General features: G+C 35.2%; 57 protein-coding genes, 2 pseudogenes, 1 riboswitch and 2 other annotated features (1 of these 62 running past the window's edge). Of the genes and pseudogenes, 24 read left to right on the forward strand and 35 right to left on the reverse strand.

What is annotated here, in order from left to right; translation table 11 throughout:
* The 3 genes and pseudogenes from ACFWDE_RS02240 to ACFWDE_RS02250 all read right to left on the reverse strand — a co-directional run.
* A pseudogene (locus ACFWDE_RS02240) lies at nucleotides 1-581 on the reverse strand (hypothetical protein); the annotation flags it as partial.
* 194 nt (nucleotides 582-775) lie between these two features.
* Complete coding sequence (locus tag ACFWDE_RS02245) at nucleotides 776-1,558, reverse strand: membrane protein insertase YidC (protein ID WP_002124186.1); 783 nt, start codon at nucleotides 1,556-1,558, stop codon at nucleotides 776-778.
* A 28-nt stretch (nucleotides 1,559-1,586) separates the two neighbouring features.
* Nucleotides 1,587-1,871 carry a hypothetical protein gene (locus tag ACFWDE_RS02250; protein ID WP_215574111.1) on the reverse strand — a complete coding sequence of 95 codons (285 nt, stop codon included), beginning with the start codon at nucleotides 1,869-1,871 and terminating at the stop codon, nucleotides 1,587-1,589.
* 275 nt (nucleotides 1,872-2,146) lie between these two features.
* Between ACFWDE_RS02250 and ACFWDE_RS02255 the strand changes: the two genes are divergently transcribed.
* Nucleotides 2,147-3,040 (forward strand): YitT family protein, encoded by an 894-nt coding sequence (locus ACFWDE_RS02255; protein ID WP_016096587.1) that lies wholly within the window; start codon nucleotides 2,147-2,149, stop codon nucleotides 3,038-3,040.
* A gap of 341 nt (nucleotides 3,041-3,381) precedes the next feature.
* The gene (locus ACFWDE_RS02260) at nucleotides 3,382-3,768 is read left to right on the forward strand and encodes a DUF3938 domain-containing protein (protein ID WP_377889751.1); all 387 of its coding nucleotides are present in this window, start codon (nucleotides 3,382-3,384) and stop codon (nucleotides 3,766-3,768) included.
* Between the two features lie 257 nt (nucleotides 3,769-4,025).
* Here ACFWDE_RS02260 and ACFWDE_RS02265 read toward each other — a convergent pair whose 3' ends face one another.
* The 5 genes from ACFWDE_RS02265 to ACFWDE_RS02285 all read right to left on the reverse strand — a co-directional run bounded on the left by ACFWDE_RS02265 (nucleotide 4,026) and on the right by ACFWDE_RS02285 (nucleotide 7,120).
* Nucleotides 4,026-4,166, reverse strand: coding sequence for a DUF3985 family protein (locus ACFWDE_RS02265; protein WP_000404783.1), 141 nt, complete (start codon nucleotides 4,164-4,166; stop codon nucleotides 4,026-4,028).
* A gap of 96 nt (nucleotides 4,167-4,262) precedes the next feature.
* Nucleotides 4,263-5,315 (reverse strand): M50 family metallopeptidase, encoded by a 1,053-nt coding sequence (locus tag ACFWDE_RS02270; protein WP_377889959.1) that lies wholly within the window; start codon nucleotides 5,313-5,315, stop codon nucleotides 4,263-4,265.
* A gap of 42 nt (nucleotides 5,316-5,357) precedes the next feature.
* Nucleotides 5,358-6,065 carry a DUF3169 family protein gene (locus ACFWDE_RS02275; RefSeq protein ID WP_033715981.1) on the reverse strand — a complete coding sequence of 236 codons (708 nt, stop codon included), beginning with the start codon at nucleotides 6,063-6,065 and terminating at the stop codon, nucleotides 5,358-5,360.
* Entirely contained in the window at nucleotides 6,055-6,276 is a 222-nt protein-coding gene (locus ACFWDE_RS02280; RefSeq protein ID WP_002145012.1) for a helix-turn-helix transcriptional regulator, read from the reverse strand. Before ACFWDE_RS02280 ends, ACFWDE_RS02275 begins: the two co-directional genes overlap by 11 nt.
* A gap of 229 nt (nucleotides 6,277-6,505) precedes the next feature.
* Nucleotides 6,506-7,120 carry a DedA family protein gene (locus tag ACFWDE_RS02285; protein WP_000455364.1) on the reverse strand — a complete coding sequence of 205 codons (615 nt, stop codon included), beginning with the start codon at nucleotides 7,118-7,120 and terminating at the stop codon, nucleotides 6,506-6,508.
* A gap of 414 nt (nucleotides 7,121-7,534) precedes the next feature.
* Between ACFWDE_RS02285 and ACFWDE_RS02290 the strand changes: the two genes are divergently transcribed.
* From ACFWDE_RS02290 to ACFWDE_RS02315, 6 genes are all read left to right on the forward strand, one after another.
* Complete coding sequence (locus tag ACFWDE_RS02290) at nucleotides 7,535-7,978, forward strand: DUF3978 family protein (protein ID WP_377889754.1); 444 nt, start codon at nucleotides 7,535-7,537, stop codon at nucleotides 7,976-7,978.
* 30 nt (nucleotides 7,979-8,008) lie between these two features.
* On the forward strand, nucleotides 8,009-8,470 hold the full coding sequence (locus ACFWDE_RS02295) for a L,D-transpeptidase (protein ID WP_012261946.1): 462 nt from the start codon (nucleotides 8,009-8,011) through the stop codon (nucleotides 8,468-8,470).
* A gap of 364 nt (nucleotides 8,471-8,834) precedes the next feature.
* A complete protein-coding gene (locus ACFWDE_RS02300) occupies nucleotides 8,835-9,500 on the forward strand; it encodes a response regulator transcription factor (protein ID WP_000148832.1) in 666 nt (221 codons plus the stop codon).
* Entirely contained in the window at nucleotides 9,478-10,917 is a 1,440-nt protein-coding gene (locus tag ACFWDE_RS02305) for a sensor histidine kinase (protein ID WP_377889756.1), read from the forward strand. The genes ACFWDE_RS02300 and ACFWDE_RS02305 overlap by 23 nt, the downstream gene beginning before the upstream one ends.
* Before the next feature lie 138 nt (nucleotides 10,918-11,055).
* Nucleotides 11,056-11,958: an EamA family transporter gene (locus ACFWDE_RS02310; RefSeq protein ID WP_377889758.1), complete on the forward strand. Its 903-nt coding sequence runs from the start codon at nucleotides 11,056-11,058 to the stop codon at nucleotides 11,956-11,958.
* 62 nt (nucleotides 11,959-12,020) lie between these two features.
* Nucleotides 12,021-12,149, forward strand: coding sequence for a hypothetical protein (locus ACFWDE_RS02315; RefSeq protein WP_269719584.1), 129 nt, complete (start codon nucleotides 12,021-12,023; stop codon nucleotides 12,147-12,149).
* A 42-nt stretch (nucleotides 12,150-12,191) separates the two neighbouring features.
* Here the strand turns inward: ACFWDE_RS02315 and metG are convergent, their stop codons facing one another.
* On the reverse strand, nucleotides 12,192-13,826 hold the full coding sequence (metG, locus tag ACFWDE_RS02320) for a methionine--tRNA ligase (RefSeq protein ID WP_377889761.1): 1,635 nt from the start codon (nucleotides 13,824-13,826) through the stop codon (nucleotides 12,192-12,194).
* Nucleotides 13,827-13,876: 50 nt separating this feature from the next.
* Nucleotides 13,877-14,147 (reverse strand) — a binding site (T-box leader).
* 110 nt (nucleotides 14,148-14,257) lie between these two features.
* Between metG and ACFWDE_RS02325 the strand changes: the two genes are divergently transcribed.
* The 4 genes from ACFWDE_RS02325 to ACFWDE_RS02340 all read left to right on the forward strand — a co-directional run bounded on the left by ACFWDE_RS02325 (nucleotide 14,258) and on the right by ACFWDE_RS02340 (nucleotide 19,516).
* The gene (locus ACFWDE_RS02325; protein ID WP_377889763.1) at nucleotides 14,258-15,076 is read left to right on the forward strand and encodes a class I SAM-dependent methyltransferase; all 819 of its coding nucleotides are present in this window, start codon (nucleotides 14,258-14,260) and stop codon (nucleotides 15,074-15,076) included.
* 415 nt (nucleotides 15,077-15,491) lie between these two features.
* Nucleotides 15,492-17,186: a methyl-accepting chemotaxis protein gene (locus tag ACFWDE_RS02330; protein ID WP_377889765.1), complete on the forward strand. Its 1,695-nt coding sequence runs from the start codon at nucleotides 15,492-15,494 to the stop codon at nucleotides 17,184-17,186.
* Nucleotides 17,187-17,388: 202 nt separating this feature from the next.
* Nucleotides 17,389-19,080, forward strand: a complete 1,692-nt coding sequence (locus tag ACFWDE_RS02335) for a methyl-accepting chemotaxis protein (RefSeq protein ID WP_377889767.1) — start codon at nucleotides 17,389-17,391, stop codon at nucleotides 19,078-19,080.
* Nucleotides 19,081-19,198: 118 nt separating this feature from the next.
* Nucleotides 19,199-19,516 carry a metal-sulfur cluster assembly factor gene (locus ACFWDE_RS02340; RefSeq protein WP_000082521.1) on the forward strand — a complete coding sequence of 106 codons (318 nt, stop codon included), beginning with the start codon at nucleotides 19,199-19,201 and terminating at the stop codon, nucleotides 19,514-19,516.
* Between the two features lie 43 nt (nucleotides 19,517-19,559).
* Here the strand turns inward: ACFWDE_RS02340 and ACFWDE_RS02345 are convergent, their stop codons facing one another.
* From ACFWDE_RS02345 to ACFWDE_RS02375, 7 genes are all read right to left on the reverse strand, one after another.
* Nucleotides 19,560-21,209, reverse strand: coding sequence for a M4 family metallopeptidase (locus tag ACFWDE_RS02345; RefSeq protein ID WP_377889770.1), 1,650 nt, complete (start codon nucleotides 21,207-21,209; stop codon nucleotides 19,560-19,562).
* Between the two features lie 211 nt (nucleotides 21,210-21,420).
* A complete protein-coding gene (locus tag ACFWDE_RS02350; RefSeq protein WP_377889772.1) occupies nucleotides 21,421-22,116 on the reverse strand; it encodes a pirin family protein in 696 nt (231 codons plus the stop codon).
* Nucleotides 22,117-22,166: 50 nt separating this feature from the next.
* Nucleotides 22,167-22,577, reverse strand: a complete 411-nt coding sequence (locus ACFWDE_RS02355; RefSeq protein WP_377889774.1) for a MarR family winged helix-turn-helix transcriptional regulator — start codon at nucleotides 22,575-22,577, stop codon at nucleotides 22,167-22,169.
* Nucleotides 22,578-22,690: 113 nt separating this feature from the next.
* A complete protein-coding gene (locus tag ACFWDE_RS02360) occupies nucleotides 22,691-23,125 on the reverse strand; it encodes a DUF3920 family protein (protein WP_377889776.1) in 435 nt (144 codons plus the stop codon).
* Nucleotides 23,126-23,263: 138 nt separating this feature from the next.
* On the reverse strand, nucleotides 23,264-23,857 hold the full coding sequence (gene uptA / locus ACFWDE_RS02365; RefSeq protein ID WP_071748102.1) for an undecaprenyl phosphate transporter UptA: 594 nt from the start codon (nucleotides 23,855-23,857) through the stop codon (nucleotides 23,264-23,266).
* Nucleotides 23,858-23,938: 81 nt separating this feature from the next.
* Nucleotides 23,939-25,138, reverse strand: coding sequence for a cation:proton antiporter (locus ACFWDE_RS02370; protein ID WP_377889778.1), 1,200 nt, complete (start codon nucleotides 25,136-25,138; stop codon nucleotides 23,939-23,941).
* Nucleotides 25,139-25,636: a cation:proton antiporter regulatory subunit gene (locus tag ACFWDE_RS02375; protein WP_001026076.1), complete on the reverse strand. Its 498-nt coding sequence runs from the start codon at nucleotides 25,634-25,636 to the stop codon at nucleotides 25,139-25,141.
* A gap of 410 nt (nucleotides 25,637-26,046) precedes the next feature.
* Between ACFWDE_RS02375 and ACFWDE_RS02380 the strand changes: the two genes are divergently transcribed.
* The 3 genes from ACFWDE_RS02380 to ACFWDE_RS02390 all read left to right on the forward strand — a co-directional run bounded on the left by ACFWDE_RS02380 (nucleotide 26,047) and on the right by ACFWDE_RS02390 (nucleotide 28,886).
* A complete protein-coding gene (locus ACFWDE_RS02380; RefSeq protein ID WP_377889781.1) occupies nucleotides 26,047-27,480 on the forward strand; it encodes an alanine/glycine:cation symporter family protein in 1,434 nt (477 codons plus the stop codon).
* 295 nt (nucleotides 27,481-27,775) lie between these two features.
* Nucleotides 27,776-28,216, forward strand: coding sequence for a Dps family protein (locus ACFWDE_RS02385; RefSeq protein ID WP_002034654.1), 441 nt, complete (start codon nucleotides 27,776-27,778; stop codon nucleotides 28,214-28,216).
* A 472-nt stretch (nucleotides 28,217-28,688) separates the two neighbouring features.
* Complete coding sequence (locus ACFWDE_RS02390; RefSeq protein WP_000656312.1) at nucleotides 28,689-28,886, forward strand: hypothetical protein; 198 nt, start codon at nucleotides 28,689-28,691, stop codon at nucleotides 28,884-28,886.
* Between the two features lie 18 nt (nucleotides 28,887-28,904).
* Here ACFWDE_RS02390 and ACFWDE_RS02395 read toward each other — a convergent pair whose 3' ends face one another.
* The gene (locus ACFWDE_RS02395; protein ID WP_002068154.1) at nucleotides 28,905-29,186 is read right to left on the reverse strand and encodes a hypothetical protein; all 282 of its coding nucleotides are present in this window, start codon (nucleotides 29,184-29,186) and stop codon (nucleotides 28,905-28,907) included.
* A 118-nt stretch (nucleotides 29,187-29,304) separates the two neighbouring features.
* Entirely contained in the window at nucleotides 29,305-29,883 is a 579-nt protein-coding gene (locus ACFWDE_RS02400) for an LOG family protein (protein WP_483861740.1), read from the reverse strand.
* A 73-nt stretch (nucleotides 29,884-29,956) separates the two neighbouring features.
* Between ACFWDE_RS02400 and ACFWDE_RS02405 the strand changes: the two genes are divergently transcribed.
* The 3 genes from ACFWDE_RS02405 (at nucleotide 29,957) to ACFWDE_RS02415 (ending at nucleotide 32,160) form a co-directional block, all read left to right on the forward strand.
* Nucleotides 29,957-30,280 carry a MazG nucleotide pyrophosphohydrolase domain-containing protein gene (locus tag ACFWDE_RS02405; RefSeq protein ID WP_377889784.1) on the forward strand — a complete coding sequence of 108 codons (324 nt, stop codon included), beginning with the start codon at nucleotides 29,957-29,959 and terminating at the stop codon, nucleotides 30,278-30,280.
* A 53-nt stretch (nucleotides 30,281-30,333) separates the two neighbouring features.
* Entirely contained in the window at nucleotides 30,334-30,840 is a 507-nt protein-coding gene (locus tag ACFWDE_RS02410; RefSeq protein ID WP_000949400.1) for a ferritin, read from the forward strand.
* A 147-nt stretch (nucleotides 30,841-30,987) separates the two neighbouring features.
* Nucleotides 30,988-32,160, forward strand: a complete 1,173-nt coding sequence (locus ACFWDE_RS02415; protein WP_377889787.1) for a DUF418 domain-containing protein — start codon at nucleotides 30,988-30,990, stop codon at nucleotides 32,158-32,160.
* Nucleotides 32,161-32,203: 43 nt separating this feature from the next.
* Here ACFWDE_RS02415 and ACFWDE_RS02420 read toward each other — a convergent pair whose 3' ends face one another.
* The 3 genes from ACFWDE_RS02420 to ACFWDE_RS02430 all read right to left on the reverse strand — a co-directional run bounded on the left by ACFWDE_RS02420 (nucleotide 32,204) and on the right by ACFWDE_RS02430 (nucleotide 36,798).
* A complete protein-coding gene (locus tag ACFWDE_RS02420; RefSeq protein ID WP_377889789.1) occupies nucleotides 32,204-33,385 on the reverse strand; it encodes a NupC/NupG family nucleoside CNT transporter in 1,182 nt (393 codons plus the stop codon).
* Between the two features lie 500 nt (nucleotides 33,386-33,885).
* A complete protein-coding gene (locus ACFWDE_RS02425) occupies nucleotides 33,886-35,067 on the reverse strand; it encodes a NupC/NupG family nucleoside CNT transporter (protein ID WP_377889791.1) in 1,182 nt (393 codons plus the stop codon).
* Nucleotides 35,068-35,367: 300 nt separating this feature from the next.
* Nucleotides 35,368-36,798 (reverse strand): alanine/glycine:cation symporter family protein, encoded by a 1,431-nt coding sequence (locus ACFWDE_RS02430; RefSeq protein WP_377889793.1) that lies wholly within the window; start codon nucleotides 36,796-36,798, stop codon nucleotides 35,368-35,370.
* Between the two features lie 301 nt (nucleotides 36,799-37,099).
* Between ACFWDE_RS02430 and ACFWDE_RS02435 the strand changes: the two genes are divergently transcribed.
* Entirely contained in the window at nucleotides 37,100-37,738 is a 639-nt protein-coding gene (locus ACFWDE_RS02435) for an NAD(P)-dependent oxidoreductase (protein ID WP_377889795.1), read from the forward strand.
* Between the two features lie 41 nt (nucleotides 37,739-37,779).
* Here ACFWDE_RS02435 and ACFWDE_RS02440 read toward each other — a convergent pair.
* The 5 genes and pseudogenes from ACFWDE_RS02440 to ACFWDE_RS02460 form a co-directional block, all read right to left on the reverse strand.
* Nucleotides 37,780-40,962, reverse strand: a pseudogene (locus tag ACFWDE_RS02440) (putative mucin/carbohydrate-binding domain-containing protein).
* Nucleotides 40,963-41,483: 521 nt separating this feature from the next.
* On the reverse strand, nucleotides 41,484-41,951 hold the full coding sequence (locus tag ACFWDE_RS02445) for a GNAT family N-acetyltransferase (RefSeq protein ID WP_377889797.1): 468 nt from the start codon (nucleotides 41,949-41,951) through the stop codon (nucleotides 41,484-41,486).
* A gap of 177 nt (nucleotides 41,952-42,128) precedes the next feature.
* Nucleotides 42,129-43,064: a thioester domain-containing protein gene (locus ACFWDE_RS02450; protein WP_377889799.1), complete on the reverse strand. Its 936-nt coding sequence runs from the start codon at nucleotides 43,062-43,064 to the stop codon at nucleotides 42,129-42,131.
* A 122-nt stretch (nucleotides 43,065-43,186) separates the two neighbouring features.
* Complete coding sequence (locus tag ACFWDE_RS02455) at nucleotides 43,187-44,026, reverse strand: aldo/keto reductase (RefSeq protein ID WP_377889801.1); 840 nt, start codon at nucleotides 44,024-44,026, stop codon at nucleotides 43,187-43,189.
* A 15-nt stretch (nucleotides 44,027-44,041) separates the two neighbouring features.
* Complete coding sequence (locus tag ACFWDE_RS02460; RefSeq protein ID WP_377889963.1) at nucleotides 44,042-45,205, reverse strand: MFS transporter; 1,164 nt, start codon at nucleotides 45,203-45,205, stop codon at nucleotides 44,042-44,044.
* Nucleotides 45,206-45,599: 394 nt separating this feature from the next.
* Here ACFWDE_RS02460 and ACFWDE_RS02465 point away from each other — a divergent pair, with 394 nt between their 5' ends.
* The 3 genes from ACFWDE_RS02465 (at nucleotide 45,600) to ACFWDE_RS02475 (ending at nucleotide 48,039) form a co-directional block, all read left to right on the forward strand.
* The gene (locus ACFWDE_RS02465; RefSeq protein ID WP_002144974.1) at nucleotides 45,600-45,947 is read left to right on the forward strand and encodes a winged helix-turn-helix transcriptional regulator; all 348 of its coding nucleotides are present in this window, start codon (nucleotides 45,600-45,602) and stop codon (nucleotides 45,945-45,947) included.
* Nucleotides 45,948-46,375: 428 nt separating this feature from the next.
* On the forward strand, nucleotides 46,376-46,816 hold the full coding sequence (locus ACFWDE_RS02470) for a DUF1641 domain-containing protein (RefSeq protein ID WP_002174139.1): 441 nt from the start codon (nucleotides 46,376-46,378) through the stop codon (nucleotides 46,814-46,816).
* 44 nt (nucleotides 46,817-46,860) lie between these two features.
* On the forward strand, nucleotides 46,861-48,039 hold the full coding sequence (locus tag ACFWDE_RS02475; RefSeq protein WP_098989429.1) for an NAD(P)/FAD-dependent oxidoreductase: 1,179 nt from the start codon (nucleotides 46,861-46,863) through the stop codon (nucleotides 48,037-48,039).
* 195 nt (nucleotides 48,040-48,234) lie between these two features.
* Here ACFWDE_RS02475 and tyrS read toward each other — a convergent pair whose 3' ends face one another.
* From tyrS to ACFWDE_RS02500, 5 genes are all read right to left on the reverse strand, one after another.
* A complete protein-coding gene (gene tyrS / locus ACFWDE_RS02480) occupies nucleotides 48,235-49,497 on the reverse strand; it encodes a tyrosine--tRNA ligase (protein ID WP_377889804.1) in 1,263 nt (420 codons plus the stop codon).
* A gap of 56 nt (nucleotides 49,498-49,553) precedes the next feature.
* Nucleotides 49,554-49,770, reverse strand: a binding site (T-box leader).
* Between the two features lie 107 nt (nucleotides 49,771-49,877).
* Nucleotides 49,878-50,795, reverse strand: a complete 918-nt coding sequence (gene murB, locus ACFWDE_RS02485; RefSeq protein WP_377889806.1) for a UDP-N-acetylmuramate dehydrogenase — start codon at nucleotides 50,793-50,795, stop codon at nucleotides 49,878-49,880.
* Nucleotides 50,796-51,182: 387 nt separating this feature from the next.
* Nucleotides 51,183-51,578 carry an SET domain-containing protein gene (locus ACFWDE_RS02490; RefSeq protein ID WP_002144963.1) on the reverse strand — a complete coding sequence of 132 codons (396 nt, stop codon included), beginning with the start codon at nucleotides 51,576-51,578 and terminating at the stop codon, nucleotides 51,183-51,185.
* A 207-nt stretch (nucleotides 51,579-51,785) separates the two neighbouring features.
* Nucleotides 51,786-53,288: a DUF4077 domain-containing protein gene (locus ACFWDE_RS02495; protein ID WP_377889808.1), complete on the reverse strand. Its 1,503-nt coding sequence runs from the start codon at nucleotides 53,286-53,288 to the stop codon at nucleotides 51,786-51,788.
* Between the two features lie 35 nt (nucleotides 53,289-53,323).
* On the reverse strand, nucleotides 53,324-54,382 hold the full coding sequence (locus ACFWDE_RS02500) for an endonuclease/exonuclease/phosphatase family protein (protein ID WP_377889810.1): 1,059 nt from the start codon (nucleotides 54,380-54,382) through the stop codon (nucleotides 53,324-53,326).
* A 219-nt stretch (nucleotides 54,383-54,601) separates the two neighbouring features.
* Nucleotides 54,602-54,661: riboswitch (Fluoride riboswitch) on the forward strand.
* 54 nt (nucleotides 54,662-54,715) lie between these two features.
* On the opposite strand from ACFWDE_RS02500, the gene crcB (ACFWDE_RS02505) reads away from it, so the two are divergent.
* Both crcB (ACFWDE_RS02505) and crcB (ACFWDE_RS02510) read left to right on the forward strand, forming a co-directional pair.
* On the forward strand, nucleotides 54,716-55,120 hold the full coding sequence (crcB, locus tag ACFWDE_RS02505) for a fluoride efflux transporter CrcB (protein ID WP_377889965.1): 405 nt from the start codon (nucleotides 54,716-54,718) through the stop codon (nucleotides 55,118-55,120).
* Nucleotides 55,117-55,473 carry a fluoride efflux transporter CrcB gene (gene crcB, locus ACFWDE_RS02510; RefSeq protein ID WP_377889812.1) on the forward strand — a complete coding sequence of 119 codons (357 nt, stop codon included), beginning with the start codon at nucleotides 55,117-55,119 and terminating at the stop codon, nucleotides 55,471-55,473. The genes crcB (ACFWDE_RS02505) and crcB (ACFWDE_RS02510) overlap by 4 nt, the downstream gene beginning before the upstream one ends.
* A 188-nt stretch (nucleotides 55,474-55,661) precedes the next feature.
* On the opposite strand, the gene ACFWDE_RS02515 is transcribed toward crcB (ACFWDE_RS02510), so the two are convergent.
* From ACFWDE_RS02515 to ACFWDE_RS02530, 4 genes are all read right to left on the reverse strand, one after another.
* The gene (locus tag ACFWDE_RS02515; RefSeq protein WP_377889814.1) at nucleotides 55,662-55,901 is read right to left on the reverse strand and encodes a DUF3947 family protein; all 240 of its coding nucleotides are present in this window, start codon (nucleotides 55,899-55,901) and stop codon (nucleotides 55,662-55,664) included.
* 100 nt (nucleotides 55,902-56,001) lie between these two features.
* Nucleotides 56,002-56,235, reverse strand: coding sequence for a DUF3955 domain-containing protein (locus tag ACFWDE_RS02520; RefSeq protein WP_377889815.1), 234 nt, complete (start codon nucleotides 56,233-56,235; stop codon nucleotides 56,002-56,004).
* A 123-nt stretch (nucleotides 56,236-56,358) separates the two neighbouring features.
* Entirely contained in the window at nucleotides 56,359-57,552 is a 1,194-nt protein-coding gene (locus ACFWDE_RS02525; protein WP_377889967.1) for an MFS transporter, read from the reverse strand.
* On the reverse strand, nucleotides 57,545-57,671 hold the 3' portion of the coding sequence (locus ACFWDE_RS02530) for an ABC-F family ATP-binding cassette domain-containing protein (protein ID WP_377889817.1). Its footprint extends 1,436 nt past the window's final position; the window shows 127 of its 1,563 coding nt (coding positions 1,437-1,563); its start codon lies beyond the right edge, outside the window; its stop codon occupies nucleotides 57,545-57,547. The genes ACFWDE_RS02525 and ACFWDE_RS02530 overlap by 8 nt, the downstream gene beginning before the upstream one ends.

A 57,671-nucleotide genomic window follows, 5' to 3' on the forward strand; every position in this document is an offset into this window, starting at 1 on the left:
GACTTCGCTTTTTCCTTTGTTGCCTCATCTAACCCTGCAAACATATCCTTGTGCTTACCCTTCTCTGGGAATTTCACACCTAGTTTTGTCAATTCTTCTTTTGCTTGCTCATGCGTTAATTTCCCAGATTTCTCTTGCTCTAAAATCGACTTCGCTTTTTCCTTTGTTGCCTCATCTAACCCTGCAAACATATCTTTGTGATTACCCTTTTCTGGGGATTTCACGCCTAGTTTTGTTAATTCTTCTTTCGCTTGCTCACGTGTTAGTTTCCCGGATTTTTCTTGTTCTAGAATCGCCTTCGCTTTTTCTTTTGTTGCCTCATCTAGATTCGCAAACATATCTTTACGTTTCTCTTTCTCTGGAAGCTTTACACCTAGTTCCTCTAATTGTTTCTTTGTATCATCCATAATCGTTTTTACTTTTTGTTTTGTAGCGGCATCTAAATCTTTTTTCGCCGTTTTTGTAGGTTGATCCGCTGCTGGAGTATTCGTTGCCGCAAATGCTGGCACACCAATTCCTCCTATAATTCCAAATGATAAAGCACCTGCAATTGCTAAATACCCAACTGTTTTCTTCTTCATAGGAAATTTCCTCCTTCACATTTCTAAAGCATGTACACTTTCGTATACAATGCCTATAGTAATGTTGATTTCTTAAAATTTCCTTAACGAGTTAAATAAAATGGAACTTTAATTAGTGGGGGTGTGCATCCTACACTACTCGGATTGGGCTTTTACGGGACAAAAAAACACCGCTCATCACGAGCGGCGTTTATCTAAGCTTTTTGTAATTGTAATTCTTCACGTTCCATTACTTTTCTTAATACAATTGTTTGTGTCATTGTAAATAAGTTACCTGTAATCCAATACAATACAAGTCCTGACGGTGCCGCAATTCCCATAAACAAAATCATCGCTGGCATCATTATTTGCTGTATTTTCAGCATTTGCACTTGCTCTCCAGGCGTTATATTTGATTGGAACACCTTCATCTGGATAAATGTCGTTAACGCTGCAATAATCGGTAATATATGATATGGATCTGCATGTCCTAAGTTCACCCATAAAAATGAAGATGTACGAATCTCTTCAGTTCGGCTAATCGCATAATACAAAGCAGAGAAAATCGGCATTTGTATAAAGATTGGCCAGCAACCAGCTAACGGATTCCAACCACCTGATTTCATTAGTTCTGACATTTCTTTTTGATACTGCTTTTGTTTTTCAAGATCTTTACCCACATCACCGTGTTTCTTTTTCAGCTTCTGTAATTCAGGTTGCATTTTTTTCATTTTCATTTGACTACGATATTGCGAAACAGCTAATGGAATCAGTGCTGAACGAACAACAAGCGTAATGACAATGATCGCAATCCCAAAGCTTCCACCAGATATATGATGAGCAACAAATTGAATCATATACGATATTGGATATACGAAATAATGGTTCCAAATTCCCGTACTATGTGAATCTATCGTGCCTGCATTACTGCAACCAGATAAAACAAAAACAAGTAATAACGATAAACTAATGAGCGCAGCTCGGTTTGATTTTAACATGTTCATTCCTCCAATGTTTCGTAATTAATTAGCGAAACATTGGTGTATACGGGCCTACCTCGTCACTCTCTCCACTCGATTCTTGTCTGCGGACAGAGCGAATCATTCCATATTTATAAAAAATCGAGAAAAGCGGTACATTTCCGATACCCTCTTCACACTTATCAACTAGTTTAAAAGCTCTCTGTCTACCGCTTGATGCTTGCTGACGTACGAAACGAGAAACGTTAGCAAGAAAAAAGACTTCTAATACACAAAGTGCTGTCGTTACAAACGATATATACAGAAGTGCATCCTGCAATAAAAATTCCATCGCTTCACATCCTTAATAAAGTCATTTTAGCACATTCAACAAACATTCTCTATTTCCTTTTATTTTCAAAAATGAATTTTGCATATTTTCTCAAAAAATTATGCTAGAAAATCAATGTATTCGCTTTCTTTAGTATATTCACACGTATCTTTGAATAGGTTTAATTTTTTAGAAATTTATAAAATTTTTGCATTATAATAAAACTATTGCCAGTTTTTGAAAAAAGCTTTATTCTCTTCTTGTAATCAAAAATGAATATGGAGATGAAACATACTATGGGTCAACTAGGAGACGCCGATTACGTTCCCGACACCGCCTTTTTATCCTTCCCAGCAGCTAAAACATTTCACTTAGAATTTATCATACAGTTAGTTGTTATTTTTATAGCTTCTATTTTGTATGCAATTTCTATGAATATGTTTTTTATCCCGCATAATATGATTAGCGGTGGGTTCGCTGGTGTAGGGATGATTATCGGTTATTTAATGCACTACAATATCGGTGCACTTATCTTTTTACTAAACATTCCTCTTCTTATTTTAAGTCACTTTTACTTAGGCAAGAAGACAACCTTTTTAACAGCATACTTCGTAGCTGTATCATCTTTAGCGATGAACATTATCCCCGTACACCAAGTTTCAGACGATATTTTACTTTCTTCTGTATTCGGTGGTGTCATCTGCGGCGCGGCCTCAGGAATCATATTCCGATTTGCTTCTTCAACAGGTGGTTTTGATGTTGTTGGATTGATTGTAGCGAAACATCGCGATGTTTCAATTGGAGCAATCATCTTTGGATTCAACTTAATCTTACTTGTTGCAGCAGGATTTATTTTCGGATGGGATATTACGCTTTATACGTTAATTAGTCGGTTTGTGGTCAGCAAAGTAATTGATGCCGTGCATACAAAACATATTAAATTAACGATAATGACAATTACAGAAAAAGGTGAGGAAATAAAAAGCTCACTACTACATCACGGCATACGTGGCGTAACAATGGTAGATGCTGTCGGCGGCTATACAAACCATAAGAAAAAAATGATTTACACTGTCGTAACTCGCTATGAGTTAGGCGAAATGAAACGAATTATTCGCCAAGTAGACAATCGAGCATTTATGAATATTACTGAAACCGTTGAAATCGTTGGACGTTTCAAACGTATATAAAAAAGCGCAAGGAGCTACAGTTCCTTGCGCTTTTTATTTTTTACACTTATTACAAAATCAGATAATTCTATTAGTGTGGCAATAAATGTGTTATAATAAAAGTAGACTTACAAAAAAGAGTATATAGACTTGGAAGTTTCTCTTATTTATATAAGCAAAAAGAAACAAGAAGTCGTGTATATTTCAGACACCATACACGTAACGGCTTAAAAAAGCTGCTCATCTTAGTTATTCTTCACTGATCTTTTTATAAAAAGATTCGTACAACTAAAATTCACTTCAATATACTATACCTACCTTTTTGACTTCCAAATCATCTTATTACATAAGGAGATGAACATATGAATCAACATATACGATACACAATAGCTGTCCTGTTTGCCATTATCGGCGGCGTAATTTGCTTCTGGACAAACACTCAACTTGGAGAGAATATCATTTTTAATGGAATCGAAACACTTGTAAGCGCTTCAATTTTAGGCGGCTACATTTTCTTCCTCTTCAATCCAGAAGAAAATGCTCAAAAAACAATGTTATTAACAATGATCGGAATCGTTGGCGGATGTATTTCCTACTCAATGACAAACTATACATTACCACTTCAATTAAGCTCAGCTTTCTTCCACGGTCTTTGGACTTGGTTTATTGCATTCTGCCTAGCAGATGTATTCAACCTATTACAAGATCCTGAAGAAGAAAACGGTCGCCAAATCGAAAGTAACTCTTAAGCTGGAAGATATTCTTCCAGCTTTTTTGTTTGTTATTCTTTCCTGTTCATACCCCATCACCAAAATAAAAAGAAGTTACCTCCACGGCAACTTCTTTTCCATATACCCCACTTAGTATTCACTAAAATATATCAACGATTTTTAAAATATATCGATCGTTTCTCCACTTATATCAGCGATTTTTTCATTATATCGACGGTTCGACACAGGATATCGATTTATCGACATCCTTCGATATCTCTAAAGCACAACATACCCTATCCCCCAAGCAACTTACTACCGAACTCCACGATTAAAAAGATAACTAAAAGAATCGCGAGTATTTTTAATGCTACGTATGCGACTTTAAAAACAGCATAAATAAGCAAGACTATCAAAATAATCGTTAAAATTTCCATATTTACTTCCTCCAAGCTTTGCTCTTCTTATCTCATTTTACTCGCCTCAGACTTTTTATGGAACGGCATAAGATGACATAGAAAAAAGAGGATACCTCACCCGTCGTAAGATACCCTCTCCTGTAGCCGCTCAAACCATTCTCTCTCTAATTGTAAATATCCGATTTCACTCTTCTCTGCACTCTTCAATTCTTTATCAGCTTTCTTCATATAAGTGCGAGCATCTTCTAGATCTCCCTCTAAATATTTAACAATTCCATGTGTACGGTAATACCCATGTAAATCCACTTTTGTAATTGCCTTTACATGTGCCTTTGCTTCTTGCAAGGAAAGACTTTCCTTCTGATAAAGAACTTTATATAAGAGATACCAACTATGAAAACTACTAACGAAGAATTTATTTTCCTTCGTTACCGGTAGTTGAACAATTTGTTCTATATATGATATTGCTCTTGCCATTCCCTTTTGATCCGATCTAGCAAGGAAGACAAGCATCAGTCCGCTCATGCTCTCTCTTATTCCTTTATTCTCTTTTAATTTTTCCTCACTAAGTTCTATTAACCTCTCATCCCAATCTTTCGGTCTTTTATAACTAAATAACTCACTTGATACTTGAATCGTATATAAATGCTGCTTTGCTTTTTCATCATCTTTAATTAAAATGAGAAATTGCATGCCATCACTCAGAAACGTTCCTTTTATCGGCACGATTGTAGCTGCAAAAATCACAAAATGGAAAACGGAAAAATATAAAAGATATTGATAATAACTCACCATATATATGTAACCAAAAGTAATACCAAATAGTAAACTTGTAATCGGTCCACCTAAAGTCATCCACGCCCATTTTTTTGAAAGGTTCGGTGTCTCTATAGAAGGCGGCACTAGCATCGCCACGCCTCCAAAGTACTCCCATAATTTATTTTCTCGAATTCGTATTTTTCCTTTCTCATTTTGCACAGTAATAGGTCCTACTGTCATAAATTTAAAATTCAAACCACCTATTAAACCAAATACTACATGCCCTAACTCATGAATGGATAGCACTAATAAAAAAACTCCAAATAATGCCCATATATCCAACATTGTTTCTAATTTACCAGTTTGGATTACTCCGTATAAAATGGACAAAACTAACGCCGCCGTCATGGAACCAGCTGGCCTTCTTAAAATATCCACCTTTTTCTCCCCTTAATAAATCATTTTTCTCTGCATTTCGTACATGAATTTTCCGAGATGCAATATCCAAATAAATGAGATTAAACCAATTAATACAAAATCGATATCACTAGCCGCTGTATATATAACAGCACCCCACCATACATATGCCAGTACTGTATTCGTAAACTCATACGCTTTATATCCAGCCTCATGCACAATGTGCTTTAACCCTTCATCTACGTTTTTCGTCCACATTTTCATTGATTCCATATATGTTACACCTTGTTCAGGATATAGCTTATTATAACGATTTTTTGTTATGATCCCGATAATTACTACAATAGTTAAACAGGCAATAGAAGCTACTAAATTCCACACTGCAAATGAAACATTTATATCCTGCAACAGTGCACGTCTACATGTAATAACTGCATATACAAACCATGCCTGCGTAACTATATCACCTACACGTAAATATATACTTATAATGCCTAATTTTCTGCCTTGTACGCTCTCTTCTTCATCACGCGCTTCCGCTAACATACGTGTATTCTTCCAAGTGTAATACATCATTACGATTCCAAAAATAGTACATACACCTATTAATATATTGGGTGATAATTTTCTCGGTTCATCCGAGAGTAAATCTAAAGCTATATAAGATGTTAAAAAGCCACCCATCATACTTAATGCTATTTTCCCCACAAAATCAAATTGTTTTTTTATTTTACTCTTCATCGTCCTCTTCCCCCTCCACTAACGTAAATATTTCCTCCACCGGTACATTGAAAATGTGTGCGATTTTTAACGACAATACAATAGATGGTGCATAATCCCCGCGTTCAATTAAACTAATGGTTTGCCGTGATGAGCCAATCGCTTTCCCTAAATCCCCTTGTGATAAACGATGCTTTGCTCGAAATTCCCTCACTCGATTTTGAAGCTTCATGTCTTCCCTCTTTTTCATTTATTTAATTAAAATTGTAAATAATATCCTTATCTTTGTCAATTATAATTGTCATTTTGACGTTAATAATTGTCAGGTAATCTATATAATAAATATGGAATATTAAGCATATGAGAAGACAATAGCTTATTAACATAGATTGGAACATAAAATAAAAAAGGCAGTGCTTTTGCACTGCCTCCCTAATTTCTGACATAGAATGGATTCCATATTAACTTGCGTTTTGTAACAGTACTCGTTTTAACTGTTTGCGGAAACGAATGCCTAATGTAATTGCTACAATAACAATAACTCCAAAGATGATTTTACCGATATGACCTTCTAGCACCCCAAAAATATCATGTAAGTTTCCTCCTAACCAATAACCACCGATTAAGAAGAATGATACCCAAAATAAAGCACCTGAATAAATTGTAATCGCAAAACGGCGAAACGGTAAGTTAATGATACCTGCAAAGTATCCTGTAAAATGACGTACACCAGGAATGAAGAAACCAATAAAGATAAGGAAATATCCATACTTATCGAACCACATTCTAGTTAAATCAATTTTTCTTTGTGTTAAAAATACGTACTTCCCGTACTTTTGAACAAAAGGCATACCAAGCTTATTCCCTAAAAAGTATTGAATCGTCATTCCTACACTTGTCCCAATAAAGGATAGGATAATTAAAATAGGTAAACTTAAATCACCCTTCTGTGCTAAAAATCCCGCATATGCTAACGTTGGCTCTCCCGGAAACGGAAGTGCAATATATTCTAACAGCAAACCTACAAGTACTACATAATACCCGTATTGCTGAAATAATTCATGAACCCATTCCATGTCATCTCCCCTTTCATCCGCGTACAACTTGTTACTATTATTGTATAAAAAAATTGTCGAAATAACTATCACAATAGCTTACATTTTTATTACATTTTTGTAAGGCTCACACTAAAGTTTTCTGTTCTTTATTTGCTTATACCCATTATCATTTTAAAATGAGCTAACAACTATATACCGTACGGAATATAGCCATTAATATACATTTTTTATCCAGTTTTTAACACTTGGAAATCACCTTATTTTGTTCTCTATAAAAAACCATAACAAACTCATATGAACTTCATATTAGCTTCATATACGTATTGTAAGATTATATCGGAATTTGTTGAAAAATTTAGCTAATATATGACTAAACATTAAATTGAATAAATATAAGTCGCTTTTCGAAATTGAAAAAAGGGTGAATAAGAAATGGAAGCTTATAAAATGCACGATTTTATTAATACGAATGTTGAATCTCATCAAAATGAAACCGTTTTTAATTTACAAATATGTGAAACAAATGAATTTGACGTAAGTTTAACAAAATCTACAACGCTGTCTTTTATCGTTTCAAAAAAGAACATTAAGATCGTCACGAGAAAATGGGTTAATTCAAATCAAGAAAGCATGATTGGCAAAAGCTACATCATTCCAACGAAAGCTTTTCACTATTTCTTACCGATTATTTCTGAAACTGAAGATGAACTAAAGATTCAAGTTCAAAGTTTTGGACTACATGGTGAGCTTTTATTAAATGAAAGATTACTTATTGATAAAAACAACAAATGCAATACAAAGATTACTACCTTCTTTGAAACATTAGATGAAAATGTCAATCAAGCATTACGAGGATTACAAATTCATTGTATGTAAGACTACTACAATAAGTAAAAGGAGAATATAATGAAAAAACTATTATTAAGTGCGCTATTATCATTAGGATTTTTAACTCTTCCATTCACTACTGCAGAAGCAGCTACGACGAAAGATCAGCTTATCGTAAACACACAAATAAATAAAATGGATTATTATCAAGATGGAAAATTCATAAAAAGTTTCACTGTCGCTACTGGAAAAGCAGCAACACCAACACCTAAGGGTACTTTTCAAATCGTAAATAAAATTAAAAACCGTCCTTACTATACAGGGAAAATTAAAGGCGGCGATCCACGTAATCCACTTGGGGACCGCTGGCTCGGATTAAATATGGCAGGAACTTACGGAACAACGTATGCGATTCATGGAACTAACAATAATCAAGCAATCGGGAAAGCAACAACACTTGGTTGTATTCGTATGTTTAACAATGATATTCACTGGTTATTTGAGCGCGTTCAGCAGCAAGCTACTGTCACTGTAAATTAGCCTAAGAACAAGATTTACGTGTAGCCAAGAATTTTATGTCTTGGCTTATTTTATTTATTCATTTACAGTAGCAAAACAACTGTATTTACATATATAATAAAAATAGATTGCATTCAACATCATCGTAACATTGATAAACATGGATATTAAAATTATACAGTTATAATATTTTATAAATTTTACAATACATACTATAATAGAACTACTGTAATTCTGAACTATTCAGTGACACTAAACAATCCCCCTTGCTACTTTCATTACTATTTTATAGCGGGGGCTTATTATATGTATAAACAATCTGAGTCATCCAAAAAATGATGAATTCGAATATTGCAGTAAAAAGCGTTATTTAGGAGGTGTTACTATGACGCATATACTGGTGATTGAAGACAACCCAGATATACAAGAACTTATTCGTGAATTTCTAATGGCACAAAACTTTACTGTTGATGTAGTTGGTGCTGGAACAGAAGGCATTCTTCTTTTCCAAAAAAATTCATACGATCTTGTCCTCCTCGATGTAATGTTACCAGATATAGATGGCTATAGTATTTGTAAAATTATGCGAGGACAATCTGATGTACCAATCATTATGTTAACAGGCTTACATAATGAAGAAAGTGAAATTAAAGGATTTGAGTTAGGTATTGATGACTATATTACAAAACCGTTCCATTACACCGTATTTATAAAACGTGTAGAAGCTGTATTAAGAAGGGCAGCAACGAAGGAAGCAGAAGCTGCAACTATACTACAATTCCATGAATTGATGTTAAATTCTACAGCATATGCCGCTTATGTTCATGGTAATCAAATTGAATTGACTACAAAAGAATTTGAAATTATATATACTTTACTGCAAAATCGGGGAAAAGTACTATCAAGAAGTGATTTGTTAAATAAGGTATGGGGCTATGAACATTATGGTGATGTGAGAGTTATAGATACACATATTAAAAACTTACGAAAAAAATTAGAAATTCCTTATATTAAAACGGTGAAAGGCATTGGCTACAAAATCGAATCGTAGCAAAGACAACATCACCAAAAATATATTCATCAAAACCTTATTATTTTGTATTCTGTTATCACTTTGTCTTTATCAAATTATTTATTTTCTAGCCTCAAATTACGATAAAGATCGTTTGAAAGCTTCTGGAACGCAAACTGCGGAACAAGCGGAATCAGACAAACAAAACGACCAAAGTAAAACAAAGCAAAATAAAGCTGTGTCAGAGAGTAGCATCTCTAATTTTCAATCTTCTCAAATAGACATGAAAACACTCTCTACAGCCATCAATCATCTTTTGCAGCCTAGCCAAACTGCAAAAGCAAAAGAACATGCACAAAATATTCCGGGGAAAAGTAACACAACGTCTTCACTTACAGAAGCGGAAAAGCAAGTTACTAACAATAATGCCTTACATACACAAAATGCAGCAAGTAAAGCAAATGATACACATGATAATCCAAAGTTAACAGATGTGTTGCAGCAGTTAGCTCCACATATTGGGGCGACAATGCTTGTATTATCTCTGCTTGGATCTTTAATCTACGCAAAAATAATCGCCAAACCTTTCCGATATATGAGCGATGCTTTAAAAGATATTATGAATCTTGATTTCTCAGATAAAAAAGCACTGAACAAAAATACAGATCAAACAGATTTTAATTTGCAAGTAGCTGCCTCACAAGTACCTACTATTGTGAAAAATTTACATGAAAGCAATCAAGATTTAAGAAATGAACTCAAGAAGGAACAACAGTTAGAACAATCTCGTAAAGAATTTATGTCTATGATATCCCATGAATTAAAAACACCAATCGCAGCCGTTATGGGACAACTCGATGGCATGATTCACGGAATTGGCGCTTATAAAGATAGAGATAAATATTTAAAACGTTCATATGAGATGATGCAAGATATTAACATATTAACGGAAAAAGTGTCAGAATTATCCAAAATACAAAACCCTCAATTTAAACCAAATTTAAAAGTTATCTCATTAACTAATATTATTGAGGACGTTATAAAGAAAGTAGATTATTTTGTATCTGTAAAACAATTAAATGTTCAATCTAACATTAAACAAGATGTACAAATTTTAGCTGATCCTAAATTTATGCAAACTGCTATTTTTAACATTATTTCAAATGCAATTCATTATACAATTGACCATCAGCATGTATATATAAAACTTTATGAAAAGCCAAACGGTTACGCATTAGAAGTATTAAATACAGGTTCTCAAATTGATGAAGATAAACTTGCCCATCTATTTGAACCATTCTATCGCGCAAATCCTGACAAACACGGCTTAGTACAAGGTAGTGGTCTTGGGTTATATATTGTAAAACAAATATTAGATAAACATCAGTTTCCTTATGGAATACAAAACACACCTCAAGGTGTAAAATGCTCCATTGTATTCCCAAAAGCAATGTAAAACCTACTCTAATTTCATACCCCAAATTCATACTTCGTATGAATGGCGGAATTTTGTAGAGTATCTTACTCTGTTTCGTTCGCCCGTTATCCTTATTTGGATAGCGGGCGTTTTTTATTATTTAAAAGGAGGATTTTTATGGAGAAGTTTAAGTATTCACTACTCGTTTTACTCGGTGCTTGTAGCTACGGCGTACTTTCAACTATTTTCAAACTCGGATTTATTGACGGATTTTCAGCACACCAACTATTAGGCGGACAATATGTCTTCGGATGGATTGGACTACTTTTACTCGTTCTGTTCTTTTCACGTCATAAAGTATCAAAAAAACAATTCTTTTCGTTACTAACAGTCGGCACAACAATGAGTATGACGGGTATTTTCTATGCTATTTCTGTAGAAGAACTGCCAGCTTCTATCGCTGTCGTTTTACTCTTTCAGTTCACTTGGATTGGTGTAGTCATCGAAGCGATTGCCAACCGAACATTCCCAAGCCGTGAGAAAGTTATATCTATTATTATTTTATTTACTGGTACATTGTTTGCTGGTGGAGTATTTGAAGGTCTTGGACAAAACTTTTCTACGAAAGGTATTATCTTCGGACTATTAGCTGCCGTCTCTTTCTCATTCTATGTATTTGTAAGCGGGCGCGTTGCTACAGATGTTCCGCCTTATACGAAAAGCTTTCTTATGACAACGAGTGCTACTCTTATTGTATGCTTATTTTTCCCGCCTACCTTTTTAACAGATGGTACCTTACAAGCAGGCCTATGGAAATATGCTTTCTTTCTTGGACTGTTCGGGGTTATTATACCTGTCATTTGTTTTTCGATTGGGGTACCAAAAGTCGGAACAGGACTTGGTACAATATTAGGTGCAGCTGAATTACCAACAGCAATTATCGCTTCTATTACACTTGTTCATGAAGTTGTATCGCTAATGCAGTGGATTGGGATTGTAGTTATATTACTCGGTATTTTCACACCACAACTACTTACTGCTAGGAAAGAAAAAAAACAGCATACGATGCATAGTGCGTGAACAATACGTTACTTGTAAGAAAATACAAATAACGTTACTATACGGTATATACGCAAGGGGCAGTGAAAACTCCTTTAGTAGAGTACTTTAACGATACATTTAAAATAACATATGCTATTGCGGCTATTATTCTCGTAATCCTTGCTGTGCTTTTCTTTTTGAAAGATAAGAAAGAAGGTTATACAGCATAACAAAAGACCTTTCATTTATTTGAAAGGTCTTTTCCTTATATTTCACTTTACCGCTCCATATAATTTCTCTACCTCATGTTCAATTTGTTTTACATCGATTCGCTCAAATAATGGCTGCACATTATCAATTCGGTTTGGCAACGTATTTTGAGGTTCCCAATTTACTTTAACACTCGATAATGTATTTCTAACTCTTTCACTTGAAAACGGTAAAAATGGTTCAAGCAGTTGTGCAAAGTTTGCTATCAGGTAAACACAATTACAAATTGTTTCCTCACATGAAACTGGGTCCTCTTCTCTTTGTTTCCAAGGTTGCTTTTCGTCAAAGTATTTATTTGCAAAGCGAACTGTATCAAATATTGTTTCTAGTGCCACCTTAAATTTAGTTTGTTCAATCGCCTCTCCTACACTTGCATATAATCCTTCTACCTTATCTCTCAGCTCTATATTAATATTTGCTTTTGGCACAATGCCATCATAATACTTTTCAATGAACTTCAACGTCCGATTCACAAAGTTCCCGTATGCGCCTAATAGTTCACTATTATGACTGTAAATGAATTCACGCCATGAAAAATCAGTATCACGATTTTCTGGTGCATTTACTGTTAAAAAGTAACGAATAGAATCTGGATTATAGCGTTCCAATATATCAGGTACCCATACTGCCCAGTTTTTACTTGTCGATAACTTTCTTTTTTCTACTGTTAAATACTCATTCGAAACGATATGACGCGGGATCGCTTCTTCTCCTATTCCAAGTAATACCGCTGGCCAAATGATTGAATGAAACGGGATATTATCCTTACCATGTACATAATATGTTTTCGCATCTCTATCCCAAAACTCTTGATCAGCTTTCTCTGTTTCTTCAGCCCAGTTTTTACTCGCTGAATAATATCCTGTCACCGCTTCAATCCATACGTAAATTTTCTTATCTTCATATCCTTCCACCGGAATTGGTACCCCAATTGGTAAATCACGTGATACTGCCCTATCTTGTAATCCTTCCTTTAAATATCTCTCTGTTAATTGAATTGCATTGTCGCGCCATGTTCCTTTCTGCTTTGCAATTTCTACAGCCGCTTTAATTTGTTGTTGAAATTTATGCAATGCAAAATAGAAATGCTCTGTTTCCTGTACTGATGGCGTACTACCGCACAACTTACATTTCTTTTCTAACAAATCGAGTGGATCTAAAATAGCGGAACAAGCATCACATTGATCGCCCCTCGCTGCTTCATGGCAATGCGGACAAATACCTTCTACATATCGATCCGGTAAAAATTGCGTACACGTTTCGCAATAAGCCTGTTCAACGACTTTTTTATAAATATAACCTTCTTCTAATAGACGTAAAAAGACTTTTTGCACAGTTTCATGATGATGCTCACTATCTGTACGTGTATAGTAATCATACGTAAAACCAAGATTATGAAAACATCGCTCGAATTCTTCATGATATTGATCAGCTATTTTCTTTACTGTAACCCCTTCTTGTTTCGCTCTAATTGCAATCGGTGTTCCATTACAATCACTTCCTGAAACATACAAAACATTTTCACCTTTAGCCCGATAATAACGCGCTAAAATATCTCCTGGTAACAAACTAGCAATATGCCCAAGATGTAACGAACCATTTGCATACGGCCAAGCGCCTCCAATAAAAATACTCATCCTATATTCCTCCTTTAAAATATAAAAAGCCCCGCCCTTATCTTAAAAAAGATAAGGGCGGGGCTGTATAAACAGTCGCGGTACCACCTTATTTCGCCAATCACTCACATAATTAGCCTTAACAAGTACGGAGCTATATGCTCTTATACTGTGATTTTGATAACGAGTACCAACTCTCGTCGCCGCCTACTATTATCATTTAATAAGTTCAGGACGAAGCTCAAAGGCCATTGTTCAAATGAATATTCTTGCTTCTTCTCAGCTACCGAAGCTCTCTGGAAAGAATGATTCCATTCTACTTTTCCTTTTCAACGCTTTTATGTATAACACGTATTTTACGACTTAATAACAGAAAAATCAAACTTTTTTTAAAAACAGGAAATCCTACTCATTCACCGAATAACTATACGTTCACAAAAGGAGTGATAACATTGAATCAAAAGCAACTAAGTGCGATTAATGAAAAAAGCTGGAACGCAGCCGCTTATGAAGCTTGGACAAATCGCCACGGGGCGCCAGAGAATTATGCGAAAAAGCTCATGGAAGATCCCGTGCGCGAGGTAGATCATTATTTACCCTACATACAATCTCCAAAAGGAAAGCGTATTATTAATTTACTCGGATCAAAAGGCAACAAAGCAGTTGCTCTTGCTCTTTTAGGAGCCGATGTAACAGTTGTAGACATTTCAGCAAGTAATGCTAAATATGCAAATGAACTAGCAGAAGCTGCTGGCGTCTCTATTCAATATATCGTTTCCGATGTACTAGATTTAAATCTATCTCAATCATTTGATATCGTGTTACTGGAACTTGGCGTGCTCCATTACTTTTTAGACTTAAAGCCACTCTTTTATATAATCTCTCACTTACTAAAACAAGATGGGACATTTATACTGCGTGACTATCATCCCGTTTATACAAAATTATTAGGAGTAGATCACCCATCATTTCGAGCAAATGGAAATTATTTCGATGAAGAACTTATTGAAGATGACGTAGCTTATAGTACTCTCCTTACTGAATCACAGAAAAAAGCTTTACCAAGAACAAAAATTCGGCGCTGGACACTAGGAGAAATTATTACAGTAATGGCAGAAACAAATTTCAAGGTTGAAAAATTGATTGAGGAACACGGATCTCATCAAAAGTGGGTCTTCCCTTCTACTGCACCCGAAGGAATTGAAGAGCGTATACCCGGTCTATATACATTAATTGCGACAACATGCAAAAAAGGATCCCTTCACGGATAGGATCCTTTTTTTGCATGCTTACGCATATAAGTTGAGGTTGGAGATTACCATAATTCTGTAGAATAGGACACAAGATATTTCAACATTCGTCTCTGACTTACGTCGTCAAAAAGGGGTATGACCAACATAACGAAGAGTAATGTTCAGTTGATAGTGATAATCGTTATCAACTAATTAGAAGTATACAGGATGTCATTTCAAATTACAATAGCCTTTCTAGTTTTTATTTATGAATTTTTTGATATACAAATGTATACATTTTAAGAACTTTTACTCATATCAATTTGCCTTCTTCCATTATCTGCTATAATTTTCATTGAACAGATTAATAACTTCGTAATAATGGATTTATTAATTCTGTCCCTAATATCCATAAATCAAAATAAATAGTTTTTCAAAAAAGGTAGGGGTAACGATGAAATATATTAGTATTCGAAAAAAACTACTCTTCACACTCTTAAGCATTTGTTCCTTATTTAGCATTGCTCTCATTATTATTCTTATATTCGCTACGAGCCAAGCAAGTGAAATTGAAACATTAAAAAACGATGTATCGAAAAGAGCAACCATTTTAAAAGAACGCGGTGATTGGTTCCAAGCGCAAGTTGCTGGCTTACAAGAATATTTACTATCACACGATCAAAAAGGATTAGATAAATTCAACCGGGAAGGAAAGAAATTAGCTGATACAAGAGAAAAAGTAACAAGTGATAAAAAACTCCCTGAAGGAATGAAAGAGGCCATTTTAATGGGTGCGAAATGGCGAAGCGTCATAGATAATAAGGTTCTCCCCCTTGCGCGTGAAGGAAAATGGGACGAAGCATCCAAAATTGCTTTGGCTCAAACAGATTACGTAAATGACCTTTTAAGTCGTTTTACTAAATACGCAAATGAAGAAAATGAAAAACGTGACACATTAATTGCTGATGTTCAATCTTCATCATCTCTTATCCAATATATTATTTTCTTCTCACTCATTATATGTACATTAACTTCTATTTTATTAGCATGGTGGTTCTCTGGTAAACTCGTTAAACCTATTCGACAAATTGATGCGAAATTAAAAGAATTAGCTTCTCAAGATGGAGATTTGACCGCGAGATTGAATGTAACTAGTAAAGATGAGATCGGTGATATTGCATATTCCTTTAATCAAATGCTCGCTAACTTACAACGTATTATAAAGCAAGTTCAACAAACATCAACAAGTGTAAAAGAAGCTTCAGAAAATATGTTCATCGAAACAACTGCATCTATGGACACTACCACACAAATCCAAGAGACTATGAATGCTCTTGATCATAATATTCGTTCACAAGTATCTAGCATCGAAGAAAGCTCTACTGCAATGGATGATATGGCAACGAGTGTTCAACGTATTGCAGAATCTGCCTCTTCTGTTGCTGGTTTAGCTGTTACAACTTCTGAAAAAGCAGATGATGGAAATAAAGTCATTGAGAAATCTATTACACAAATGCATACAATTAACGAAGCTGTTAACGCTACATCACAAGTGGTAGAGCGACTCATTACACATACAAATCATATTGATACTGCACTTCAATCTATTTCTAATATTGCCGAGCAGACGAATTTGCTCGCTTTAAATGCTTCTATTGAAGCGGCCCGTGCTGGTGAACATGGAAAAGGATTCGCTGTTGTTGCCGATGAAGTACGAAAACTTGCGGAACAATCTAAACTAGCCGCAACCGACATTAACCATTTACTTCACCAAATTCAAGCAGATACGAAAATAGCCAATGAAATGATGACACAAGGACAATCAGAAGCTTCACAAGGAATCACAATCATTCGTACGGCTGGCTCTTCATTCTCAGCAATTGTTAACCACGTTAATAAAGTCTCTGCACAGATGCAAGAAATGTCTGCAACTGCTGAAGAAATGGCCGCAAGTTCTGAGGAAATGAATGCAGCTTTAAATACTATCGCTTCTATTTCAAACGAAGTTGCCGCTGAAACATCACAGACAGCACATTCAGCTGGTGGCCAAGTAAATGTAATGAAAGACATTGCTACAAAGTCATCAGAAATGAAAACTGCAGTACAAGAACTCGAAGTTCTCGTTTCTCATTTCAAAACAAATGCATAATAGTAAAAAAGAGGGATTTCTTTTTTTAGCCCCTCTTTTTTACTTTAAAATATATCTTTCTCTCTCCCACTCTGTCTGCTATAATTCCTAAAGGAAATACGAAAGCTTTATTCTAACTTTAAATAGGAATAAGGCTTTCTTTTAAATTGTTATATAAATTAATCCTAATACTAGAATTTCACAAAGGAGGTTTTTCAATCATATGAATTTTATTAGCATTCGAAAAAAATTAATGTTCATGATGGGAACGATTTGCGCTTTATTTGGCATTGCCTTAGCTTTTATTCTATTCTTCGCTATTGATCAGACTCGTAAAGCTGAAGCACTACAAAAAGATATTTCCCCTCTTGCAACAGAATTAAAAGAACGTGGAGACGCTTATCAAGTACAACTTTCTGCTTTAAGAGGTTATTTACTGCAACATGATCAAGTTGAATTAGACAAGTTTCATGAAATGAGTAAACGTCTTGAGGATTCAAAAGATAAGCTTCTTTCTAATCCTAATATTTCTCAGCAAGTAAAAGATACAATGCAATTAGGTTCTACATGGAGACAATTTATTGATGATAAAGTAGTTACTCTTGCAAAAGAACAAAAGTGGGAAGAAGCATTACAAGTTGCTTCTTCAGAAAATGGCACTGTTTATAAAGTTATTGGTGATTTCACAAACTATAGCAACGAACAAGCTAAGTTACGTGATCAATCCATTGAAAAAATTGACCAATCATCACTACTAATTGAATACGTTGTATTCTTATCACTTGTTATATGTATTGTCGTTGCAATTATTCTTGCATGGTGGTTCTCTGGTAAACTTGTAAAACCAATTCAACAAATTGATACTAAACTAAAAGAGTTATCTTCCCAAGAGGGTGACCTAACAGCACGTCTACAAGTAAATAGCAATGACGAGATCGGTGCAATTGCAACATCATTTAATAAAATGTTAGAAAACCTACAACATATCATTAATCGTGTTCAAAAAACTTCTGTGGAAGTACAAAATGCTTCTGAAAACATGCTAGAAAAGACTAATACATCACGCGAGGCAACAATACGAGTTCAAAGCTCGATGTCCAATTTAAATGCAAGCATTCAATCGCAAACTTCTAGTATGGAAGAAAGCTCGACTGCAATGGATGATATGGCAATGAGTGTTCAGCGTATTGCTGAATCAGCTTCTTCTGTAGCCGAACTTGCTGTAGCTACATCTGAACATGCTAACGACGGAAGTACTGTAATCCAAAAATCTATTTCACAAATGACCACGATACATGAAGCTGTGAATGCTACATCAGAAGTAGTCGAACGTCTAATCACTCACACAAAATATATTGATACAGCTGTACAATCTATTTCTAATATCGCTGAGCAAACAAATCTACTTGCATTAAATGCTTCTATTGAAGCTGCTCGTGCCGGTGAACAAGGAAAAGGATTTGCTGTCGTAGCTGATGAAGTTCGTAAACTTGCTGAACAATCAAAAACAGCGGCAAAGGATATTAACCAATTGCTGCATCAAATTCAAAATGACACAAAAACTGCTAGCTCTATGATGGCTCAAGGTCGTTCCGAAGCATTTGAAGGTATTAACGTCATCCGTGATGCCGGCTCTTCTTTCACAACAATCGTTGGTCAAGTGAATAAAGTGTCTACTCAAATGCAAGACATATCAGCAACTGCTGAAGAAATGGCTGCAAGTGCTGAAGAAATGAATGCTTCACTTAATAACATCGCTTCAATTTCTAATGAAGTTTCAAGTGAGACTGCCGCAACAGCACAATCTGCTGGGAAGAAAGTCCTTGTTATGAATGAAATGACAAAAACTGCAAAAGAAATGAAACAAACAGTTGAAGAATTAGATGAACTCGTATCTCATTTTAAAACTGAATAGCTTTTTTAAAAATATTCCTCTTCCAAGAGGAATATTTTTTTGAGCTCATTTCCTGCACATTATACATATATCCGTTATAATGAGAATCGATATCATTAATATTTAGGGGGTGCTACACATGTCACAACAAGCATTTGAAGAAAAGTTATATGCGAACTTAGAAGCTGTTATTGACCCTGAATTAGGTGTTGATATTATCAATCTTGGATTAGTTTATGACGTTACAGCAGATGAAAATAATAATGCTGTCATTACAATGACGATGACTTCTATCGGTTGTCCAATGGCTGGTCAAATCGTATCCGACGTTAAGAAAGTATTATCAACGAACGTACCTGAAGTAAATGAAATAGAAGTAAATGTTGTATGGAATCCACCATGGTCGAAAGAACGCATGTCACGTATGGCGAAAATCGCATTAGGTATTCGTGATTAAATAAGGAAAAGACCTGACAATCCAGTCAGGTCTTTTTCTCTTATTATTTTACTCCTACAGCATCATAAGCTTTCGTTACAGCTTGTACAGCTTTAGAGTTTTTACCGTATAAATCCTCTGCTGATTGAAGTGCAGCTTGGCGCATCATTTTAAAGTCAGAGTTTGCAGTTAAATATTTAGTAAGAGCACGGTAGTAAATTTTTTCTGTTGCTTCACGGCCAACACCAACAACTTTCACACCGTAATGAGTGCCGCCCTCAGATACTAAATATGCTGCTTTATTATTGATGCTACTGTTAATATGAACGCCGCCATTATCAGCTGTTCCAGTATAACGTTTATTGTAATGATCTGGGTAACCTTCACCAGGTTTTAATGGATTCGGAATAGATGCTGGATCTTTCAGAGATCGAAGTGCATCTCCAGGTTTACCAGGTGTATAAATATCGGCACCTAAATCCCAGCTCTTCTTCTCAACCATGACACCCATGATATCAGATATCGATTCATTTAACGCTCCTGATTCATTTTTATATACAAGGTTTGCTGTATGTTCAGTTACAGCATGCGTTAATTCGTGGCCAATAACATCTAGCCCTGCTGATAATGGAATGAATGTCTTACCATCTCCATCACCATACATCATTTGCACACCGTTCCACGCTGCGTTATTCCAAGATTCACCTACGTGAACAGCAGAAATAAGTTTCGCACCTTTATCATCGAAAGAGTTACGGTTAAATGTCTTTTTATAATAATCATATACTTTTCCTGCATTCACATGCGCATCTACTGCCGCTTTATCTTCGAAGAACTTAGATTTACTTGCAATTTCTTCTCCTGTATATCCAAGAATTTGTGAGAATAAATTAAACCAGTCTTCGTTCATATTCTCTGCATCAAATGTATGGACACCTTGTCCTCGTGTACCATCAAATAAGTTGAACGCTCCTGTTTTCGTATCTTGAGCAATTTCAAATGATTGTCTAGCCCCTAATACTCCGTAACCAAATCCAGTAATGTTATCTACAGCATTATATTTCTCAATAACATTCCCATTTGTTGCATCAACAAAATAATGCCAATATCCTGGTGCTGGTTTAGAAATTGATGCTTTAACGAGGTATGCAAGATAGTACTTTCCATCTTTTTCATAAACAAATAAATCTTTTTTCACACCATCATAATTCTTTACTTTACCAATTTCTTTCTCAATATCAGCTTTTGCGATCGTTTCTGCTTGTTCCGCACTAATACTTGCAGATGCAGGAATATTTTTATCTTCTAAATTCGGAATAACTTGTCCGAAAAATGCTTTTACATTATTCTCTTTATCAAGCGTAACCGTTTGATCTGAGCCATACACAGGAATGTTATTATGCTTCTCAACTAACTTCACATGTGTTGTACCAGATTCAGCATCTTTTTCTTCACCAACGACATTAAAATGTTTATCAATATTTCCTGCTAGTTTAAACATATCTTTCTTGCTCTCTAAATATTGAAATACTGTCTCTTTTTTATCTAGACCTTCTGGTGCTTTCCACTCTTCACCTATGTAAGCTGGTGTTTTAAACTCTTGGTGATACTGGATTTTTTGCTCTTCCGCTTGTGTTTTTGTTGCTCCAAACGCCCCAAATCCCCCAATAATAACGGATAACGCTAATGCTGATGAAACTGCTTGCTTTTTCAATCTAACACTCCCCATTCCCCTAAAAGTTTTTGACACCTTTATAAAATTCTAAATAACCAAGCAAATACCTTTTTCTAAAAATTGAGAAAATTTTTTCTGATAATTCAACTCACCAAAAAGAGGACATCGTTTTTCTATGTCCTCTTTCCTATAACTTTTCATTCCGCTATTTATATGCTGGGAAAACACCAATGATTAAAGTTTCACTTTATTACATTTTCATTTCAATTGCTAAATAGTGAGATTTTTCTTTCGCTTGAATATGAATATCTTCTTCTACAGCCTCCGCTGCATCACGCATTACAAGTGTTTCACCGTTTACAACGCTGCTACCTTCAATTTGTACAAGGTATAATTGACGTCCTTCTTTAACAGGAAAATGAATTTCTTTACCAGCCTCTAATGATAAAGAATATAAATTTGCATCTTGGTGAATATGAATTGGTGCATTTCCATCAGAAGGAGATACCATATGGAACCACTCATTTTCACGTTTACTCCAATCAAATTTAAACTCACCATAGTTCGGCTTATGACCATCGCGGTCTGGTAAAATCCAAATTTGCAATAAACGTAATGTTTCATTTCCTAAGTTATGCTCACTGTGAAATACACCAGTACCTGCACTCATATATTGAACATGCCCACGCTCAATTGTCCCTCGGTTCCCCATACTATCTTCATGTGTTAATTCACCATCTATAACGTAAGAGATAATCTCCATATCACGGTGCGGATGCATATCAAAACCAGTTTGTGCCGCTATTAAATCATCATTCATAACACGTACTGCTCCAAAATTCATGTTGTTTGGATTATAATAATTTGCAAAAGAAAAATGAAAATGTGTATTTAACCAACCGTGATTTGCTCTTCCCATATTTTTATGATCAACTTTTCTAAACATATCCTTCACCTCATATTATCTCGAAATCGAGATATTTATTTTTAATTTTATCACTGCAACTTCTTCAGTAATTCTAATAATTGTTTTTGTTCTTCTCTATTTAACTTATCAAATTGCTCTGCTTGAAATGTTTCTTGCGGCGGGACTATTTCTTCATATAGAACCTTTCCCTCTTCTGTTAATGAAATATATTTCGTGGTACCTTCTTGGTCACGCTGAATCCAATCGAGTTGCTCCATCTTATTTAAAAGTTGAGTAACATTTCCTTTCGTAACAAATAACTTATTTCCAAGCTCTTGCTGCGTTAAACGATCGTGTCCTCCAACTTGAACTAATACATCAAACTGAGCAGCAGATACATTCCACTTTTTCAAATGCTGATTCGTCTCACGAATACTTCTATTATAAAAGCGTGATAAACGAAACCATAATAGTAATCCAAGTCTTTCCTCTGCTTTCATTCCATCACCTCGCTCATTTGATACTATTAGTTTAGAGCTAAACTTAATAAAGGTCAACTACTTATTTTTCATTAGCAACAAATAAAAGCACAGTGATTTTTCTCCACTATGCTTCAGCTTAAATTTCTATTTTTATATTCATCTAGCTTCCTCTCCGCGAAATGCCTCGCATCTTTCTCGATCCATCTTTCTTCGTATCGTTCATGTCCAACATGTAGTACATCGTCCTTATGCTGCATCGCATGCCTGAATTCATGCAATAGCGTTTTGAGCACTTGCTCATACTCTTCCCACATACAGACGAAAATTAATTGTTTTTCTTTATGATAAAAACCACCTACCGGGAATAAAAACTCCTCTTCTTCTTCTCCTAATGATAAAAGTACATGATTCGCATCACATGTATCACAAAAAATAACTGGCGTTGCACTTACTTCAATAAGAGAAAACAAATCATTTCTTAACTTTTTGACATCCCAAGGAAGCTCCGAATCCAACACATACCAATTCTCAACTTGTTGATATACATTTTGAAACTGGAGTTCCATTTTTCTATAATCCCCTTCCCAAACTCCCTTTTCCTATATGTATGCCACAATATGGTAAATATTAAACGTACTCTTTGCCCCTTTGAAAAACGACAATAAAAAAAGGAACCTATGTCGGCATAGATTCCTTTTCCGTAATCACTTTTTTTTCATCATTTTTTTGAGTACAAAATAACCAAGTGCGCAAACAATAGCAGCAAGTGCAAAATATTTCACATATGGCCCAGCTACTTTATTAATACTTTCCCACTCTGTTCCTAATTTAAAGCCTAAATATACAAACACAATTGACCATGGAATAACAGCTAGTGTAGTTAGCGTAATAAACTTAGCATGTGACATTTTCGCAATACCGGCTGGTATCGAAATAGCATGACGCACAACAGGAATAAAACGCGCTGTAAAAATAACACCAGTTCCGTAACGATTAAACCATGCTTCAGCATAATCAATATGTTTCTTCTGAATCAAAATATATTTTCCATATCGCTCTAGAACAGGTCTTCCTCCATATCGACCGATCCAATAAATAAATAGTTGTGCGATTACACCACCAATTGTACCGAACGCGACAGCACCCCAAAATGTAATGCTTCCTGTTGATACTAAATAACCTGCATAAGATAATACGATTTCACTTGGGATAACCTCTAGCATTAATCCAAGCATAATTCCCCAATAACCAAGTCCTTCTAGAAAAACTAAAACTGAATGAATCAACTCTCCTAACATCATTTACCTCTCTTTACTGTTTTCATTGCAAAAAATAAAAGTACAAGCAGTAAATATCTTGTACTTTTATTTTTTAAAAATTTATCTAGTCTTCGTATCCCACTTAAAGATTTTATTTAAAAATTTATATACATTCTTTGATTCTTTCGTTAGAAGCGGACCTAAAATGGATAGTATCAGCACATATAGTGCTGAGAATGGTTTCAATACCGACATTAAACCACCCGCGATACCGATATTAGCCATAATAATTGAGAATTCTCCCCTTGAAACGATTGTCAATCCAATATTTGTTGATGCTTTATGAGATAATCCAGCTTGTCGTCCTGCAATCATCCCTGCTACGAAGTTTCCGATTATCGTCAGAAGTACAGCACCTAACGTTAACCATATTGCTCCGCCCAATGAGAATGGATCAATACTTAATCCGAAACTGAAGAAGAAGATAGCTCCGAAAAAGTCTCTAAATGGAACAACAAGATGTTCAATTCGATCACTATGCTCTGTTTCAGAGAAAACTAAACCTAAAAGAAGTGCTCCGATTGCTTCTGCAACATGAATTGTTTCTGAAAAACCAGCGATAAAGAACAACGAAGCAAATACTACAATAATAAAGATTTCATCGGAACTAATATTGAGCAATCTATTTAATAACGGCGTAGCCTTTCTAGCTACTACGAAGAATAGAAGCATATATCCTAAAGCAATTCCAATTGAAGTGAGGGCACCTAAGAACGAAGCATGATCCCCAAGGACTAAGCCAGAAACTACTGATAAATATACAGCAAGGAATATATCTTCAAACATAATAATTCCTAATATTAATTCGGTCTCATTATTACCAGTTCTTCTTAAATCCACTAACACTTTAGCAACGATGGCACTAGAAGAAATCGTAATAATACCCGCAATAATTAAGATTTCAAGTAAAGGGAAGCCCATTATAAATCCATATAATAATCCAAGTGAAAAGTTAATTAAAATATAAATCGTTCCGCCAATCGCAATAGAACGTCCAGATTTAATTAGTTTTTTCATCGAAAACTCTAGCCCTAGATAGAACAGAAGGAACAGAACTCCAATCCTTCCAAGGAAGGAAATTACACTTGCACTTTCAATAAATTTGAGATCGATAACACCTATTGTCGGCGCATGCGGTCCTACTAACATGCCAAGAACAATTAGAAAAGGTATTACTGAGAATTTAAACTTTCCAGCGATTACTGCCGCAATTGCTACTAAAACTAAAGCTGTACCAACTTCAAAAATTAAAGTATCCATCTAGTCAGTCCCCCTATTCGAAAGTAACTCATTAATAATTTTTTTAATTTCTTCTCTCTCACCCGAAACTACAAGCATATCGCCTTCTTCAATTACTGTTTCTGGTCCTGGATTAAATAGCTTTTTCATATTCTTTTTCATAACTGCAATGATCGTTACGCTATATGTTTTTCTTATTTCAAGATCGCCAATTGTTTTTCCGATTGCTGGAGCTGTATTCTCTACTTTAAACCACTCAATCGCTAAACCTTCAAAGACCATTTCAACATTTTCTAATGCTCTAGGCTTGTATACCATTCCACCTAATATTGCTGCAATTTGTCTTGCCTCTGAGTCACGTAATGAAATACTTGAGATGCTTTCTTCATGGTCTGAATCAAAATGATACATTTCTCTACGCCCATCATCATGAATGACAATCACCATCTTTTCGTTACCTTTCGTAACGATTTGAAATTTGTAACCAATACCCGGAAGTTCACTTTCTCTAATATTCATATTTAGCTCCTCCATAACAATTTTTATTTAAATTTTCTGTTTTTCCGTCTTTTATTCATCCAATCAATTTTAGAAATTCTAACCATTCAGGATACCTGTGATTTGGAAATCTTTTATTGTAATAATAAGTGGCTCCTAAAAAGATACTTAAAGATGTAATGATAAAAAATAAATTACTTCTCATTTTCAAACTCTTAAGACTTACTTTCAATAAAGATTCTTCTTTCAAATTATCCCCTCTTTTTCGCTTTAAATTTAGTTTTTTAAAATGTAAATAATTCTAAAAATATTACGATGTAACATAATCATAACACAAAACACGTTTAAGTAACATGATTTTTTAGAAAAATTGATTCTGGTATATTTTTTGCATATAATTTTCTTATTACGAAAAAAAGGAAGTGTATTATATGGTTGATATCTTTAGCAGATTCCTTGAGGTAACGAATAATATTTTATGGTCATATATTCTTATTGCAATGTTAATCGGCTTCGGTCTTTATTTCTCTTTCAAATTAAAATTTGTCCAAATTACTCATTTCCGTGAGATGGTCAGTTTAATTAGTAAAGGATTTAATCGAAAAGAAAAAAAGAAAGATAGCATCTCTCCATTCCAAGCATTTTGCTTAAGTGCAGCAGCACGTATTGGTATCGGGAACTTAGCTGGTGTAGCATTAGCCATTTCAATGGGTGGACCTGGCGCAATATTTTGGATGTGGTTTATCGCTATCCTTGGAGCAGCTACTAGTTTTGTAGAATGTACGCTCGCGCAAATTTATAAAGTAAAAGATGGAAGCAGATTCCGTGGTGGACCAGCGTATTACATGGAAAAAGGGTTAAACAAACGCTGGATGGGTGTTTGGTTTTCACTTCTTATTACAGTTGCGTACGGATTAATTTTCAATTCTGTACAAGCAAACACGGTAACAATAGCATTTGAAAATGCTTTTGGACTAGAGCGAACGATCGTAGGAGCTCTATTAGCTTTATTAGTTGCAGTTATTATTTTTGGTGGTATCAAGAGCATTTCACGTATTACAGAAATGATTGTTCCTCCAATGGCGATTGTTTATATTGGTGTGGCTATTTTTGTCGTTATTAACAACTTCAATATGTTACCAAGCATTTTTACAGAAATATTTAACAGCGCATTTGGTTTAGACCAAGCTATCGCTGGTGGTATTGGAGCAGCAATCAAATTCGGAATTCAGCGCGGTTTATTCGCGACAGAAGCAGGTATGGGTAGCTCTCCTAATGCAGCAGCAACATCAGATGTATCTCACCCTGTAAAACAAGGACTTGTTCAAGCATTAGGTGTTTTCGTAGATACATTCTTAGTATGTACATCAACAGCGTTTATCGTATTATGTTCTGGACTTTACAAAGGATCGAATTTAGAAGGTATTGAATTAACACAACAAGCCTTAAGTTCACAAATTGGACCGTGGGCAAGTACTTTCTTAGCGATTATTATTTTCCTGTTCGCTTTCAGTTCTTTACTAGGAAACTACTATTATGGTGAAACAAATATCGCATTCATTAAAGAAAGCAAAACATGGTTACTGATTTATCGTGTTGCAGTTGTCGGAATGGTGTTCTTCGGATCTATCGCTGCCCTTCAAACGGTTTGGAGCTTAGCTGATTTCTTTATGGGACTAATGGTATTTACAAACTTAATTGCCATCTCATTCCTTAGCAAGTTCGCCTATGCGGCATTAGTAGACTATATAAAACAAAAGAAACAAGGAAAAGATCCTGTTTTCATTGCAAGTTCTATCCCTGGCTTAAAGAATACAGAGTGTTGGGATGGACAGGATGTAGAAGAAAATAAAAAAGCTGTATAATAATTAAAAGCGGATGCGGCTCGTTCAGAATGTGAGGAGGATGGAGCTTTTGACGTAGAGGCGCTCTTTGCCTCGCAGGAAGAAGCGAAGCCACCGAACATTCTAGCCGCTGGAGCTATATATCAAATAAAAAATCCCTATTACTTCACAGTAATAGGGATTTTTTATTTACAACAGTTCATAATTTGTTCAAATTAATTCCAGCAAAAGGGTTGATTTATACAAATTACTAGATTATAATAATTATAAATTAGTAATTTGTATAAAATAATAACTCAAGAGGAGATTGATCATAATGAATACACAAGTAATCGAAGCATTAAACAAACAAGTAGCAAACTGGAGCGTTTTATTTACAAAACTACACAACTTCCATTGGTACGTAAAAGGACCTCAATTCTTCACACTACATGAAAAATTTGAAGAGCTTTACACAGAATCAGCTACTCACATCGATGAAATCGCAGAACGCATTTTAGCAATTGGCGGCAAACCAGTAGCAACAATGAAAGAATACTTAGAACTATCTTCTATTCAAGAAGCAGCTTACGGAGAAACTGCAGAAGGGATGGTCGAAGCAATCATGAAAGACTACGAAATGATGCTAACTGAACTGAAAAAAGGCATGGTAATCGCTCAAGAATCTGACGACGAAATGACATCTGACCTACTACTAGGCATCTACACAGAACTAGAAAAACACGCTTGGATGCTACGTGCATTCTTGAATCAATAATATAACTAAAAGCGCAAGCGGCTCGTTCAGAACAGGAGGGTGTTGGAACTCCTGATTACGAGGCGCTTTTTGCCTCGAATGAAGGAGTGAAACAACCGACTGTTCTAGCCGCTGGAGCTGGATAATATGTAAAAGCGGAGGCGACTCGTTCAGAGTCGCTTTTTTCTATGAGGTTGCCGCGCATGAAAGTACATGAAAGTATATCAGCGATTTCCCAATTATATCGGCGATTCCATCAAATATATCGGCGATTTTTTCATTATATCGACCGTTTCATCAAATATATCAGCGATTTTTCAATTATATCGACTTACCGACAAAACACGACAATATTAACACACCTCTCCCCTACTTTTATCAATATATTACAATCTCTTTTATGTTAAAATATAGGAAACACCCTTTAGTAATTAGATCCAAAAAAGCTTGTCCAAGTTCATCATTTACTACTTAAATGACGGGAGTGGTTCAGTTGAAAGACTACTTAATTAGAGCATTTTTTGCGTTAATAACAGTTGGGATTCTCTTACTCATAGCTAATATTTTCAACATACGTGTCGAGGTTAAAGACTATGCTTTCCTCGTTGTTGTAGCTATTGGTGGCGGTTGGGGTGGCTGGTACCTGTATAAAAAACAAAGTAATCAAAATGATAAAGGCATTCCAAAGTAATATGGAATGCCTTCCTTTTTATTTCCGTCTATAGTAAATAACGAAATTCAGACCACTGATCAAAACAATCCCAATAAACATATTAGAAGACTGCACATCGCCACCTAAACTATATTCATCTGCAATAAATCCTAACATAACAAGTGTTATCGCAGAAACACCAATACATATAACCGAAATAAACCAAAGCGAAAACTCGTTAATCAGCTCTTTCCTCTGTCTTAAAACAATTAGCATAACAAGAATAGATGCTGCTAAAATACTTTTAAAAACAGGACGTAAATACACAAACTCCTCCATCTATTTCTCTTTTCCAAAAACGTTATATATAAATATTAACATATTTAACTAACTTAAAAACACATGCCTTTTTACGATAAAAAAGACATGTGTTTCTATAAATCGCTATAAAAATGTACTATGATAATTGCTTCCACTTCGTCCCCAAGACAGGACGCTTGTAATTTTGGATTTCATGAATTAGTTTATCTGCCGTCTCAGCGGAAACGATTAACTCTTTATTCGATGGATTCATAAAGCCTTCTTCTGCTGCCCGTTCAACCATTTGCAAAATTGGTCCGTAAAAATCTTTAATGTTCAATAAACCAATCGGCTTATTATGTATACCAATTTGTGACCAACATACAACTTCAAATAGTTCTTCAAAAGTTCCATATCCGCCTGGTAGTGCAATGAAAGCATCCGCAAGCTCTGCCATTTTCGCCTTGCGCTCATGCATTGTTTCTACTTCAATTAATTCTGTTAATCCTGTATGTACGATTTCTCCTCGAAATAGACCGCGCGGCATAACACCTGTTACACGTCCACCTAAACGAAGAACTTCGTTTGCCACTTCTCCCATTAATCCAACGCATGAACCACCGTATACGAGCTCATAGTCGTTCTCAACAAACATTTTGCCTAATTCCATTGCCTGCTCTTTAAATTCTGGTCTCTCCCCTAAATTGGAACCTGCAAACACACAAATCTTTCTCATTCCTACACCCCGAAACTATATATTGTTATGATACAATTGACATTGTACAACATATTGAAGGGATGAGGAAGAAATGGATATCGTTGCATTTCAAAGATGGGTTGAGGAATTTTACGAAAAACGAAGCTGGTCGCAGTATGATTCCTTTATTCGCTTAAATTTCTTAACTGAAGAAGTTGGGGAAGTTTCACGAGTTGTTCGCGCAATTGAAATCGGCCGCGATCGTCCTGATGAAGATGCGAAAACAGAAGAAGAGCTAAAACAAGAACTAAAAGAAGAACTTGGTGATGTACTATCTAACCTTATTGTTCTTTCACAAAAATATGATTTAGATTTACAAGACATTATGGAAGCACACGTCACAAAGCTTTCGAAAAGGTTTGAAACACCTAAATGAGAATGTTATCAATTATGATATAATATTATTGTCACAATAATAAGGAGGATTTTATGTTATCTAAAAAATTGCACGACGCATTAAATGAACAAATGAACTTTGAATTTTACTCTGCCCATGCTTATATGGCAATGGCTGCTTACTGTACAGCTGAGAGCTATGATGGATTCGCTAACTTTTTCCTTGTACAAGCTGAAGAAGAACGTTTCCACGCAATGAAGCTTTACAACTATATTAATGACCGCGGCGAGCGCGCTATTATTACTGGATTTGATAATCCTAATAACGAATACGAATCTGTATTAAATGCTTTTGAAGTCGCACTTGAACACGAGCGTGAAGTAACGAAACGTATTTATCACTTATCTGATATCGCTTGGGATGAGCGTGAGCACGCAACAATTACATTCTTAAAATGGTTCGTTGATGAGCAAGTAGAAGAAGAAGCTTCATTCGATAGCATCATTCAAAAACTAAAACGTATTACAAGCGATTCAAACGCACTATTTATGCTAGATGCTGAGCTAGAGAAACGTACATTTACGCCTCCAGCTGAGTAATATTGTAATCACCTTAATGAGTGTATTAAGGTGATTTTTTATTTTCTCTCTAGCTTAAAATCACCTTAAATTTCCTCGTATTTGACATAGAAACAGTAAATAAATGGTATTATTTTCAATATAAAACAATATAAGAGGAGAGAAAAAATGAACCAACGTGTAGAATTTGTTGACGCCATTCGTGGTTTCGCTTTATTTGGCATTTTGCTTGTTAATATAACATTAATTCAATTCGGATTATTCGCTAATGAAAAACCCACTTATATTTTCGGAAAACTCGATGAAAGTGCTAATTGGTTTATTCAATTTTTCGGCACACAGAATTTTATTTCCCTATTCTCTTTTTTATTTGGGCTTAGCATTATTTTGTTACAAAAAAGTATTATTGCAAAAGGAAAAAAATTCTTCCCGACATATATAAGGCGTATTATCATTCTTTTACTACTAGGCTACATTCACGGCACTTTTGTTTGGGAGGGAGATATTTTATTTGCCTACGGGATTGTCGGGATTTTCTTAATGATGTTCATCAATCGAAAACCAAAAACGTTACTCATTTGGGCATCCATTTTATTAGCACTCATTATGTTCGCATCTTATCAATCTGAACCAACATCAAACACGTTCAATGATGTCGCACCTTATATTGAAAAAGAGCATAAAGTTCATGAAACTGGAAGCTATATGGATCATATCAACTTTAGATTAACTGAAAATCCTTTTGATTACATGGGAATTAACGGTGTCTTCGGATTAGTTATCCTGTCAATTTTCGCATTAATTTTTATGTCTCCACTCTTCTTACTCGGCATGTACGTAGGAAAAAAGGGGTGGTTATTTGAGATTGATAAACATATGTCTGCTGTCAAAAAAATATGGCTTATTACTGGTATTTTCTCTTTTACAATCAAAATTTTAGCCACGTTCGTAAATCATCCGATTTTAATTATGTTACAGGCAGGTATTACACCAGTAACCATGACCTTCTTTTACGGAAGCACAATTATTTTATTGTTCCATTACAAAAAAGCGTCGCGCTTACTAACATACATGGCGAACATGGGAAAAATGTCAGTTAGTAATTACTTAGCTCAATCTATTATCGCAACAACTATTTTTTACGCATATGGGTTTGGCTTATACGGTAAAATCGGCTATTTCTTCGGTGTTCTTTTAACCATTGGAATTTATACGATTCAATTATTCGTTAGTACCTATTGGCTACAGAAATACCGAATGGGGCCTGTAGAATATGTGTGGAGACTGGGAACTTATTTAAAAAGACCACGATTTAAAAAAGACTTGGATAAAGCAAGTTAAACAAAAAAACAATGAGCCTACGCTCATTGCTTTTCTTAATTTATTAAAGCATAACCCCAACGATAATCGCTGATAATATACTTACTAACGTTGCACCGTATACAAGTTTTAGTCCGAATGATGATACAACATTTGCTTGTTTGCCATCGATACTCTTCGTTGCACCTGCGATAATTCCGATAGATGAGAAGTTCGCAAATGATACAAGGAAGATTGATAAAATACCTACTGTACGGGCTGATAACTCACCAGCTACTTTTCCTAGATCAAGCATCGCAACAAATTCGTTCGTTACTAATTTCGTTGCCATAATTTGTCCCGCTGTTAGCATCTCTGATGTTGGAATACCCATTACAAATGCTAATGGTGAGAAGATATATCCTAAAATGCTTTGGAATGTGATTCCGAAAATAGAATCGAACACACCGTTAATTGCTGTAATTAATGCCACGAAACCAATTAACATTGCCGCTACTGTTACAGCGATAGAGAAACCTAGCATAATATATTCGCCTAACATTTCAAAGAATGTTTGTTTCTTATCTTCTTGTAATTCTAAAATATCGTCTTCTTCGTTTACGTCATATGGATTAATGATATGAACGATAATGAATCCACTAAATAAGTTTAGTACAAGTGCTGTTACTACATATTTCGGATCAATCATTTTCATATAAGAACCAACGATTGACATTGATACTGTTGACATTGATGATGCACAAAGTGTATATAAACGATTTTTCGGTAATTTGCTTAGTTGATCTTTTACTGTAATAAATACTTCACCTTGACCAACAATTGCAGCTGCTACCGCGTTGTATGATTCTAATCTTCCTAAACCGTTAATTTTACTTAATACGAAACCGACTGCACGAATGATAATCGGTAAAACTTTAATATGTTGTAAGATCCCGATTAATACTGCTAAGAAAATAATTGGTAATAATACTGTTAAGAAGAATGGTGCTTGTCCGTCATTTGCTAGCCCACCAAATACGAAATTAACCCCTGCTTCCGCAAACTTTAAAATAGCGCCAAATCCATCTGCAATCCCTTTTACTAATACAAATCCGATCTTTGTATTTAGTAAGAAATACGCAAGTACCAATTGAATTACAAGCATAAGTGCAATTGGCTTATATTTAATTTTCTTACGATCTGAACTTATAAGGAAACCTAGTACAAATACTACAAGTAAACCTACTAGAAACATTACTAGTTTCATATGTGAATCCTCCACTTCTCCTACGAGTTATTGGTCGTATAACGTATAACGAATGACGTCTGACCATTGATGTTAAAAAATTTAAAACCCCTAAATATTATTCAACTGTTATCTAAAATCAGTAAGCGTTTACATAAATTGCAATTTATAAAAGGTAGTCTCTTCTCTCCTACCATACTTGAAAGTCTGAAATTGATACCACCTACAAATCAAATTGTAAGCGTTAACTAATTGAAATGCAATATAAATTTTAAAATATTTTTATATGTTAATATATTCCTAAATAATTGGTTTTTTCATGTAAATTTACCATAAAAAAATAGCCCTAGCTATGAGCTAGGACCATCTTTTTTACCCCGCTTTAACGGGCAGTAAGACCCCCACCTCAAAATTCAGCGAAAACAAAGAAGTTAGGTGGGTGATTAACTGCCCGTAAAAGCCCGATTGGTGAAGGCTAATAATCAGCGGGGGATAAAGCCCCCACTGATTAAAGTTTCACTTTATAACATAACACCAACGATAATCGCCGATAAAAGACTTACTAATGTCGCACCGTATACAAGTCGTAATCCGAATGATGAAACAACGTTTGATTGGTTTTCATCGATTCCTTTCGTTGCACCTGCAATAATTCCGATAGATGAGAAGTTCGCAAATGATATGAGGAATACAGAAAGAATACCGACTGTACGAGCTGATAACTCACCAGCTACTTTTCCTAGATCAAGCATCGCAACAAATTCATTCGATACTAATTTCGTTGCCATAATTTGTCCCGCCGTTACCATTTCTGATTGCGGGATACCCATTACGAATGCTAATGGTGAGAAGATATATCCTAAAATAGCTTGGAATGTAATGCCGAACACTGAATCAAACAAGCTATTGATTGCTGTAATTAATGCTACGAAACCAAGTAACATCGCTGCTACTGTAATCGCAATCGTGAAACCAAGCATAATATATTCGCTTAACATTTCAAAGAATGACTGCTTTTTCTTATTTTCTAACTGCAATGTATCTTCTTCTTCCGTAATATCATACGGATTAATAAGATGAATAATAATGAAACCACTAAATAAATTTAATACAAGTGCTGTTACTACATATTTTGGCTCAATCATTTTCATATAAGAACCAACGATTGACATCGATACTGTCGACATTGAAGATGCACATAGTGTATATAAACGATGTTTTGGGATTTTACTTAATTGATCTTTTACTGTAATGAATACTTCTGCTTGCCCAACAATCGCAGCTGCTACCGCATTATAAGATTCTAATTTCCCTAAACCATTTACCTTACTTAACAAAGTACCAATAGCACGAATAAATATCGGTAAAATTTTAAAATGCTGCAGAATTCCGATTAATACCGCAAAGAATACGATTGGCAATAATGCCGTTAAGAAGAATGAAACTTCTCCTTTATTAACAAGGCCTCCAAATACGAAAACGATTCCAGCTTCCGCATATCCAAGAAGCGCTCCAAATCCATCAGAAATTCCTTTTACTAAAATATAACCAACTTGCGTATTTAATAAGAAATATGATAATACCAACTGAATAACAAGCATAACCATAATTGGTTTATACTTAATCTTCTTTCGATCGGCACTTATAAGAAAACCGAGTACGAATACAACGAGTAATCCTACCAGAAACATAACAAACTTCATTAATAAAATCCTCCATTTAACTCTTCTTTAATGTTGAACGTCTGACCATTAGAAATGAGAAATAATCCGAACTTTCCCTTTATCACTAAAAATATAAAAATGAATATAAAAATCCGTCTAATCTCTTATTCCAAAGCCATTAATCATTCTAACACAAATTACAACTCACATCTGCATTTTTCTAAAAAAAATACATTTTATTATAAAACTCTCATTAATGTTCGTCTTTTGCCTCTCTCCCTTAGTTTATTGCTATAAAAAAACGAGCATCAAATTTCTTTGATGCTCGTTCCTTTTTTATTATACAGCTTTTTCTTTATCTGCTACTGCTGGCTTGTCCCAGCACTCTGTGTTCGTTAAACCAGGGATAGAATCTGCACTGAAGACTGGATCTTTTCCTTGTTTCTTTTGTTTCACATAGTCCGCTAATGCTGCATACGCAAATCGGCCAAGAAGTGTAATCGCAATTAAGTTTGTGATTACCATTAGACCCATAAATAAGTCTGCCATATTCCATACAACTTGAAGTGTCGCAACAGAGCCGAATAGTACCATTCCAACTACCGCAAGACGATAAATCGTTAACCAAGTTTTACTTTGTTTAATAAATTCAATATTCGTTTCACCATAATAGTAGTTTCCTAGAAGTGAACTGAAAGCAAATAAGAAAATAATAATAGCTAAGAAGCCGCTTGCCCACGAACCAATCTGTGAACTTAGCGCAACTTGCGTTAATTCAATACCTTCTAAATTTGTTGCTTTATATGCACCAGAACATAGTACGATAAATGCTGTTGATGTACATACTAAGAATGTATCTACTAAAACTCCAATTGTTTGAATAAAACCTTGTTTCGCTGGATGCGTTACGTCAGCTGTTGCTGCCGCGTTCGGCGCACTACCCATACCTGCTTCGTTCGCAAATAATCCGCGCTGAATACCATATTTCATCGCAGCACCAATACCGCCACCTACAGCTGAATCTAAACCGAATGCACCTTTAAAGATTTCTGTAAACATATCCGGTATTAAATAATAATTTTTAATAACAACGAACACAGCTACTGCAATATAAATAATTGCCATCGGCGGAACAATCATTTCTGACATACGCGCAATACTTTTCACACCACCAAAAATAATAACCGCAACTAACACCGCAAGTACAATCCCTACAACATAACGCTCAATACCAAATGCATTTTTAAATGCTAATGTCACTGTATTTGCTTGTACTGAGTTGAAAATTAAACCGTAACTAATTGTGATCAGAATAGAGAACCAAATCCCCATCCAACGTTTATTTAAACCTTTTTCCATATAATAAGCAGGACCACCACGGAAGCCACTGCCATCTTTTATTTTATAAATTTGTGCAAGCGTACTTTCTACGAAACTTGAAGATGCTCCAATAATCGCAATAACCCACATCCAAAATACAGCTCCAGGTCCTCCCATAGAGATAGCTAGCGCTACACCAGCTAAGTTCCCGATACCAATACGAGCTGCTGAACTCATACAAAATGCTTGGAATGACGATACACTTCCCTTTTTACGTGTCTTTCCAGTTAAGCCATCACCCATTAGTCGAACCATTTCCCCTAAATGAGTAATTTGTACGAATTTCAATTTAATAGAAAAATAAAGCCCTAAGCCGATTAACATTGCAATAAGAATATATGACCAAAGAATCGTATTCATTGATGAAACGAACTGTTCTAAAATATTCATACAATTAGTCCCCTCCCTTTTTTCTTCATAAATTGAATTATATTTAAAAAATATTCAAAAATCAACATTTTTCGACAGGATATTGCTTCCATGTGTTAGATTTTATAACATGATCATGTTATTTGTTATGTTTTATGACTTTGTATTTATAAAATGCACATACTAAAACAATAAATAATCCATTGACAAAAAAGCCAACCTGTAACTATAATGATTACATCATGTTGTAACAAACCTAATTACACCAAATTCATTCATTTTCACATATACACTTTAACAAAACACTTTGGAGGGATTTATTATGAAAATCGGAATTATCGGAGCAGCTGGTAAAGCTGGAAGTCGTATTTTAAAAGAAGCATTAGATCGTGGACATGAAGTTACTGCAATCGTAAGAGACGCTGCAAAAATTACAGACCAAAACGTAAAAGTTTTAGAAAAAGATGTATTCTCTCTTACATCTAACGACCTACAAGCATTTGATGTAGTGGTAAATGCATTCGGTGCTCCAGCAGGACAAGAACATCTTCATGTAGATGCTGGAAACGTACTTATTGAAGCTGTGAAAGGTGCACCTAATACAAAATTACTTGTTGTTGGTGGAGCTGGAAGCTTATTTGTAGACGAAGAAAAAACAACACGTGTATTTGATACACCAGGTTTCCCTAACGAATACCTTGCAACAGCCCAAAACCAAGGTAAAAACTTAGAAATCCTACAACAAACAAATGATATCACTTGGACATTCATCAGCCCTTCTGCACTATTCGCATTAGGAAAACGTACTGGTTCTTATACAGCTGGCAAAGACAATCTTCTTGTTAACTCAAAAGGCGATAGCTACGTAAGTTACGAAGACTTCGCAGTAGCAGCACTTGATGAAATCGAAGCTCCAAAACACGTAAACGAACGCTTCACAGTAGTTTCTGAAGCTGAATAATAAAAAACGCGCATAGATACAATATCTATGCGCGTTTTTTATTATAATGTTCCCTTTACTTGTTCTAATCCACTTTGAGTGATTTTAAATACAACTTCTGTTGAAGCTACTTGTTCTACTAACTCATTCTTTTTATACCATTTCAGACGACTTGGTTCTGCATGATACACTTTTACAACATCCCCATACTCAAATGGAGTACCATTTACTTGTTCTGCAAAATTCTTTGAAGTCTCTTGTCCTTCTGCTGTTACATGCTTTTTCTCATTTCCATTTTGATCATAAATCGCAAGACCTAAATACTGTTCGTTCACAAAACGATAATGAATCACATCATTCGTAAATGTTGCATGTAATTTCTTTTCGTCATGATTTAATGTAACGATTGAACGTGTTACATTGGACACACCTTGATATACTATACTATCCCCATATGTTACTTCCACAGGAACTTCTGTCACTTTCTTATTTCCGAAACGATCTTTCGTTTCTACTTTTACTTTTTGTTCTCCGATTTTTGTTGTACTAGGTTTTTCCACAAAACCAACTACTTCTCCACCTTTTACTTGAACAAAGTTTTTTGCATCTAATTTTTCAGCGTCTGTTCCGATTGTCACTTTTTGTGGTACTGCTGTTACTTCTTGTAAGCTTTCCAGTTTTTCAAAACCTTTTTCCGTTATTTTAAAGTACAACTCTTGTTCCACGTTCCCTTTACCGTTACCTACAAACTCATTCTTTTGATACCACTTTAATCGATTTGATTCTGCATGATATACCTTAATAACATCACCATATGCGAAGTCTACACCATTCAACTGTTCTGCAAAACTTTCAGAAGTCTCTTGCCCTTCTACCGAAATAACTTTCTTTTCATTTCCATTTTGATCATATAGCGTGATTCCCATATATTTTTCATTCTCAAAACGATAATGAACTTTAGAATCCGTAAATGTTGCCTGTAGCTTTTTCGTATTATGATCCGCAGTTACGACAGAACGCGTTTTATTACCATCACCTTGGAAGACTAAACTATCGCCATACATTACTTCCAATGGCACTTCTGTCACTTTCTTATTTCCAAAACGATCTTTCGTTTCTACTTTTACTTTTTGTTCACCGATTTTTGTTGTATTCGGTTTTTCTACAAATCCGATTACTTCTCCATCTTTCACTTGAACAAAATCTTTTGCTTCTAATCTTTCAGCATCTGTTCCGATTACTACTTTTTGCGGTACTACTGTTACTTCTTGTTGAGCTTCCATTCTCTCAAAGCCCTTTTCTGTTACTTTAAATAATAATTCTTCCTCTACCTTCGCCCTACCTTGGCCGATAAAGTTATTATTTTGATACCAATTAAAGCGATCTGATTCTGCGTGATACACTTTTACAACGTCACCATACTCGAACTCTAACCCATTAATCGATTTTGCGAATTCTTCCGCATTTTCAACACCTTTTACAGTTGCTTTCTTTTTCTCATTTCCATTTGGATCTAGTAATGTGAATTCAAAATACGCATCTTCTTTAAAATAATAATGCACTTGATTAGAATCAGCTGTCGCACTAAACTTTTTCTGATCGTGTTGCAGTGTTACAATCTATTTAATATCAGTACTATAATTGAGCCCTTTGAATACTAAGCTATCACCATAACCAACATTTACTACAACAGGAATTAAATTTTTATTCCCTTTTTCATCTATAATTTCTACTTTTACAGTTTTTTCTCCAACTTCAGGCTTATCTTGCATAATCACACCTGTTGTTTTTACACCTTCTCCTAAATTCTGTACAAGTTCTTTTGCTTTTTTCTCATCATATGTAGTACCAATTACTACATTTTGTATTTTTTCATTATTTGGCTCGCCATATGGAATTTCATATAACTCAGTTTGTTTTTCACGAATTGGATTGCTATCTGTAGATAACCAAACTTCCTTTTCTAATTTTGGTAAATTTAATTTTTCAATCTTCTCTCTAGTATCATCATTTGGAATTATTCCCCATTTATCAAAGAAAGGAATTAAATTTTGCCCAGCTACTTTTGACGTCATGTAAATAAACATCTGCTTTTTCTCTTCATCAGATTTAGGCATTTCTGTATCATGTAACATACGATACATTTGATGTAATTTCGGATAGAACTGGTCTCCATAAGCTAAATGCAACTGCCAAAACATAACTAATTTTTCGAATTCATTCATCTTCTCTTGCGCATTCGGTTTACCTAGATAAGCAAATGCGGCTTCATAACGATTTTCTTGCTCTAACCTTGTTTTATGTCCAAATGCAGTTTGAACTGCTAAAGAATAAATGTTAACGGTTACTTCTCCAAGCCCCTCCCATAACCAAGTGTCCTGTTGATGTTGATGCCCCACTTCATGCCAAGGTCCCCATCCATCAGCAGTTAACTCTTCTAGATTTAGTACTGACTCTAAATTCCCTTTACTATAAGCTGTTCGATAATAAGTCGCATACATATAATTGTCCGTATACCAGTCTTCAACATAATGAATGGAATGTTTGCCTTGATTCGCAACACCCACACCATCTTTTGATAAACCCGATATCTTATGCTCTATATTAATTATTTCATCCTGTTTCTTTAATAACGCAGCTGGATCTTCTTGCTTCAAATGTTCCGCCACAGTCTCAGGATGCATAGTTAATAAACTATTTTCCCCTTTCATTTCGATTGCATATGGATTCGGTGATTCCTTCAACATACGTTTCCAATCTTCTGGCGTATGTTTACCTAAAATAAATAAAGGATTTGGTATACCACCTTTTTTTACTTTAGCAACTACTTCTCCTGTGTTGTGATAATTATAAAAGTATAATAGCCCTCCATTCGGAGAAGAAATTTTATTTTCACCAGGATTTAAATTGAATTGTTTAGGTTCTTCTTTTTCATAAGAATATGTGCCAATATAAGCTTTAATCTTTTGATTCCCGTCTACTTGAATAACTACTTCTTCACCTGGCTTTACATAAATACCAGTTGGTTCATAGGGAGAAAAACTCATTCGACGCTGATGCAACTCACGCATCTCATCTACATCACCTTTTGGCAGCAATTTATACACTCGCTCTTCTTGGTGTTTCTCCTTACCTTCAATCGTCATCTCTGCATACGCTTTAGGCACTTCAAGACCATATGGTGCTAATAACGCAGCTAAACAAACACCAGCTACTAATACCCTACTCTTCTTTTTCTTTGACATAATCTGTGTCCCCTATTCCTTATGTAGTACAAACCATCCTAGATATATTCATTTACTGTAAAATTAATTTATTTTCATACAATCATGTAATATATACAACTCAACCTCGCGCCCCGATACCTCTTATCATCGTTCACTCTACATGTATTCGCTTTCTTATATAATAAAAATTTTTAAAACAAAAGATTCTCCCCACTTTTCTCTATACTTTGTGATGAGTTCTCTTTTTCATGTCAAAATAATGATGGGAGGTACTTTTATCAAGTATTGTTGTCTATACATGAAAAATGTGTATAAATATCTCTTTTTTTACAACTCATTCATAGACATCCATCTATGGACAGTTTTTCCACATCGAATTGTACACGATTTCTTTTTCATTAGATAGCCTTTTCGATTAGATTAATATTACAATTTTATGAATTTAATCCAAAAATCGTAATGTTTAGATTTCTAACTTTTAATGTTATTTTAAAATAAAAACCTGCCGGAAAGATACTATTCTTTCCGGCAGGTTTTTATTAATCCAGCATTCGTTTCATTATAAATCCTTTTCCACTTACCCATTCACCCTCAATTTCACCAGTTAAATGAAATCCAATTGATTCATATAGTTTTTGGGCAAGTTTATTTTCTGGATGTATGCTTAAATATATAACTTTTCTATTATATTCCTTTTGTAAATACTCTATTAGCAAACGTAATAATGGTTTTGCATAACCTTTACCTTGGCATTTACTATCAATCATAAATTGATTTAAATATACAGCCTTCTCTTTTTCTTCAAACCAACCGTACATCGCGTATCCGATTGGCGTGTCACCGTCATAAAACCCTACCGAAGCAGCATCACCTTTATATTTTGTATCAGCATCGACTAAACAATCTAAAACCGTACTTTCAATAAATTTAAGCTGTTCGCCGGTTACTTTTAAATTAGCAATTTCATTTCGATTTTCATTTGTTATTTTACAAATATGAAGAGTCATAATTCCCTCTCTCTTTCTAATTTCTCATTTTCATTATACCTTACGGTGGTGTAAAGAAGCCAAAACAGCCTAATTCTAACCCTTTTTCGTACTTATAAAAAAGGGTTACTGTAGTAATTTCCGCACCCAAAATTTAGGCCAAGAAAAAAGCATCGGCAAATGCCAATGCTTTTTCTACTATCTTTTAATTTGATTCGGCTTATGTGGTTCATTTGGAGTATATGGTTTATTTGGTTTATGCGGGCCTTCAGCCTTTTTCCAACTTACCGCTAACTCCGGACTCGTTTTCTCTTCACTACGCTCTAATAATACAACCGCATTTTGAATAGTCGGTGTACCTTTATGTGCAATTCCTTGTAATTTCGTTAAATTCCCTGATACTTTAAAGCTAAATCCACCCGATGGTGTTTGTTTCGGAATTAAAATGCGGAATTTTTCTCCTACATTAAATTCAGTTTTTGCTTCGCCTTTTTCATTTACAAACTTCGCGCCTTCTGGTGCACCTGTTGCTTGTACTTTATACGTTCCACTTTTCGCGTTTGTTTCTACTGTATATAGACCTGTTTCAAAGAAATCATTTTTTAATACTGCTTCTTGTTCTTCTGTAGGAGTTACACTCATCGTAATTTCTTGTAAATCTTCACTAGCGCTTGCTTTTGCAACGATATCTTTCGTTACTTTTTCTACATTTTTATTACGGAAATCTAAATCGTTAATATCAATTTGTTTTAAAGCATTCCACACCGCAAGCTGCGTTGCGTAATGTGCCTCTCTCCAATCGGAAACACCTAATTCTTGTGGACTCTTCTGTGGATATCCATTTAATAGTACACGGTACACGTTAATATCCACTTTCCCCATTTCCGGTAAATCTTGACCGCTTGGAGATTTCAAATCTACATTTAGGCAAAAGGCAATTTTTCCGTCTGCTGTTTTAATAAGTTCTGTTCGAATCGGCTTTTTCTTTGACTTACTATAACTCCAATCCATTTCATACTTTGTATGATCCATAACTTCTGCGGATGCCTTTTGAAGTGGAAATAATAAGTTCGCAAATACAAATAAAACACTCAAAAAAGCGGCCATTAGCTTGAACGATCTTTTTATATTCATGTCTACAACCCCTTATTAAATAACAAATTTACTCCTGTTTATTATTTAGTTAGAATTTTTTTTTATACATAAGCGCAACAAAAAAAGAGTGCAAACTGTTTGCACTCTTTCCCTCTACTTGTTTAGAAATCAAAATTATCCGGATCTGGACCGACGCGGTGGTTTTGGTTTAATGCATCGATTTTTTCCATATCTTCTTTTGTTAATTCAAAGTTAAATACATCAGCGTTTGCAATAATGCGGTGCTCTTTCGTTGACTTTGGAATTGTAATCACTCCATTTTGTAAGTCCCAACGTAAGATAACTTGCGCTGTTGTTTTGCCGTGTTTATCAGCAATTTCTTGTAATGTTTCGTTATCTAATAGTTGACCTTGCATAAGCGGTGACCATGCTTCCATTTGAATACCTTGTTCTTTACAGAAAGCTTGTAGTTCTTCTTGTGTTAAACGCGGATGATATTCCACTTGGTTAATCATCGGTTTAATTTCTGCACCTTCCATTACATCCTTCAGGTGATGGATTTGGAAGTTACTTACACCAATTGCACGCGCGCGCTCTTCCTTATAAAGTGTTTCTAAAGCTCTCCACGAATCTTTATATTTCCCTTCTACAGGCCAGTGAACAAGATATAAATCTAAATAATCTAGTTCTAATTTTTTTAAGCTCTCTTCATATGCAGCAATTGTTGTTTCATATCCTTGATCTGCATTCCATACTTTTGAAGTGATAAATAATTCTTCTCTTGAAATCCCAGTCGCTTCGATTCCAGCACGGATTCCTTCACCTACTGCTTTTTCATTTCCATAAATCGCAGCTGTATCGATGCTGCGGTATCCTGCTTTAATCGCCGATTTTACAGCTTCTACAAGTTCTGGTCCTTCTTCTACTTTAAATACACCTAAACCGAACCAAGGCATTTCTACACCGTTATGCAATGTTGTTTTACTTTGTAAATTTTTCATTTTATTTTCTCTCCTTTATTTTGCTTGATCTCTTTTTTCTAATGTCATACTCCACGCTGTTAAAATAACAGCACCTACTACCATAATGCCACCTACCCAAGCAGTATGGATTAACCCTAACGAGTTCGTTACAAGACCACCTATATAAGAACCGAGAGCAATCCCCGCGTTAAATGCGGCAATGTTCATTGCTGATGCCACATCGACAGCGCTCGGTACAAAGCGTTCAGCCAAAATAACGACATATACTTGTAGTCCTGGAACATTCATAAATGCGAATAGCCCCATGAAAATAATTGTGATTAACCCAGCGACTTTAAATGGTGCTGTAAATGTTAAAACAAATAATATAATCGCTTGAATAAAGAACATGTAAAATAGCGCTCGAATCGGATTATGATTCGATAATTTTCCGCCGACCATATTCCCTATCGCAATTGCGATTCCATACACTAATAAAATGATGGTAACAGTACTTGCTTCAAATCCTGTTACTTCTTGTAATAGCGGTGATAAATACGTAAATGTTACGAATGTTCCGCCGTATCCAAGTGCAGTAATAATGAAAACAAGTAACAGTCTTCCATTCTTAATTAGTTTGAACTGATCACGAAATGATACAGGTACACCATTTTTTAAATTAGATGGGACTAATATACTGTTTGCGATTAAAGCAACGATTCCAATTACCACAATCACCATAAACGATGCTCTCCAGCCAAATTGTTGACCAATAAATGTTCCAATTGGGACACCTGTAATCGTCGCAACCGTTAAACCAGTAAACATAAAAGCAATTGCGCTAGCACGTTTATTCTCTGGTACAAGTGCAGCCGCAATTGTAGATCCGATTGACATAAAAACGCCATGCGCAAACGCAGATACAATCCTTGCGATAATTAGTACAGTGAAGCTTGTTGCTACTGCCGCAATACCATTACCAATAATGAAAATAACCATAATCCACATTAATAATGACTTTCGCGACATACTAGCCGTTAACGCTGTTAAAACAGGAGCTCCTATTGCCGCTCCTAACGCATATAGGGAAACCGTTAAACCAGCTGTTGTAACCGAAACATTTAAATCTTTCGAAATGGATGGTAATAAACCGACACTAATAAACTCGGTTGTACCAATCCCAAACGCACTAATTGCTAGTGCTAATAAAGCAAACATACTTCTTTGATTCGTCTGAACAGCTGAAGAAGATACTGTATATGAATTCAATTGAACTCCTCCTTAATGCAAGAAATCCAATCATAATAGTATGATAAAAAGGCCTTTTTATCTTCTACAAAAATAATGTTACTGCTGATATATGCTATTATGAATGGCTTCACTCTTTTTTTGAAGAACGCACTTTAAAGTACGATAGGTACCAAAAAGTAACATAGGCACTTTTTAGTACCGTACTACTCATTTCCCTCTTACGTATGCTATTATGAAACATATTCAACACGATAAAAAGTACGTACTTTAAAGTGCTATAGGCACTAAAAAGTAACATTTAACTTATTTAGCTTCTTTTGTTGAAGAACTGAAATTTACATTCATCAAAGGAGATTTTTATATGAAGAAATATAATATTCCTGTGGAGGCAACTTTAGAGGTTATCGGTGGAAAATGGAAAGTCGTTATTCTTTGCCACTTAACGAAAGGTACAAAGAGAACGAGTGAACTAAAACGTTTAATGCCTGGTATTACACAAAAGATGTTAACCCAGCAATTACGCGAGTTAGAAGTAGACGGGGTTATTCAAAGAAAAGTATACAATCAAGTACCACCAAAAGTAGAATATTCCCTTACTGACTACGGATGGTCTTTAGAATCAATTCTCGATTCTCTTTGTACTTGGGGCGAATGCCATCTTGAAAAAAGCGGTAACACATCGATGCTAATTACAGAGGGTGAACAATAAGAAAAAGGAAAAAATGAACATAAATTTGTCCGTTTTTTCCTTTTTTTCTATATATATATGTACATTTCTAACTTAAACAAAATAATTTATGCGCTTTCATGCCTTGCCAGTACTAGGTTATACGCTCAATATCAAATAATTAGGAATCATTTTTATGTTAACATAGGTGTATATAGTATATAATATAGGATATATATTATATACACTTTCCGATAAAGGAACTTTCCATTATGCGGACAAGCCATGTATCGGACAGTTCATAAATAATAGGTAGGACATTATGGTTTTGGATTTATGATTTCAGCTTACTTGCTATCATAAATTTAAAGGCATTTTATTGTGCTTTGTGAAACTTTGTATAAAGTTTCGCAAGCGTTTAGCTTACCTATCAAAAATAAGAGTATTGCTATCGTAAAGGAGAATTGGAGATGCCAGAAACTATGACTCAAACAAAGCCAGAACAAGAAACTGTACAAATTTCTGCTAGCCAAGGACAACTTGATGTACTTGATCAGTTGTTAAAACCTGAGGTACAAGAATCATTAACAACACTAGTGGAACAGCTTCCAAAATTAACTGAGCTTGTTAACATTTTAACTAAATCTTATGACTTCGCTCAAACTGTTGCTACTGACGAAGTATTAAAAAGCGACACTGTTAGCGCAATCCAAGAGATTGTAGAACCTGTAAAAGATACAGTGAAAAGCATGGCTGCAACTGCAATCGAAGCGAAAGATCGTGCTGATGAAAGCAGCGAAGTTATCGGCCTGTTCGGTCTGTTAAAATTACTAAAAGACCCACAAGCACAAAAAATGTTCCGCTTTGTTAACGCATATCTTCAAGTTAGCGCAGAACGTAATAATAAATAATTTAACTTATAACAACAATTAGTAAAGACGGGGGATATCATACTATGTCAAAACAAATTGTCATCTTAGGCGCTGGTTATGGCGGTCTTCTTGCCGCTTTAAACGTACGTAAATATTACAGCAAATCAGAAGCACAAGTTACAGTGATTAACCAATACCCAACACACCAAATCATCACTGAACTACACCGCCTTGCAGCTGGTAACGTTGCTGAGCAAGCAATTGCAATGCCACTTACAAAGCTTTTCAAAGGCAAAGACATCGATCTTAAAATTGCAACAGTTGAGTCATTCTCAGTTGATAGCAAAGAAATCAAACTAGCTGGCGGCACTACTCTATCTTACGATGCACTTGTAGTTGCTTTAGGAAGTAAAACTGCTTACTTCGGTATTCCAGGACTAGAAGAAAACAGCATGGTATTAAAATCTGCTGCTGATGCAAACAAAATCTACAAACACGTTGAAGACCGTATTCGTGAATACGCTAAAACGAAAAACGAAGCTGATGCTACAATCGTAATCGGTGGTGGCGGATTAACTGGCGTTGAGCTAGTTGGTGAGCTTGCTGACATTATGCCTAAACTTGCAAAAAGCCACGGCGTAAATCCAAAAGAAGTTAAACTTCTTCTTGTTGAAGCAGGTCCAAAAATCCTTCCAGTATTACCAGACCATTTAATCGAACGTGCAACTACTAGCTTAGAAGCACGCGGCGTTACATTCTTAACTGGTCTTCCTGTAACAAACGTTGCTGGCAATGAAATCGACTTAAAAGACGGTCAAAAACTTGTTGCTAACACATTCGTTTGGACAGGTGGCGTACAAGGTAACCCATTAATTGGTGAATCAGGTCTTGAAGTAAACCGTGGACGTGCAACTGTTGATGCACACCTACAATCTACTTCTCACAAAGACGTATTCGTTGCTGGAGACAGCGCTGTTGTCTTCTCTCCAGACGGTCGTCCATACCCACCAACTGCACAAATTGCTTGGCAAATGGGTGAGTTAATTGGATATAACTTATACGCAGCACTAGAAGGCAAAGCATTCGAAGAGTTCGCACCTGTAAACTCTGGAACACTTGCTAGTCTAGGACGTAAAGATGCTGTTGCTACAATCGGAGCAAGCAATACTCCGCTTAAAGGTTTACCAGCATCATTAATGAAAGAAGCAAGTAACGTTCGTTACTTATCACACATTAAAGGTCTATTCAGCTTAGCTTACTAATCTGAATATAAGCCCGAATCATGCCCTGCATGATTCGGGCTATTTTTATCCGTAATTTTCTCTAACTTATTTATTCGGCAGAAGAATAATATAACCCTCTTTAATTATCAAAATATACTGAATTTTTGTGTCGGAATTGTGTATATGAAAAGAACGGAGGTAGCTATCTTCCCTACCTCCACTCTTTCACAAGAACTATTCTCCCAATTTCACTAAGCTATAGTTCTTCTTCCCTTTACGAATAATAATAAATCTTCCATCAAATGAATTTTCCACAGTAACATCCGTACCCACATCCGTTACTTTCTCGCCATTCATAGATATAGCTCCATTATTAATATCCTCACGTGCTTGACGTCTAGATGGTTCAATTCCTAAATCAACTAGCCACTCTACAATATTTTTCGCCTCTTTTGAAGACTGGAATGTTGGCATCTCTTTAAAGCCTTGTTCAATTTCATCAGCTGTTAACGATTTAATATCTCCGCTAAATAATGCCGATGTAATTTTCACAGCTTGCAATAATGCTTCTTCTCCATGAACGAATTTCGTCATTTCTTCCGCTAATACTTTTTGCGCTTCACGTTTATGAGGCTCTGTTTCTACCTTCGCTGCCAATTCATCAATTCGCTCTTTCGTTAAGAACGTAAAGTATTTCAAGTATTTAATTACATCACGGTCATCTGTATTCACCCAGAACTGGTAAAATTCAAACGGTGTTGTTTTTTCAGGATCAAGCCAAATAGCACCACCTGCTGATTTACCAAATTTCGTACCATCCGATTTTAATAATAACGGAATTGTTAGTCCGAATACTTTCGCCTCATGACCTTCTAACTTACGAATTAAATCTAAACCACTCGTAATATTTCCCCATTGATCACTACCACCGATTTGCAATTGAACATCTTCTTCTTTGTATAAATGATGGAAGTCCATTGCTTGCAAGATTTGGTACGTGAACTCTGTAAATGAAATTCCTGTATCTAAACGACTTGCGACAATATCTTTTGCTAACATGCTATTTATGCTAAAGTTTTTTCCGTAATCACGTAAAAACTCGATAATATTTATTTTATGTGTCCAGTCATAGTTATTTACCATCTTCACTTCGCTATTTCCGCCAAAACCAAATAGCTTTTTCATTTGCGCTGTTAAAGCATCTACATTATGCTGGACTACTTCTAAAGTTTGCAATTGACGCTCTGATTGACGCCCACTTGGATCACCAATTGTTCCTGTTGCCCCTCCGATTAAAATAACCGGATGATGTCCAGCTAATTGAAATCTTTTCATCATCATGAACGGAATTAAATGTCCAATATGCATACTATCACCAGTCGGATCCACTCCGCAGTATAGTGAAATCTTTTTCTCTTCAACTAACTTACGTAAACCTTTTTCATCTGTCTGTTGATTCACAGCACCGCGCCATTCTAATTCATCAATAATATTCATCTTTTGTCATCCCCTTTATTTTTTGAAAACAAAAAAGCCCCTATGTCTACAATAGACATAGGGACGATTATTCACCGTGTTACCACCCAGTTTGCATAAATAGCATAGCTATTCATACCACTCTTAGCAATAATATCGATTGCTAGTCCGCTTAGCGTTACCTAAGATACTCCAGAGTGTAATTCACAGGTTTGTTTGTGCTAGGTTCCAGCAATCCCTAGCTCTCTTTGATAACAGTGACAAACTGCTACTGGGCTCTTTCAACGTATATTTTATTTGTTAAATTATTAGCCATTATATTGAATCAAAATCAAATTGTCAACAATACCCAAATGTTATTTCGAAATAATTCATACTTTTATACGTTTTTTATCCAAAGATTACTGTAGATCTTCTCCAATAATCCTTACTTCTCGCTCTAATTTCACACCGGATTTTTCTTCAACAGTTTTTTGTACGAAATGAATTAAGTCGATATAATCTTGCGCTGTTCCGTTATCAACATTCACCATAAATCCAGCGTGTTTTAAAGAAACTTCCACTCCGCCAATTCGCTTACCTTGCAGTCCTGATTCTTGAATAAGCTTACCCGCAAAATTATTTGGTGGGCGCTTAAATACACTACCACATGAAGGATACTCTAAAGGTTGTTTTGATTCACGTTTAAACGTTAAATCATCCATCTTTTCCTTAATCTCTTCACGCACACCTTCTTGAAGCTCAAATTTTGCTTCAAGAATAATGTAATGATTATTAGAAAACACACTCTTACGATATCCAAATTCAAACTCATCTGTCGTTAAAGTACGTAAATCTCCATCACCTGTCATTACAACTGCTTCTGTTAATACATAAGCTACTTCACCGCCATATGCACCAGCATTCATATATAACGCTCCACCAACTGAACCTGGAATACCACAAGCAAACTCAAGTCCTGTTAAATTGTGATCCAATGCAATTCGTGACACATCAATAATCGCTGCACCACACCCCGCAACAATCGTTGTCCCTGTTACAGTAACACCTGTAATATGAATTAAACTTACTGTAATCCCGCGAAGACCACCGTCTTTAATAATAACATTAGATCCGTTTCCTAAAAACGTAACTGGAATATTGTGTTGATTCGCATACTTTATAACTTCTTGAATTTCATCATAATTCGTAGGAGCAACGAACACATCCGCTTTCCCGCCCACTTTAATATGCGTATGATTCTTCAGCATTTCATCTTGCTTCACATGACCTTCAGGCAATACTGTACTTAAATATTTATAAACCTCTTGCATATTCATTTTACGATTCCTCTATTTCTATAATCTTTTTATCCCGCTGTCCACGGGCCCATAATATCCCCACATAACAATGCGCTACAAATAAAAAGCCCAAGTGGTAGATAAAGTGTACATAAAGCACACCTATAAACCTCTTAAATTATAAGAGGTTCCACTCATATTAAAATATATATCGCATAATAAAGCAACCCAAATGAGCTACTAAACTTGACATGTAACCATATAGACAACAATTTGTAAAATATATAGGTTTTTCAAAGCAATACCCTTCAGTATCTTACTATACCATACGCAAGAAAAGTGGTATTTTTTTGTAATCTTTACTTTATTTTCTCCATTAAAAAAAGAGCACATCCCACAGAATGCGCCCTTTCTATACTCTTTAAATTATTTTTCGTTCTCTTCTTTTTCCTTATCAAACCATAATAGCTCTTCGTCATCAACTTCACCATTATAATTGATTAGAATCTCTTCTCCCGCTTTTATATCTTTGTAAGCAAAGAAGTTAAACGTATGATTCTCAAAGACAATATCATACGTTGCGTTCGGCTTATATGAATGATTAAATAACATGCCGTATCCTAAAAGGAATGCCGTATGATTTACCCCATACTCAAATGCGTAATCAGCAAGTAACGTTTTCTCAATGTGTTCATGCTGTTCATTCGGATAAGAGATAACTGGTGCTGAGTGTATCAACTCACCCTTTTTAATATCACGAGTTGCAAATACACCTCTATTAAATTCTCCATCACTAAGTTCAGAAGTCTTAACTTCAATCATATGCTTCACCTATATATTTCTTTCTTTGAAGTATTTTATTCCGCTATTTGCGGGTTCAACTAATAATCAATAGGTAGCCCCCAATGATTAAAGTCTCACTTTATCCCCTTAAGCTTGGCAGAAAACTCGTAGAAAAGCAATTAAATTCCTATCAAGTATTCGTTCAAATGAAAAAGAGCACATCATTTGTGCTCTTTTTCAGCGATATTATTTTTCTAAAATATCTTCTAGCAACTTCACTTGCTCGCTAACAGTATGTAGCGTCTTCACCGACGTATCATTTCGATTCTTTTCTTCTTCAATACTTGCTAACACTTCTTCCGTAGCTGCAGAAGTTTGCTGAATTACGTTAGAAGCATGTGTAACATCCTTTACGATATTCGTCGTTTTAGCTTGGAAACTTTCTTGATGATCAACAATCTCCCTCATTACATCATTAATCGTATCAATAAACTTCCCTAAATCCGTTACATTCGTTAAAACACTTGCTAACATTTCGTTACACTCTTCTTGTACTCTTTCTGACTTCCCTACCTGCACTTCTACTTTACTTGCTTGATTACTAAACTCCTTCAAAATCCCTTGAATTCTCCCCGCAGAATGATTCGATTCTTCAGCAAGCTTTAACACTTCATTCGCTACAATAGCAAAACCTTTTCCATGTTCTCCTGCCCTTGCAGCTTCAATATTTGCATTTAAAGCTAGCAAACTCGTCTGACTTGAAATATTCGTTATTACATCTACAATTTCATTAATTTGTTTCGATTGTGTCATCAATTCTCTAAATATAGTTCCTGATTGTGAAACAACATCATTTAAACTTCTCATGTTAGCTTCAAAATTTCTTAAAGTGTTTACACTACCCTTTGAGATTTCCAAACTTTTATCAACGCGAATCGAAGCATTCCTTACTTGAGGGATGATTTGGTTAATATTTTCCTCCATATCATTCAATACTTCTACTGAACGTGACATCATCTCTGATTGTGATTGGGTGCCAACTGCTACTTCTTCAAAAGCAAAATTAATTTCACTCATCGACTCCATCGACGTGTTCATATTCTGCCTTAAATGATTGAAATTACTATCTAACTTCACAACAGTTTCCTCAATAAGCCTTTGCGTTTCTTCTAACTCCTGAGCTTTCTTCATCACTGCTTGCTTCTCATCACTTAAACGAGCCAATAGATTAGAACCAATCTTTGTGACACCCCACATTGCGATCGTTACAATCGCTAACAAGCTTGCGAAATTTGCAGCTTCAGATGACGCTGTATAAGCAAAAAATTGATTTGGCCAATAACTACAAAGTATAAATGTAACAACAACTGCTACCCCGCCAAGGATTAAAATAAGACGTTCACTCAAATAAATAAGTGAAACCGCTAATGTAAAATAGATCATTTGAAATACAGCTGGGCTTTCATTAAAAGCTTGTACCATAATGAAAGACATAATAAGTAGCATAAATGTCATGATGTATTTATACATTGCTTCCATACTTTCTATAAAAGTAAGCAGCGTTCCAAATACTACGATAGAAATACCACACATCCAAAATGCTATTGCTCTCTCTGTAAAAATATATCCGTAATACCCAATCGCGATTATCCCAAGGAAGAAACTACAAATCGTGATAAACAACAATAAATGATTTTTCTGCGATTCTTTCTCGAGGTTAGAAAAACAAGTTCTCTTTAACCACTCCATATATGAAGCCCCACCTTCTTACTCATACGTATCGATTACTTCAGCTTGAATACCGCACTCACTGGGTTATGATCGCTATTTTCAAACTTCAAATCTTTCCCTTGTACATTTACAATTTCAACATTCGGTGAAACGATAAAGCCATCAATAATCGTGACAAAGTTTTCACCTTCCACGTATTTCTTTACATCATCTCTCACAGTCATAACAGACGGATCTACAGCCCACTTAAATCCACCGTCAGTAAAGCCCTTCGGTAATTCTACTAACCACTCAGGACGCTCTTTCACAAACTTAGGATCGCTTAACTGAACGTTAGAAAGTAATTGATTCCAGTCTCCGCCCATTATGACATAATCACCATTTTCATAATGCTTGTTCATATATTTTTTTAAATATTCTACTTGCTGTTTTCTAATTTTCCCGCCTTCATCATAAGCAGACAAATGTAAATTTACGAGTCTAATAAATTTCCCATTATTAACAGGTATTTTATGTTCAACAATCGCTCGGTCTAAATCAAATAAACGCTTTGGCCACGGCTCCATTCCAGGAAGCTGAAATCTCTTCGCTGTTTGAACCGTATATTTAGAAAATGTACTTAATCCAGCTTCAGCATATCCCATTGGATTTGTTATTGGCACCGGAACCCATTTCGTATCGTAGTTCTTTCCGAATGACGAAGCATAATCAGGTAATCCTTTTTTCAAAAATTCATGCCCATTTACATCAAATGATCGCATTGATTTTATATCTGTTTCTTGTAATAGTGCAAAATCACTATTCTCATTTTGTAAAAACGAAAGCATATTCTTTAAGTTAGTTTCCGTTTGTTCTTTACTACTTGAACCAGACCCTTTTCCCCCATCCATAAAGAAGTCTTGATCCTTATCTAGTCCAGCATATCCAATATTAAATGTTGTAACTTTAAATTCATTTCCAGGCGCAATTACGCGCTCCTTATTGTTTTCCACCTTCAAGCTTATAACATCAGCCGGCTGTTCCTTTGTAAGTGTCATATACGCTAAAAACCCACCTACAACTCCCACCCCTACTAAAATACATATAGGTACTATTTTTAATAACTTTTTCAAACAAACGACTCCTTTTCTAAAACATACGATTTTACTTTTCTTTATTTTCAGTTAAATAAAAAAGTGACAGACATACGAAACATTTTATCACACCGAAAACCTCATATCACTATATTTAGTTTATAAGTAATAATTCCCTATCTTAAACTATTAGAGAAATACAAAATACACCAACTTCTCCACTGGAAATCAAACGAAATTTTTAGTACACTATATGTAATAATTATAGGTGATGGAGTTCGCCATAACTGCTGCTTAGCTAATGACTCCTACCAGTATAACTACTGGTAGGAGTCTATTTTTTTGAGCAAGCTATTTAAAGAGGTGAGGAATTTGATTTATATTATCGTTGGCATAGCCGGTATATTAGGAGCCCTTTCCCGTTATTATTTAGGTCTTACTATTCATGTATTTTGGCATCATTCATTTCCATTAGCTACATTATTCATTAACTTAATCGGCTGTTTCTTATTAGCTTGGCTGACTGCGTATATCGCTCGGCTAAACATCTTACCTTCGGAGGTTATCACAGGCATCGGAACTGGATTCATCGGTTCCTTTACGACGTTTTCAACATTCAGTGTAGAAACTGTGCAATTAATCAATCATTCTGAATGGAGCGTGGCCTTCTTATATGTAGCATGTAGCATACTTGGCGGCCTCATTATGTCTGGACTTGGCTATACACTTGGTGATTTCTTAATTAAGAAGCATCTTACGGAAGGTGATTACTCATGATGGGAGCTTTATTAGTCGCAACAGGAGGGTTTTTCGGTGCCATTACACGATTTGCAATTAGCAATTGGTTTAAAAAAAGAAATAAAACATCCTTTCCAATTGCTACATTCCTTATTAATATAACAGGAGCTTTTTTACTCGGGTATATAATTGGCAACGGAGTCACTACAGGCTGGCAATTATTATTAGGTACTGGATTTATGGGCGCATTCACTACATTTTCGACGTTTAAATTAGAGTCCATTCAGCTTCTCAATCGCAAAAAAATTTACACATCCCTTTTATATTTAAGTACTACTTACATAATTGGTATCTTCTTCGCATTCCTTGGAATGAAGTTAGGCGGAATATAAAGTGAAACTTTAATCAGTGGGAGGTTTTGTTCATCCCCCACTGATTATTAGTTGAACCAATCAGGCTTTTACGAGCAGCCCGCCCCCCACCTAACTTCTTTTCTTTCGCTGAATTTTGAGGTGGGGGTCTTACTGCCCGGCAAATAGCGGGATAAAAAAAGAAAGCGATTCTCATCAGTCGCTTTCTTTCATAAGAAGTATGTCCCGCCATATGGAATGGAAAATAAACTAGCTGGATCCACATCGTAATGTACAATTTGCATCGGAAGCTGTGAATACAGCATATACTGACTTTGCATCATTTGTGCAAGCTGTGCTTGTTGCTGTATTTGAATAACTTGATTCATAGCATGAATTGTCCCCTGTGCCCCGGCTAGCGTTATAGCTGCCCCTACTTGTCTACCATTATAAAAATAATGATTCATCATTATTCAGCTCACTTATTATTTTTCTTCCATATGGTATGTTTCTATTTCATAGTGAGTATTTTGTCCCGATTGATGAATCCCTCACTAATTAAACTTCACTTTATCTATTACTTTTTCTCAGCTTTGAAGTAATAAATCCAAATAGTAATACACCAATACCACTCAAGAACAATACATAACTTATCGGTACTAGGAAAAAGAAAGGTTCTTCAAGAAATCCATTCGCTCCTACTTTACTGTTTGAAGCATGTATAGTTAAAGAAATAATCGCTAAGATCATGAAAGAAATGGCTACTACGTATTTATTTTTCATTTTACATTCTCCTCTATTCATATAATTCTTCTTAATTAATTAACATCATATTATCCAAAATAAAATATTATTGACTAATATAAAAACAAAAGGTTTATGAAGCATCTTAAATTTCCTCACAAACCTTTTATAGACAATTAATATTTACACTTCAAACTTCCTGCTTAATACAACATACATTGCACATAATAGTACGAATATCCCAGCATAAATTAACAAAATCTCTACACTAAACACATCAGCCAAAGGACCAAATATAACCATCCCTAAAGGTAAAGCACATGAATTTGCAATTTGTACGAGGCTAAACATTCTGCCATGCATAACTGGATCTACTTTCTCCTGCAATAACACAGTAACTGGCGTATTAAAACATGGCATTGTTATACCAATTAAAAAATTAAAGACTAAATACATAATAAATATCGGTGCAATTCCTAGTCCTATCATAAGCAGACCATATAACGCACAGGCTATCGCCGTTGTATGCATACGATTACGAAAGCCACCCCACGCTGCAATCAGTACGCCACCAGCTGCTGCACCAGCACTAAAGGTCATCTCACTAGCAGTAAGTCTCCACATTTCTGCTCCGAAGGAACGAGTTACCATTAAAGGTGTTAAAAAGGCAGCTGGACTTATTAAAATCATGATAATGATTAATAAAACGAGTAGCCTTTTAATAAATACATTTTCTTTTAAATAAACAAATCCTTCTTTTATACCTTGTAGATTAGACTTTTGCTTACTCTCTACATTCACATGTCCTTCAACTTGAATGATAAACATAATACTAATTCCGATTATAGCCGTAATAACATCAATAAAAAATGTCGTTTCAATGCTGGCAATAGAAAGAATTGCAGCACTTACTGCTGGAGAAAGAAACATAATTATAGATGTAATACTGCTATTTATCCCATTTACTTTCATAAGATAATCTTTCGGAACAATTTGTGGAATTAACGCATTCACAGCCGGTGTTTGTACCCCTGTACCAGCTGAGCGAATGAGTAATACTATAAAAAACATCCAAATACTTTTATATCCTGCTAAAAATAAAATTGCCAAAACTAACGTAGCAATCGCTATAATCCCATCCGATAACATAATCATTTTTTTACGGTCATAACGATCAATCCACACACCAGCAAATAAAGATATCGCAATTTGTGGTAGAAAACCGCAAACAGTTGAAATGGTCAACATCACTCCTGATGATGTTGTAAGGGTGATATACCATATGATCGCGTACTGTACGAGAGATGAACCGAACAACGAAATCGTTTGAGCGGTCAAAAACATTATTATTTTCACTTTCCAATCATTATCATTTATCATCTTTTTTACTCTCCTCGATTAAACCACTCTCTATGTTGAAAATACTATCTGCCCAATCATGATACAAACGTGCTTCGTGAGATACGAGTATGATGCTACCCTTAAACTGAATTAAT

This window comes from Bacillus sp. NPDC060175, from assembly GCF_042728695.1.
In the GTDB taxonomy this organism is placed as follows: Bacteria; Bacillota; Bacilli; order Bacillales; family Bacillaceae_G; genus Bacillus_A.

Coding starts and splice junctions, on each gene's coding strand:
- ACFWDE_RS02425 (WP_377889791.1), bottom strand. CDS start 35,067: ATGAAGTTTGTTATGTTTCTGGTAGGATTACTCGTTGTATTCGTACTC.
- ACFWDE_RS02275 (WP_033715981.1), bottom strand. CDS start 6,065: ATGAAGAGTAAAATAAAAAAACAATTTGATTTTGTGGGGAAAATAGCA.
- ACFWDE_RS02245 (WP_002124186.1), bottom strand. CDS start 1,558: ATGTTAAAATCAAACCGAGCTGCGCTCATTAGTTTATCGTTATTACTT.
- ACFWDE_RS02435 (WP_377889795.1), top strand. CDS start 37,100: ATGAAAATCGGAATTATCGGAGCAGCTGGTAAAGCTGGAAGTCGTATT.
- ACFWDE_RS02310 (WP_377889758.1), top strand. CDS start 11,056: ATGGAGAAGTTTAAGTATTCACTACTCGTTTTACTCGGTGCTTGTAGC.
- ACFWDE_RS02455 (WP_377889801.1), bottom strand. CDS start 44,026: ATGAAAAATTTACAAAGTAAAACAACATTGCATAACGGTGTAGAAATG.
- ACFWDE_RS02300 (WP_000148832.1), top strand. CDS start 8,835: ATGACGCATATACTGGTGATTGAAGACAACCCAGATATACAAGAACTT.
- ACFWDE_RS02520 (WP_377889815.1), bottom strand. CDS start 56,235: ATGAATAGAGGAGAATGTAAAATGAAAAATAAATACGTAGTAGCCATT.
- ACFWDE_RS02460 (WP_377889963.1), bottom strand. CDS start 45,205: ATGTTTGCTTTATTAGCACTAGCAATTAGTGCGTTTGGGATTGGTACA.
- ACFWDE_RS02380 (WP_377889781.1), top strand. CDS start 26,047: ATGGTTGATATCTTTAGCAGATTCCTTGAGGTAACGAATAATATTTTA.
- metG (WP_377889761.1), bottom strand. CDS start 13,826: ATGAGTATTTTTATTGGAGGCGCTTGGCCGTATGCAAATGGTTCGTTA.
- ACFWDE_RS02265 (WP_000404783.1), bottom strand. CDS start 4,166: ATGGAAATTTTAACGATTATTTTGATAGTCTTGCTTATTTATGCTGTT.
- ACFWDE_RS02470 (WP_002174139.1), top strand. CDS start 46,376: ATGCCAGAAACTATGACTCAAACAAAGCCAGAACAAGAAACTGTACAA.
- ACFWDE_RS02490 (WP_002144963.1), bottom strand. CDS start 51,578: ATGATTGAAGTTAAGACTTCTGAACTTAGTGATGGAGAATTTAATAGA.
- murB (WP_377889806.1), bottom strand. CDS start 50,795: ATGAATATGCAAGAGGTTTATAAATATTTAAGTACAGTATTGCCTGAA.
- ACFWDE_RS02410 (WP_000949400.1), top strand. CDS start 30,334: ATGTTATCTAAAAAATTGCACGACGCATTAAATGAACAAATGAACTTT.
- ACFWDE_RS02450 (WP_377889799.1), bottom strand. CDS start 43,064: ATGAATATAAAAAGATCGTTCAAGCTAATGGCCGCTTTTTTGAGTGTT.
- ACFWDE_RS02370 (WP_377889778.1), bottom strand. CDS start 25,138: ATGGATACTTTAATTTTTGAAGTTGGTACAGCTTTAGTTTTAGTAGCA.
- ACFWDE_RS02475 (WP_098989429.1), top strand. CDS start 46,861: ATGTCAAAACAAATTGTCATCTTAGGCGCTGGTTATGGCGGTCTTCTT.
- ACFWDE_RS02430 (WP_377889793.1), bottom strand. CDS start 36,798: ATGAATATTTTAGAACAGTTCGTTTCATCAATGAATACGATTCTTTGG.
- ACFWDE_RS02360 (WP_377889776.1), bottom strand. CDS start 23,125: ATGGAACTCCAGTTTCAAAATGTATATCAACAAGTTGAGAATTGGTAT.
- ACFWDE_RS02400 (WP_483861740.1), bottom strand. CDS start 29,883: ATGAGAAAGATTTGTGTGTTTGCAGGTTCCAATTTAGGGGAGAGACCA.
- ACFWDE_RS02270 (WP_377889959.1), bottom strand. CDS start 5,315: ATGACGGCGGCGTTAGTTTTGTCCATTTTATACGGAGTAATCCAAACT.
- ACFWDE_RS02350 (WP_377889772.1), bottom strand. CDS start 22,116: ATGTTTAGAAAAGTTGATCATAAAAATATGGGAAGAGCAAATCACGGT.
- ACFWDE_RS02250 (WP_215574111.1), bottom strand. CDS start 1,871: ATGGAATTTTTATTGCAGGATGCACTTCTGTATATATCGTTTGTAACG.
- ACFWDE_RS02260 (WP_377889751.1), top strand. CDS start 3,382: ATGAATCAACATATACGATACACAATAGCTGTCCTGTTTGCCATTATC.
- ACFWDE_RS02285 (WP_000455364.1), bottom strand. CDS start 7,120: ATGGAATGGGTTCATGAATTATTTCAGCAATACGGGTATTATGTAGTA.
- ACFWDE_RS02495 (WP_377889808.1), bottom strand. CDS start 53,288: ATGGAGTGGTTAAAGAGAACTTGTTTTTCTAACCTCGAGAAAGAATCG.
- ACFWDE_RS02515 (WP_377889814.1), bottom strand. CDS start 55,901: ATGATGAATCATTATTTTTATAATGGTAGACAAGTAGGGGCAGCTATA.
- ACFWDE_RS02280 (WP_002145012.1), bottom strand. CDS start 6,276: ATGAAGCTTCAAAATCGAGTGAGGGAATTTCGAGCAAAGCATCGTTTA.
- ACFWDE_RS02290 (WP_377889754.1), top strand. CDS start 7,535: ATGGAAGCTTATAAAATGCACGATTTTATTAATACGAATGTTGAATCT.
- ACFWDE_RS02255 (WP_016096587.1), top strand. CDS start 2,147: ATGGGTCAACTAGGAGACGCCGATTACGTTCCCGACACCGCCTTTTTA.
- ACFWDE_RS02330 (WP_377889765.1), top strand. CDS start 15,492: ATGAAATATATTAGTATTCGAAAAAAACTACTCTTCACACTCTTAAGC.
- ACFWDE_RS02355 (WP_377889774.1), bottom strand. CDS start 22,577: ATGAAAGCAGAGGAAAGACTTGGATTACTATTATGGTTTCGTTTATCA.
- ACFWDE_RS02295 (WP_012261946.1), top strand. CDS start 8,009: ATGAAAAAACTATTATTAAGTGCGCTATTATCATTAGGATTTTTAACT.
- ACFWDE_RS02340 (WP_000082521.1), top strand. CDS start 19,199: ATGTCACAACAAGCATTTGAAGAAAAGTTATATGCGAACTTAGAAGCT.
- ACFWDE_RS02420 (WP_377889789.1), bottom strand. CDS start 33,385: ATGAAACTAGTAATGTTTCTAGTAGGTTTACTTGTAGTATTTGTACTA.
- uptA (WP_071748102.1), bottom strand. CDS start 23,857: ATGTTAGGAGAGTTGATTCATTCAGTTTTAGTTTTTCTAGAAGGACTT.
- ACFWDE_RS02395 (WP_002068154.1), bottom strand. CDS start 29,186: ATGGAGGAGTTTGTGTATTTACGTCCTGTTTTTAAAAGTATTTTAGCA.
- ACFWDE_RS02375 (WP_001026076.1), bottom strand. CDS start 25,636: ATGAATATTAGAGAAAGTGAACTTCCGGGTATTGGTTACAAATTTCAA.
- ACFWDE_RS02415 (WP_377889787.1), top strand. CDS start 30,988: ATGAACCAACGTGTAGAATTTGTTGACGCCATTCGTGGTTTCGCTTTA.
- ACFWDE_RS02445 (WP_377889797.1), bottom strand. CDS start 41,951: ATGACTCTTCATATTTGTAAAATAACAAATGAAAATCGAAATGAAATT.
- ACFWDE_RS02335 (WP_377889767.1), top strand. CDS start 17,389: ATGAATTTTATTAGCATTCGAAAAAAATTAATGTTCATGATGGGAACG.
- ACFWDE_RS02385 (WP_002034654.1), top strand. CDS start 27,776: ATGAATACACAAGTAATCGAAGCATTAAACAAACAAGTAGCAAACTGG.
- ACFWDE_RS02405 (WP_377889784.1), top strand. CDS start 29,957: ATGGATATCGTTGCATTTCAAAGATGGGTTGAGGAATTTTACGAAAAA.
- tyrS (WP_377889804.1), bottom strand. CDS start 49,497: ATGAATATTATTGATGAATTAGAATGGCGCGGTGCTGTGAATCAACAG.
- crcB (WP_377889812.1), top strand. CDS start 55,117: ATGATGGGAGCTTTATTAGTCGCAACAGGAGGGTTTTTCGGTGCCATT.
- ACFWDE_RS02465 (WP_002144974.1), top strand. CDS start 45,600: ATGAAGAAATATAATATTCCTGTGGAGGCAACTTTAGAGGTTATCGGT.